Origin of the sequence: Polynucleobacter sp. HIN11, assembly GCF_030297675.1 — a bacterium.
Classification (GTDB): domain Bacteria; phylum Pseudomonadota; class Gammaproteobacteria; order Burkholderiales; family Burkholderiaceae; genus Polynucleobacter.
On sequence record NZ_AP028142.1, the window covers coordinates 1,771,577 to 1,813,265 of the forward strand.

Annotated in this window: 42 protein-coding genes, 1 tRNA gene and 1 pseudogene (1 of these 44 only partly in view); 14 read left to right on the forward strand and 30 right to left on the reverse strand. The window is 45.9% G+C overall.

Annotation, left to right across the window (positions count from 1 at the left end):
- The 3 genes in view from QUE60_RS08960 to QUE60_RS08970 are tightly spaced (at most 14 nt apart) and all read left to right on the forward strand, a layout consistent with a single transcriptional unit that may run on beyond the window.
- Positions 1 to 138: the 3' portion of a c-type cytochrome gene (locus QUE60_RS08960; protein WP_286225393.1), read on the forward strand. Its footprint begins 258 nt before the window's first position; the window shows 138 of its 396 coding nt (coding positions 259–396); its start codon lies off the left edge, out of view; its stop codon occupies positions 136 to 138.
- A gap of 14 nt (positions 139 to 152) precedes the next feature.
- The gene (locus QUE60_RS08965; protein WP_286227517.1) at positions 153 to 1,049 is read left to right on the forward strand and encodes an aspartyl/asparaginyl beta-hydroxylase domain-containing protein; all 897 of its coding nucleotides are present in this window, start codon (positions 153 to 155) and stop codon (positions 1,047 to 1,049) included.
- Positions 1,049 to 1,777, forward strand: coding sequence for a pseudouridine synthase (locus tag QUE60_RS08970; protein WP_286226787.1), 729 nt, complete (start codon positions 1,049 to 1,051; stop codon positions 1,775 to 1,777). Before QUE60_RS08965 ends, QUE60_RS08970 begins: the two co-directional genes overlap by 1 nt.
- Here QUE60_RS08970 and QUE60_RS08975 read toward each other — a convergent pair.
- Positions 1,774 to 2,067, reverse strand: a complete 294-nt coding sequence (locus tag QUE60_RS08975; RefSeq protein ID WP_286226788.1) for a DUF1330 domain-containing protein — start codon at positions 2,065 to 2,067, stop codon at positions 1,774 to 1,776. The genes QUE60_RS08970 and QUE60_RS08975 overlap by 4 nt on opposite strands.
- Before the next feature lie 8 nt (positions 2,068 to 2,075).
- Positions 2,076 to 2,732, reverse strand: coding sequence for a carbonate dehydratase (gene can, locus QUE60_RS08980; RefSeq protein ID WP_286226789.1), 657 nt, complete (start codon positions 2,730 to 2,732; stop codon positions 2,076 to 2,078).
- A 74-nt stretch (positions 2,733 to 2,806) separates the two neighbouring features.
- Between can and QUE60_RS08985 the strand changes: the two genes are divergently transcribed.
- Entirely contained in the window at positions 2,807 to 3,634 is an 828-nt protein-coding gene (locus QUE60_RS08985) for a hypothetical protein (protein ID WP_286223694.1), read from the forward strand.
- A gap of 69 nt (positions 3,635 to 3,703) precedes the next feature.
- Here QUE60_RS08985 and QUE60_RS08990 read toward each other — a convergent pair whose 3' ends face one another.
- Both QUE60_RS08990 and QUE60_RS08995 read right to left on the reverse strand, forming a co-directional pair.
- Entirely contained in the window at positions 3,704 to 3,886 is a 183-nt protein-coding gene (locus QUE60_RS08990) for a hypothetical protein (protein ID WP_286223695.1), read from the reverse strand.
- A 155-nt stretch (positions 3,887 to 4,041) separates the two neighbouring features.
- On the reverse strand, positions 4,042 to 5,034 hold the full coding sequence (locus QUE60_RS08995) for an NAD-dependent epimerase/dehydratase family protein (RefSeq protein ID WP_286226790.1): 993 nt from the start codon (positions 5,032 to 5,034) through the stop codon (positions 4,042 to 4,044).
- 46 nt (positions 5,035 to 5,080) lie between these two features.
- On the opposite strand from QUE60_RS08995, the gene QUE60_RS09000 reads away from it, so the two are divergent.
- The gene (locus QUE60_RS09000; RefSeq protein WP_286223697.1) at positions 5,081 to 5,401 is read left to right on the forward strand and encodes a DMT family transporter; all 321 of its coding nucleotides are present in this window, start codon (positions 5,081 to 5,083) and stop codon (positions 5,399 to 5,401) included.
- A 13-nt stretch (positions 5,402 to 5,414) separates the two neighbouring features.
- On the opposite strand, the gene QUE60_RS09005 is transcribed toward QUE60_RS09000, so the two are convergent.
- The 8 genes from QUE60_RS09005 to QUE60_RS09040 all read right to left on the reverse strand — a co-directional run bounded on the left by QUE60_RS09005 (position 5,415) and on the right by QUE60_RS09040 (position 9,830).
- Entirely contained in the window at positions 5,415 to 6,440 is a 1,026-nt protein-coding gene (locus QUE60_RS09005) for an NAD(P)H-dependent flavin oxidoreductase (RefSeq protein WP_286226791.1), read from the reverse strand.
- A gap of 30 nt (positions 6,441 to 6,470) precedes the next feature.
- Positions 6,471 to 7,235: a methyltransferase domain-containing protein gene (locus tag QUE60_RS09010; protein WP_286226792.1), complete on the reverse strand. Its 765-nt coding sequence runs from the start codon at positions 7,233 to 7,235 to the stop codon at positions 6,471 to 6,473.
- A gap of 204 nt (positions 7,236 to 7,439) precedes the next feature.
- Positions 7,440 to 7,838: an MAPEG family protein gene (locus tag QUE60_RS09015; RefSeq protein WP_286226793.1), complete on the reverse strand. Its 399-nt coding sequence runs from the start codon at positions 7,836 to 7,838 to the stop codon at positions 7,440 to 7,442.
- 113 nt (positions 7,839 to 7,951) lie between these two features.
- A complete protein-coding gene (locus tag QUE60_RS09020; RefSeq protein WP_286223701.1) occupies positions 7,952 to 8,440 on the reverse strand; it encodes a hypothetical protein in 489 nt (162 codons plus the stop codon).
- Between the two features lie 112 nt (positions 8,441 to 8,552).
- A tRNA-Phe gene (locus QUE60_RS09025) sits at positions 8,553 to 8,628 on the reverse strand.
- A 162-nt stretch (positions 8,629 to 8,790) separates the two neighbouring features.
- The gene (locus tag QUE60_RS09030; RefSeq protein ID WP_286226794.1) at positions 8,791 to 8,967 is read right to left on the reverse strand and encodes a hypothetical protein; all 177 of its coding nucleotides are present in this window, start codon (positions 8,965 to 8,967) and stop codon (positions 8,791 to 8,793) included.
- A gap of 2 nt (positions 8,968 to 8,969) precedes the next feature.
- Positions 8,970 to 9,113 (reverse strand): hypothetical protein, encoded by a 144-nt coding sequence (locus QUE60_RS09035; RefSeq protein WP_286226795.1) that lies wholly within the window; start codon positions 9,111 to 9,113, stop codon positions 8,970 to 8,972.
- A 276-nt stretch (positions 9,114 to 9,389) separates the two neighbouring features.
- Positions 9,390 to 9,830: a DUF6641 family protein gene (locus tag QUE60_RS09040; protein ID WP_286226796.1), complete on the reverse strand. Its 441-nt coding sequence runs from the start codon at positions 9,828 to 9,830 to the stop codon at positions 9,390 to 9,392.
- A 387-nt stretch (positions 9,831 to 10,217) separates the two neighbouring features.
- Here QUE60_RS09040 and QUE60_RS09045 point away from each other — a divergent pair, with 387 nt between their 5' ends.
- Both QUE60_RS09045 and QUE60_RS09050 read left to right on the forward strand, forming a co-directional pair.
- Positions 10,218 to 10,667 (forward strand): hypothetical protein, encoded by a 450-nt coding sequence (locus QUE60_RS09045; protein WP_286226797.1) that lies wholly within the window; start codon positions 10,218 to 10,220, stop codon positions 10,665 to 10,667.
- A gap of 332 nt (positions 10,668 to 10,999) precedes the next feature.
- On the forward strand, positions 11,000 to 11,566 hold the full coding sequence (locus QUE60_RS09050; protein ID WP_286226798.1) for a tyrosine-type recombinase/integrase: 567 nt from the start codon (positions 11,000 to 11,002) through the stop codon (positions 11,564 to 11,566).
- Here the strand turns inward: QUE60_RS09050 and QUE60_RS09055 are convergent.
- Positions 11,558 to 12,490, reverse strand: coding sequence for a hypothetical protein (locus tag QUE60_RS09055; protein WP_286226799.1), 933 nt, complete (start codon positions 12,488 to 12,490; stop codon positions 11,558 to 11,560). The genes QUE60_RS09050 and QUE60_RS09055 overlap by 9 nt on opposite strands.
- 151 nt (positions 12,491 to 12,641) lie before the next feature.
- Here QUE60_RS09055 and QUE60_RS09060 point away from each other — a divergent pair, with 151 nt between their 5' ends.
- Together QUE60_RS09060 and QUE60_RS09065 are read left to right on the forward strand one after the other, a co-directional pair.
- Positions 12,642 to 13,577: a hypothetical protein gene (locus tag QUE60_RS09060; RefSeq protein ID WP_286226800.1), complete on the forward strand. Its 936-nt coding sequence runs from the start codon at positions 12,642 to 12,644 to the stop codon at positions 13,575 to 13,577.
- Positions 13,578 to 13,792: 215 nt separating this feature from the next.
- Positions 13,793 to 13,966 (forward strand): hypothetical protein, encoded by a 174-nt coding sequence (locus QUE60_RS09065; protein WP_286226801.1) that lies wholly within the window; start codon positions 13,793 to 13,795, stop codon positions 13,964 to 13,966.
- Between the two features lie 7 nt (positions 13,967 to 13,973).
- Here QUE60_RS09065 and QUE60_RS09070 read toward each other — a convergent pair whose 3' ends face one another.
- From QUE60_RS09070 to QUE60_RS09080, 3 genes are all read right to left on the reverse strand, one after another.
- A complete protein-coding gene (locus QUE60_RS09070; RefSeq protein WP_286226802.1) occupies positions 13,974 to 15,188 on the reverse strand; it encodes a tyrosine-type recombinase/integrase in 1,215 nt (404 codons plus the stop codon).
- 103 nt (positions 15,189 to 15,291) lie between these two features.
- Positions 15,292 to 16,182 carry a ZIP family metal transporter gene (locus tag QUE60_RS09075; RefSeq protein WP_286226803.1) on the reverse strand — a complete coding sequence of 297 codons (891 nt, stop codon included), beginning with the start codon at positions 16,180 to 16,182 and terminating at the stop codon, positions 15,292 to 15,294.
- Positions 16,183 to 16,370: 188 nt separating this feature from the next.
- Positions 16,371 to 17,252: a hydrogen peroxide-inducible genes activator gene (locus QUE60_RS09080; protein WP_286226804.1), complete on the reverse strand. Its 882-nt coding sequence runs from the start codon at positions 17,250 to 17,252 to the stop codon at positions 16,371 to 16,373.
- Between the two features lie 289 nt (positions 17,253 to 17,541).
- Here QUE60_RS09080 and katG point away from each other — a divergent pair, with 289 nt between their 5' ends.
- The 3 genes from katG (at position 17,542) to QUE60_RS09095 (ending at position 21,214) form a co-directional block, all read left to right on the forward strand.
- Positions 17,542 to 19,692: a catalase/peroxidase HPI gene (katG, locus tag QUE60_RS09085; protein ID WP_286226805.1), complete on the forward strand. Its 2,151-nt coding sequence runs from the start codon at positions 17,542 to 17,544 to the stop codon at positions 19,690 to 19,692.
- 140 nt (positions 19,693 to 19,832) lie between these two features.
- The gene (locus QUE60_RS09090; protein ID WP_286226806.1) at positions 19,833 to 20,069 is read left to right on the forward strand and encodes a CDGSH iron-sulfur domain-containing protein; all 237 of its coding nucleotides are present in this window, start codon (positions 19,833 to 19,835) and stop codon (positions 20,067 to 20,069) included.
- A 338-nt stretch (positions 20,070 to 20,407) separates the two neighbouring features.
- A complete protein-coding gene (locus QUE60_RS09095) occupies positions 20,408 to 21,214 on the forward strand; it encodes a hypothetical protein (protein WP_286226807.1) in 807 nt (268 codons plus the stop codon).
- Positions 21,215 to 21,532: 318 nt separating this feature from the next.
- Here QUE60_RS09095 and QUE60_RS09100 read toward each other — a convergent pair whose 3' ends face one another.
- The 7 genes from QUE60_RS09100 to def form a co-directional block, all read right to left on the reverse strand.
- The gene (locus QUE60_RS09100) at positions 21,533 to 24,166 is read right to left on the reverse strand and encodes a beta strand repeat-containing protein (protein WP_286226808.1); all 2,634 of its coding nucleotides are present in this window, start codon (positions 24,164 to 24,166) and stop codon (positions 21,533 to 21,535) included.
- Positions 24,167 to 24,647: 481 nt separating this feature from the next.
- Positions 24,648 to 25,295 carry a response regulator gene (locus QUE60_RS09105; RefSeq protein WP_286223728.1) on the reverse strand — a complete coding sequence of 216 codons (648 nt, stop codon included), beginning with the start codon at positions 25,293 to 25,295 and terminating at the stop codon, positions 24,648 to 24,650.
- A gap of 2 nt (positions 25,296 to 25,297) precedes the next feature.
- Positions 25,298 to 27,577 (reverse strand): sensor histidine kinase, encoded by a 2,280-nt coding sequence (locus tag QUE60_RS09110; RefSeq protein WP_286226809.1) that lies wholly within the window; start codon positions 27,575 to 27,577, stop codon positions 25,298 to 25,300.
- Positions 27,577 to 28,164, reverse strand: coding sequence for a DUF4390 domain-containing protein (locus QUE60_RS09115; RefSeq protein WP_286223730.1), 588 nt, complete (start codon positions 28,162 to 28,164; stop codon positions 27,577 to 27,579). Before QUE60_RS09115 ends, QUE60_RS09110 begins: the two co-directional genes overlap by 1 nt.
- The gene (gene rsmB / locus QUE60_RS09120) at positions 28,161 to 29,432 is read right to left on the reverse strand and encodes a 16S rRNA (cytosine(967)-C(5))-methyltransferase RsmB (RefSeq protein WP_286226810.1); all 1,272 of its coding nucleotides are present in this window, start codon (positions 29,430 to 29,432) and stop codon (positions 28,161 to 28,163) included. Before rsmB ends, QUE60_RS09115 begins: the two co-directional genes overlap by 4 nt.
- Before the next feature lie 172 nt (positions 29,433 to 29,604).
- Positions 29,605 to 30,591 (reverse strand): methionyl-tRNA formyltransferase, encoded by a 987-nt coding sequence (gene fmt / locus QUE60_RS09125; RefSeq protein ID WP_286226811.1) that lies wholly within the window; start codon positions 30,589 to 30,591, stop codon positions 29,605 to 29,607.
- Between the two features lie 10 nt (positions 30,592 to 30,601).
- Entirely contained in the window at positions 30,602 to 31,117 is a 516-nt protein-coding gene (gene def, locus QUE60_RS09130) for a peptide deformylase (RefSeq protein WP_286226812.1), read from the reverse strand.
- 71 nt (positions 31,118 to 31,188) lie between these two features.
- On the opposite strand from def, the gene dprA reads away from it, so the two are divergent.
- Positions 31,189 to 31,884 (forward strand): DNA-processing protein DprA, encoded by a 696-nt coding sequence (dprA, locus tag QUE60_RS09135; RefSeq protein WP_286226813.1) that lies wholly within the window; start codon positions 31,189 to 31,191, stop codon positions 31,882 to 31,884.
- A gap of 203 nt (positions 31,885 to 32,087) precedes the next feature.
- Positions 32,088 to 34,712, forward strand: coding sequence for a DNA topoisomerase III (locus QUE60_RS09140; protein ID WP_286226814.1), 2,625 nt, complete (start codon positions 32,088 to 32,090; stop codon positions 34,710 to 34,712).
- Positions 34,713 to 34,789: 77 nt separating this feature from the next.
- On the opposite strand, the pseudogene QUE60_RS09145 reads toward QUE60_RS09140, so the two are convergent.
- The 7 genes and pseudogenes from QUE60_RS09145 to rpmH form a co-directional block, all read right to left on the reverse strand.
- Positions 34,790 to 35,752: pseudogene (locus QUE60_RS09145) on the reverse strand (FAD-dependent oxidoreductase); the annotation flags it as partial.
- A gap of 32 nt (positions 35,753 to 35,784) precedes the next feature.
- Complete coding sequence (locus tag QUE60_RS09150; protein WP_286226815.1) at positions 35,785 to 37,653, reverse strand: phosphoenolpyruvate carboxykinase (GTP); 1,869 nt, start codon at positions 37,651 to 37,653, stop codon at positions 35,785 to 35,787.
- 100 nt (positions 37,654 to 37,753) lie between these two features.
- Positions 37,754 to 39,136: a tRNA uridine-5-carboxymethylaminomethyl(34) synthesis GTPase MnmE gene (gene mnmE, locus QUE60_RS09155; protein WP_286226816.1), complete on the reverse strand. Its 1,383-nt coding sequence runs from the start codon at positions 39,134 to 39,136 to the stop codon at positions 37,754 to 37,756.
- A gap of 21 nt (positions 39,137 to 39,157) precedes the next feature.
- On the reverse strand, positions 39,158 to 40,876 hold the full coding sequence (gene yidC / locus QUE60_RS09160; protein ID WP_286226817.1) for a membrane protein insertase YidC: 1,719 nt from the start codon (positions 40,874 to 40,876) through the stop codon (positions 39,158 to 39,160).
- A 2-nt stretch (positions 40,877 to 40,878) separates the two neighbouring features.
- Positions 40,879 to 41,127: a membrane protein insertion efficiency factor YidD gene (gene yidD / locus QUE60_RS09165; protein ID WP_286225410.1), complete on the reverse strand. Its 249-nt coding sequence runs from the start codon at positions 41,125 to 41,127 to the stop codon at positions 40,879 to 40,881.
- Positions 41,124 to 41,438 carry a ribonuclease P protein component gene (locus tag QUE60_RS09170; protein WP_286226818.1) on the reverse strand — a complete coding sequence of 105 codons (315 nt, stop codon included), beginning with the start codon at positions 41,436 to 41,438 and terminating at the stop codon, positions 41,124 to 41,126. Before QUE60_RS09170 ends, yidD begins: the two co-directional genes overlap by 4 nt.
- Before the next feature lie 4 nt (positions 41,439 to 41,442).
- Positions 41,443 to 41,577: a 50S ribosomal protein L34 gene (rpmH, locus tag QUE60_RS09175; protein ID WP_108509260.1), complete on the reverse strand. Its 135-nt coding sequence runs from the start codon at positions 41,575 to 41,577 to the stop codon at positions 41,443 to 41,445.
- Between the last annotated feature and the right edge of the window lie 112 nt (positions 41,578 to 41,689).

Consider the following 41,689-nt stretch of genomic DNA (forward strand, 5'->3'; position numbering starts at 1 on the left):
TTGAGCGCCAGTGATTTTGCGGCATCGGTTGTCTATATGGCCAATCAGGCGGGTGCAAACTGGAATAATCCAGATGATGCCATGTTGAAAAAAATCGATGCGGAAATCCAACGTCGACAGGCACAGCTTCGTAAATAGGAATCGGCATGGAGATTCGGCATAGTATTTTTCTGGTCTTTTTGGGGTCGGCACTATTTATTTATTTTCGGGGTAAGGTACGCTTTGGTCTATTGCGCTCCCTCACTGATTATGTGGTGTTATTGGCGCCCATCAACACATTGATTTATTTGTTTTCAAAAGTAGGACGTAGCGCCTACCTACCCGTTAATCAATTCCCAGAATTACAGCCCCTAAAAGATCGCTGGCAAATCATCCGGGATGAAGCCTTGGCGCTTCAAGATAGCGGGCAAATTCGTCAAGCAACTGGCTATAACGATATTGGCTTTAATTCGTTTTTTCGTACTGGCTGGAAGCGTTTTTATTTATATTGGTACGGCAAAGATCTCCCGTCGGCCGAAGAGTCCTGCCCCCAAACAGTAGCGCTCCTTAAATCGATCCCAAGCATCAAAGCGGCTATGTTTGCTTCATTGCCGCCTGGAGCAAAATTGGTTCGCCATCGGGACCCCTATGCCGGATCATTGCGCTACCACTTAGGGCTTGTAACCCCAAACAGCCCAAAGTGTTTTATTGATGTCGATGGTGAACCCTATTATTGGAAAGATGGCGAAGCGGTTGTATTTGACGAAACCTACATCCACTTTGCGGCCAACAATACTGAACATCAACGGATTGTCTTGTTTTGCGATATTGAAAGGCCATTGCATACCAAAATCATGCGAAGCTTTAATCGCTGGTTTGGTTTACAAGTGATGAGTGCGGCAGCCTCACAAAATGTTGAGGGCGAGTCACTCGGTTTTGTGAATGTTCTCTTTACCTATTTTTATCGGCTGCGGATGCAGGCCAAAAAGCTGAAGGCCTCACACCGAGGGATCTATTACATTGCTAAGTGGGTGTTAATTATTGGCCTTATTTGGTTGATTTTTTGGTAATGGAAAAAATTCGGGTTTCTAAACTACTATCCGAACGTGGTTTGTGTTCAAGGCGGGAAGCAGATGCTTATATTGAACAGGGACTGGTAACCGTTGACGGAGAGGTTGTTCAAGAATTAGGTACGCGAGCCTTTCGGCATCAAACGATTGAGTTACGCTCTGGCGCTAAACGCCAACAAGAGCAACGCCTCACGATTTTGCTTAATAAGCCAGTAGGCTATATTTCGCACTTAGATGATGAAGGGCAATATAAGCCAGCAGCGTCCCTCATCGTCCCTGAAAATCAATATGCGAACGCACCTCAACGAACCGAGCGCACCATCTTTAAAAGTCTCGCCCCTGCTGGACGGCTTGATATTGATTCCTCAGGTTTATTAGTACTTACCCAAGATGGGCGGATTGCCAAGCTATTAATCGGCGAGGATAGCCCGATTGAAAAAGAGTATCTGGTTCGTGTCAGCGGCAAATTGTCGGATACGGGTTTGCGCTCTTTGCAGCATGGGCTATCGCTTGATGGTAAGGCACTAAAACCAGCCAAAGTAAGTTGGCAAAATGAAGATCAACTTCGTTTTGTATTACGGGAAGGTCGTAAACGACAAATTCGTCGCATGTGTGAGCTCGTTGGGCTCACTGTTGTTGGTCTAAAACGAATCCGCATTGGCCAAATAAGTCTCGGATCACTGCCAAGCGGGCAGTGGCGCATCTTAGGCAAAGAAGAGCGCTTTTAGACCACCAGGGGGAAAAGTGTCAATTGCATTGCTCGCTCACGCACTGGAAGCAATGCTGCGTATTCAGGGCTGCCGGCCCAGCGCTTTGCATCCTCTAGACTTGAAAAACTAAGCTCAACAAACGTATCAAAAGCTGCGGCGTTTAACTCGTTCCAAAACGGTTTCTCGCAAACTCCTCTGCGTAAAATCTTGCCGCCATACAGCTCGACCGTTGCACTAACCTGGGCTCGATAATCATCAAAGTCTTTAGGGCTCTGTGTTTTAAATATTCCGATGACATGAACGCTCATGACTGTCCTTAACTAATTAACTGTGCATGATATCGATCATGCAGCTCTTGGGGACCAGAGATACTAGTATGAAGGTCTTTAAGTAAGCCGTCATGCAATCGATAAATACATCCATGAATTGAAATAGTCTGTCCTTTTGCCCAAGCATCTTGCACAATATTAGTTTGTCCAATATTGATTACTTGCTCTAATACATTAAGCTCACAAAGACGATCTAACCGAGCATTCTCCTCCTCAATGGCACAAAGCTCATGATGATGCTTATCGTGCACATCTTTAATGTGTCGAATCCAGTTATCGGCGATTCCAATGCGGGTGTTATTCATGGCAGCAGCAATTCCTGAACAACCGTAATGGCCAACCACAATAATATGCTTAACTTTTAGGCGATCAATTGCGAATTGAATGACCGACAGCGCATTGAAATCGGTATGAACGACAATGTTCGCGATGTTGCGATGAACAAATACCTCACCAGGCTTAAGTCCGACGATTTGATTGGCGGGAACCCGCGAATCCGAGCATCCAATCCATAAATACTCAGGATTTTGCTGATCAACCAATCGTGAAAAATAATCTGGATCTGCTTTTGTCACCGATTCGATCCACTGGCGATTTTGCTCAAACAATCGCTCAAGATCGGGCTTTGAATTGTGATTACCCATTTTTATACCTTTGGTGGCAATGAAGTCTAATATACAAGATCTTGTTATTCCCTCATATATATGTCAATGAAGTTATGAGAATTTGTAGAACTTTATTCTGTGTATTTTCTTTTTTGTTTACTCAGTGCAGCTTTGCTCAAGATGAAGATACTGCGGGAGAACCAGATAATCTCTTAAGACTAAAAACTGATTCGTTTAATTACAGCAAGGATTCGATTTTAGAGTTATGGGTTTATCAAAATGGATATGGTGATGGCAATCTGAGCGATATTTATCGACTTCGATTCTATCAACCACTATCGATTAATCAATGGAAGGGCATGATGCGGATTGACACTGCCTACAACTCCACTTGGGGGCCAGCAGCCCCGGGTCAAAGTAGTGGTCAATTTAGTGCAGGTAATACGATGCTCACCATCTGGGGTATGCCACCTGATTTTTTCCCCAAATGGAATCTAAACCTAGGCGGTCGAATTATTTTTCCGTTTGGTAATAATGGCCAGTGGGCGGTTGGCCCACAAGTGAGCGCATCATTTGTGCCGCAATCGCCTAGTCAATCTCTACTATCTGATTTTTCTCCGCTTGTTCGCTACATGTATGGATTTGATAGCAAAAATAATTCATTTGCAGTTAATCCATCGCAACCACCGTTATTGCGATCGCTGCAACTTTTTCCAACCGTAGGCCTGCAATTAACTCCAAGAACTCAAATCCGCTTTTGGGATGAAAACGGGATTCTGTATAACACCGCAGGTGGTGGTTGGTTTGTACCACTTGATGCGATGGTGACACACTCCATCAGCAAACATCTTTTATTTGCCGTTGGGGCCAGTAAGCAAGTAGTTCAAACCTTTAAGTCCTATGATTGGTCCATCTATGGAAAGGTTTCCTTGCGATTTTGAGCAATTTCTCTCTATTTAATGGATAACAAAAAACCACCCGAAGGTGGTTTTTGTTTGAAAAAAGAGTGCTTAAGCCGCGGCTTTATTACCAGCCCCTAAAAATTCAACAATTTTCTTGGCAGTTTCAATATAGCGCTCATTCATTTTGCGGTATTGAGCTAATTCAGCCATTAATGGGTTCTCAACCTGCTCAAAAGACGCATCCTCATAACCAGGGTGATACGGCGCTTCATCAACCAGCTTGCTATTCATAGATCCTCCAAAAGTAAAAAAATAATTAGATGGAATCAATGTAGCATAGGAAATTACAAAATAAATCTATATAAATCAAAAGCTTATGTTATTAGCATTACTTACGGATGGGTTTTTTGTAAGGCCTGTTTCATTTTTCAGCACACCATTTCGTATTACGAAATATTCAGCGATTTATTGGCGCCCTTCTCAATTGCCGCCATCCCCTCAGCCACCGAATATAGAGCGCGGTAGTCAAATGCAATTTTTGCCTTATTCATGGAGACGGAAAATGGATAGCCCATAGTACGCACTGCTTCACGTACAAGTGGTGGGTCTCCTTTGAGTGGCAAATAATTCCATCCATTTTCTGTAAATCGTGCCAAAGGCCAAGCAAGCGATAGTGGGATCGATAGGGTTGGTACTGCATAGCCGCTGGCCTCAAGTCGTGCACTCAGAAATTCGCGCAGGGTCATTTGCTCCTCATCCCGAATAAAAAATGCTCCGCTAGGAACATTTGCTATAAGAACTTGCAAGACTGCTTGGCATAAATTGCCGATATAACAGGTGGAATAGGGATAGCGACCGTGACCAAACCAACCAAACTGTCCACGATCTGCCGCGGGTCCGATTTGGCGATCGATGATGTCTCCATTACCCCAAACCAAGGCGGGTCGCAATGCGATTGCGGTAAAACGCTCTGATGCGCTCGATAGCACCAATTGTTCAGCTTGTGCTTTTGAGTGAGCATAATGCAATGAATCTTGATGGCAAATGGGAACGTCTTCTGTAGCATTTTCGATCGGCACCGAGTCATTGAGCGCCACATTTGCACAGCTCATGTAAATAAATTTACCAACGCCCACTTGAGTCGCAGCCTCAAGCAGTCGTTGCGTCAACTGAATATTCAGCCTCTGATAGAGCGATTTGGGGCCCCATAGCCCAACATGGGCCGCGCAATGAATCACGCAATCGTGACCACGAACTAAGGATTGCAAATCATTCGTCGACAGAAAATCAATTTGGGTCGTATTGACCCCACGCCGATTTAAAGATTTCGCATCCGCCTCAGATCTGGCGGTGGCACTGATCGAGTAACCCTCCTCTAATAGGCGACTTACTAAATGCCGCCCAATAAATCCCATGGCGCCAGTGATCAATATTTTCATCTTTGCTATGCTAGCGTAATTCACATACATGGATGATTAATTACTCTTGAGTATTTACTGGATCTCACTACTTCTCGCTGGCGCTTGTGAAATAGGCTGGCCCTTAGGTTTGAAACTCGCCGATCTTCCCAATATGAAAATTTGGGGCATTGGTATTGCTGTAATCAGCATGGCCCTTAGTGGGGTGCTGCTTTGGTACTCACTAAAGGAGATTCCGATTGGAACCGCCTATGCAGTTTGGACATCGATTGGAGCTGTGGGTACGTTTACTCTCGGAGTTTTAGTTTTTGGTGATCCTAATATTCCGATTCGCTGGATTGGTGTTGCGCTAATTTTGCTTGGGGTGATCCTGCTAAAAATGGGCTGATGCTTAATGCTTTCTAGCTCACAAACTCAATTTGCAACGCTTTCATGAGCTCACCAACTGTAAGAGTTCGGGCTTTATAAAAAGCGCTGCCAGCCCATAGACTCTGATGCTCTGCATTATGTGAGCGGGCTGCTGCTTGGCGTAATTGGCCAGTGAGTGTATTTTGGATTGGGAACGGTAATGTCGACTTAGCATCCATGTGGCGAGTAAACGTATTCTCAACCCCCCGAGCCCAGCGCCCCGAGAAGCCTTTTGTAAAAATACTTGGTCGCGGATTCTCGTCTAAGAGAAGGGCCTTATATTCAGAAGAGGCTCCCGATTCAGGGCAACACAAAAATGCGGACCCCATTTGCACAGCACTTGCTCCAAGATCCAAGGCCTTTCGAATATCACGGCCATTCATCATGCCGCCGGCTGCAACCACCGGGATAGTGCAGCGCTTGACCAATTGATGCAAAAGATCAAATGTTGATAAACGCTCATCAGGACTATCGATCTCAAATGTTCCGCGATGGCCGCCCGCCTCAATGCCTTGAGCAACAATAAAGCTGGCACCCGCTTGCTCAATCTTTAGCGCCTCCTCAAGACTGGTTGCTGTAATTCCGATGGCGATACTAAGCGCCATGGCCCGCTGCATAAGCCATTCAGGCGGGATACCAAAATGAAAACTAAGAACCGCTGGCTGCAACTGCCAAACGGGCTCTAATTGCGTTTCAAGATCGGGGAAAAAGGGTGGTTTTGGAACAACGAAATCAATATCAGGAGTCAATTCTTGAAGAAGCTCAATTACCTGCCCTATCGTTTTTGAATCAGGTAATTCGGCACTTGGAAATATGAAAAAGTTGGCATTAATCGGGCCTTGCGTTAATGACTGTGCAAGCTTTAGGTCGTGGCCAATTGTTTCGGGAGAACTATAAGCAAAACCGAAGCTTCCTAAACCGCCCGCATTAGAAACCTCCGAAACCAAGGCTGGGGTGGTAATGCCCCCAGCCATTGGCGCCTGAATCACAGGGATAGAAAGATTGGCGAATGAAAACATACTCTATCAATCCACCATGAATACAGCCAGCTAAAGTCGCTTGCCAACAACGACTAATTTGGGGTCTCCATTGAGAGTGCCCCGCATTTGAGATCCATTCACTTGTCCATTAAACGAATATTTTTTTTCATTGCTCTCAAAATCAAACCGAATCCCATCCCCCCGAATTCGGCCATCCTCAAATGCAATAGAGCGCTTACCTTGTGAGGTAATGCTGCCATCAAAGAACTGCTTTTTCTGGATAAACCGAATTGCGGTTTTATCTAAGCCAGGCAAACCCGCAAACTCCCATGTGCCATCAATATTTGCGGGCACGATCCATAAATAAATGGTTTCATTTAATGTGCCAATCGTGGTCTCGCTCGATCTGACCGACACCTCTTGATCAGGAATCCAAGATTCCATCCGAAATGTATTGGAAACCACTCGAGTCCCAGGTTTCATCTTCAAAATCGTTGGCATCAGTCTTAAATTTAGGCTTTCACCCAAAAATAAAGTTAGAACTGTTGCTGATGAAAAGTCTTCTACAAAAATATCGCCCTGTTTAAAGGTCACCAAGTTTTGTACATTCTCACGAATCGCATTGCGCTTTGATAGCGCAACCAAATCGGGGTTGTATTCAATTCCAACGGCACGAACACTATAGCGCTTGGCTGCTTGTATTGGAATGACGCCATCACCCGAGCCAAGGTCATAGACTATATCACCAGGCTTTACTTGCGCTAGTACGAGCATCTGCGTTGCTGTATCAACCCTCGTGGGTACCCACATAATGTCTTTTCCGTGGGCGGCCATTCTCAATTGAAATTGGTCATCTCCATAGTTATGTAACGCGCAACCGGTTAACAGTGAAATGGTGGATATGATGATGGCTAAAAGGCGCATAAATGTCCCAAAGGTTATTTTTGAGCATTGTATGGGGAAGCCATCTACCCGGAGACAATAACCCTCTAGTTTTTAGGTTGAGCCAGTCAATAGTGTTTATTTAAAACAGAGCGCCTAAATCATCAATTGATAGAGGGTCCAACATAAATTCAAGACCACTAGGGCAATTAATGTATTGAATGTAAATTTCATGCCGAGCACACGCAAACTGAAATCTGGAGGCGGAGTATTGATACCTTTAGCGTGAATTAAACGTCCAATAATCAGAAAAATTCCTGGCGCAAGAACTAACCACCACGGTGCTCCGTTTAACTCCAAACAGGCAATCATAATAATTCCGAAAGGGACATATTCGGCAAAATTGCCCTGTGCACGAATTGCCCTCTCCAAGTCCTCGTAGCCTCCACTACCCAAGCCAACCTTATTCTTTCTGCGCAAACTAATCACATTGAAAGATAGCTTAATAAAAATAATGGTCAGAGTAGCAGCAATGATGGAGGTTACTAGTAGCATGTTGAGATCCTAGATAAGCTAAAGACGTTAACGTAACCCCAAAAGATCTAGAAGAGTGGCATATGGTTAATATTTTGATAAGTCGGTATTAAAAATCCTATGACTTCTCTGAACTAATTAGAACTAGATTCAGGGCTTTGGTTAATCGCTCTTATATTGCGATAAGTTCGCATCATATCCATCATTACGGCCGTGCTCCAAGCAAAACAAAAAAGGCTGCTCATAGAGAGAACCACAGCAAGAATGCGATATCGGCTTGGTAAATTTGAAACGGCCCCCTCTGCCCCAATAGTCGTGTAAATACTACCAATCACAAAAATTGCGTGATCAATACTGGTTGCTACTCCATGCTTTAGTCCCAATATAGAAAGTATTCCAATTTCACTTAAATGAATTAAGGCAAGGGCGGATAGGCCCATGAAGAAAAAAATTTCCATTCTGAAGTATTGATTTTTGGCAATCAGTGTTTTAGCGTGCCGGTGATATATAGATTGAGCACCCCACAAACATAGTCCGTGATACACGATTAATATGAAAAAGACTACGATAAATCCGATCAACAAACCAAAAGAAGATAAATCATCAATTGAAATTTCTCTCATTACGAGCTCTCCAATAAGTAATTCTTGTCGCTTATTACACCATTAAATAATGATGAAGCTCTTGTTTGCTGTGTAAAAAGAAAAACCACCCGAAGGTGGTTTTGATGCATTTTGGTGGCCCGGGGCGGAATCGAACCACCGACACAAGGATTTTCAGTCCTCTGCTCTACCGACTGAGCTACCAGGCCACGAAAGAGTGCTCATTATACGCAAACTGCTGTAGAGCTTGATAAATGTGTTAACTGTGTTGACTCTTGAGCGCGCTGTGGATCCTGTTGGGGTGGGAGTTCGCCATCCTGCTGACGGTGTTCTACATGGAACAACGGGCAGAGATATCTGAATCCTCTACTCTATGACGCGGCATTTGTTCGAACCATGGATAAACTCCGCTGACCTGCAGCAATTTTCTGTCGAGCACGCTCTGCTTTGACTGCCTGCTGTGCTCGTTTAGCCTGAGCTTGTAGTGCTTTGATGCGCTGTTGCTCGGGTGTGGGTGGCTTTGCGGCTGTGATTTCTCGAATGATCATGGCTATAACTGGGTAGGTATACCCAGCACGTTGTGAACACCAAATTGGGTTTGTAGGATCTTGATTGCAAAGTTCACGTTCTCAGCAAACACGATGGTGGTCACTATCAATCCACTGGCACGAACGGTTGCACGAAATTGCTTCATACAAATATTTAGTTATACGAATTACCAGCGTCCCAAATCTAGACGCTTATGTAAATCAGTCACAAAGGTTCCTGCCAATGTGGCCCACCTTTGTGATGGGTTGCTTCGCCTCATCGGGCATTTTCAAAACTCGCCCCATGTGGGGCTGAAAAAGCCCGAACGCCCGGACACCAAAGCCTGCACTGAGCTCAGTGCTGGTGTCTATGGCTTGAGCTGCGCCGGGTCGTCGGGACTGGGCTGTCCCGACTGCCGGGGCGCCTGCAGCGCCCCTCGCAATCAACGTCTAAATCCGCTACGCAAACTTGCACTGGCAGTTTCAATTTGAGCATCTAACTCACCTGCTTCCACTGCAGCTTTGATGGCGGTCAATGCTTTGACCAACTCCTCTCCACTTGCCACTTCCACACTGGGCTTGCCTTTGGCTAATTCAATGGTCCAGCTGCCGTATTTGACGGCCACACAGACTTTGCCAGTCTCGCTCTGAAACCACCAGGGCTTGATGCGCTTGGGCACTTCCACTTGCTTGCGCAGCCCTGTTTCACTGTCTTTGATTGAGCGGTATTTCATGACCACGAACGGTTTGCCATCGAGCTGGCTTTGTGCCAAATTAATCTGCTCCCACAGCTTGGTGGCCAGCTTGTTTCTACGAATCACAATGGCAGGTATGTTACGTGGCTTTTTTACTGCGACCAACTTTAAGTTACTTAATGTGCTCATCTTCTTTCTCCTATTGGGTTAATGGGCACATGTAGTTTGTTTTCGATCGCGCGATTTGGTCGACCTCTTTTTGGATTAATCCACAAAACCCCTCATTTTTTCCACGAAAAGTAGGGGTTTTCTTTGTGCGGACTAAATACTTTTGCGAGTTGCTTGGTTACAAAGTTTGGTCGCAAGAAATAAAGTAGTTGCGTAAGTGAGTTACTAAGGAGTTACTGGAGTGGCAAATGAGTAACTCTGACTAGCGACAGCACGTGCAACATCTCTTTTGAGATCTGCAACACAACTCCTTGCAACGATCTTTTGATCTCGACTCCTTTTGTAACCAGCACAACCAGCTTCAAGCAACCGCACGAGAACTCAATCAATTTGAATAAGGAGAACGATATGAGAGAAATAGCGATTCGAGGATTTATTAACGAGAAGTTCAACACCACATTTGGTAAAGGTTTGTTTCGCAGGGCTGTTTATAACGGCTCTGTGGAACTGCATGATCCCAATCAAAAATACTTAGTAGACTACTTTTCCTATCGCGAGTGGGAAACACAAGCAAAGACAGATGAACAAATCCGGGTCATCAATGATTTGATCAACTCCGGCATTGCTCAAGAGAAGGACATGCTGTTCTCATGGTTGGTTCATTATGACCCATTGACCAAATCTAAAGAACGGGCTGAAGGCTACAGCGTGTATTCACCCAATACTCGCGAGCTGTTTATCAAGATCGACGATCCTATCCATCAAACCCAAGATGAATGGACTCTGAATGTGCATCACTGCAAAGTAACTGGCGCAAATAAACCTGTGTTCATAGCTGCAAACGTTGATTTAATGTAATGCGCTAACGCTAGCTATACGAAACCCCCTCAAAAACCGCCTATGCGCAATGATCTTTGGGCATCACAGCACCTAGTAGCTAGAAGGCATGCAAATAGCTTACAAGCGGATTTTGAGGGTTTATTTGCAATCTGTTGTCTAAATCCCACGATCAGTTAATGATTGGCGGGGTTTTTGACTAAATATCTATGCTGAACTAGCACCACATAAAAGTGCAGTTTTCTTTAAGTCATTGATTCTTGGAAGGTCTTTTTGAGTCAAATTTCGGTCGACCTTTTTTGCAAAAGAAAACAAACTAAAGCGTGTTTTTTATTTAAACAAGGAACAATTAAATGGCTCAAGCAAAAACCCTAACTACTGCAGAACTGGATGAAGTATTACGCTACGTTTCGACCAAAAAATATGCGCAGCGGGACCGCGCACTAATACTCACTAGCTTTTGGTCAGGCATGCGGGTGGGTGAGATTGCCGCACTCACTATGGGCGATGTCCTCAATGACGATGGCACCATCAAAAGCGAGATTCGCCTAAGTGCCGCGCAAACCAAAGGCCGCCATCCAAGAACAGTTTTTATTCCAGAAAAACTAAAGACAGAATTGCAATCCTATATAGCAACACGCTATGCACGCTTGCCACAACTGCCATTTTTTCATAGTGCTAATCGTGTAGGCTTTTCGGCCAATGGGTTATGCCAGTGGTACTTTTGGACTTATCGCGCTGCTGGCATCTCAGGAGCCAGCAGTCACTCAGGAAGAAGGTCGTTTTTGACCACATTGGCCAATAAAGGTATTGGGGTTCGTATATTGGCCAGCCTAGCAGGCCATAAATCCATTGCAGTAACCATGAAATATTTGGATGCGAACGATGAGATGAAGAGAAATGCGGTTGAGCTAATCTAATGGCAGGCTTGACTCTTTTTGTCTTCTTGCAATCTCTTGCTCAACCAACCGTTCGAAACGTTTGCGAGCACGTCTTTTCTTTTGTAATTGCTTCATCATGACATTTGTGTAGTCATGATGTTGAATGGTCTTATCCTCTGTTGATCGATCCCACATATACTGCACTTCCTCAATAAAGCGCTCACGTAGTAGCGTTGATAAATGATCAAAATCAAAATGCATATAAAAAAGAGGTTTTTGTTTGGATGGAAATTTTCCACGTGCTGCATTTTCAGCAACAATCAAGGCTTCAGCAATATTTTTGCTCACTAACATTCCTAAATATGCCCTGGCTTTTTCGTTGCTAGCTGTTAGTTTGGAATCTTCTTTAATTCCGCGCTTCCATTTGGTTTGCAAATTTGCAGATAATGCAATCCGCCAATTTTCCAGCCCTGGGTTTCCATCCAAATAGGCGCTTGCCTTTTCTTCAATCAATTGCAACTTTTCGAAAAGTGAAAAGGGTTGAATTTTATTAACCTCTAAAAATGCTTTGGCCCTTTTAGATTTCTTTTGCCGTTTCTGCGCCTCACTTATTTTTAAATCTACTTGCTCCATCAATGCTTGTTTAGGTTTAGTGATATCTAAAGTAAGACTTAGTGTGGTCAGGTCTGCATCGGAATAGAATAGATTGCAGCCTGTCTGCTCCCACCACACTTCAAATGGTGTGGTGAAAATATCCCCAAATTGATCATATGTTTTTAGAACAGCCTTGATATCTTTGGGCAATGTTTTGTCATTTAAGCTCAGTTCACCCTTTCTAATTAGGTGTGCCTTCCAATAACTTGGGCTAACAATTAGGTATTGGAAATAAAGGTTATGTTCAACAGTAGGTAGTTGATTGAGGTTTTTCCAACGATCCCCGAAATTAAAGCCTAATTTAGCCATTTCTTGATAGTTTTAGCTTATACAAAATAAGTTCGTACTCATTTTGTATATTTTACAGATCCATCAAGAATTCCCATAATCCCTCTGGTCAATTGAGCACTTTAGGCATTTCGCCACAACCGCTTGATTGATTTTTAAAAGGAGTATTGGTATGTCTAATACCTTTGAGAAGCACTTTACGATCGAGGGTGAGGAAACGCATCCGAGCATCAAGATCGATCCACAAAAAGCCAAGGTAACACTGGATTCGGGGGGCTCTAAGGCTTCACCAACCAAGTCTCAGCAAAACCCAGGCATTCAAGTAACGCCACCTCCAGCGATCACTTATAAAAATGAGATCACCTTCGTGGACTCATTGGCACATGATCAGCAAATCAAGCCCAAAAAGCTAGAAGAGTATGTTCTGGCCTTTAAGCAAGGTGCTGAGAAAACAGCGCGATCGACGCTGGAGATGTGCCGGGTGGTGTATGAGGCAAACCAAACCTTGGGTGATTTGGAGTTTCGCGACTTTTGTCGTTCCATTGGATTTAAGGATTACAGCAGCACGATCCGTAAATTCATAGCCATTGGCAAAGTCTATCCGCGTTTTATCGACTATGCCAATCAGTTACCAGCCAGCTGGACTAACATTTATTTGATAACTCAAATTCCGGCTACGGAGTTTGAGAACATCATCAAGGGACGAGTCCGGCTGTCTGAATTAACCGGCTCGCGTCTGCAAAAAATGTTAGAACGCACCAAGGATATCTCTGATATTCGAGGTGTTATGCGCTATGACAAAAAGAACTCGGGCTATGTGTATGCCAAGTTGCTTTTTACCAAGGTGCCTGATGATACCGATTGGCGTGCTGCGGAAAAGGCCATCAATGAGCTATGCGCTCGATTGCCCATCAAGTTCTTAGTTGACGAGAATGTCCGCAATGTTTTGTCCCAACGCAAAAACAAACGGTACGAGCAAACCAAGAAGCATTACAAGGATATTGAAATGCGTCCTGACCTATGGGATCTTGGTGCCGAAGCAAATGCTGCCTATAAGACCGCTGAGCGTGTCAAAGAAGCAGATGCTAAGACAACTGTAACAGTATAAGAAGCTGCCGTCGCTGCAGAGACGGTAGTTTTTTAATCAAACAACTTTATATGAGAGAACATCATGAAAAATAAACTATCCAATGTAATCTGGGTTGACTTTAAATCAGGTCGAAAAATTGATTTAAGCAATCTGGAGCGCCCACAAAAGCCTCATCAAGTAATTCTAAGCATATGCAAGAGTGAGCATATTTCGCGAAAGAAAGTGGGGTATCAATGATTATCTACACCATTGAATACACAATTGAGGTTTTGGGTAGCGTTGAAATAAAGGCTACTTCAAAAAACGAGGCTTACGAGAAATACAATCAAATCTCATGGCAGGAGCTGATTGATATTGGGAGCAAAAGTGAGCAATACGATATTTATGAGACCTCAGTTGAAGATTAGGCAAAATTTAAGCCAACTTCTCCGCATTCATCATTGGGGTCAACTTCGAGTAATGCCGCTCAATCATGCCCACGCTAGTGCCCATTTGCCTGGCCAATGTGTGTATATCCACACCCTTGGCCAAGGCCAGTGTGGCATAGGTGTGGCGCAGACTATATAGAGTTCGGTTCTGTCCGCTGCCATCTGTGCGCATGTGGCTGCGAACCATTAAGTTACGAAAGATATTTTCCATGTTGCTTATTTGCTCACCCGTAGGTAGTCGAAATATCAAGGCGTCTAACTTGGCCTCAATCACAGCCGCCAATCCTGAATAGGGCAGCTTGTGCCAACGAATGATCTGTTCAAACACCCGGATCACGGCATTTTTTGCAATCAGATATCTGGGACCCGTCTTACCCGACACCCAAATCCGCAAATACCGGCGGTTACCGATCCAGTGCCACTGCAAGTGTCGCCATCTAAGTGGTAATGCTTCTGTTCCATGCCGAACACCCGTGTTGACCAGAAACTCAATGTAGTAGGTGCACAGGGTTCGCATGTGGGCGGTTCGCATGGTGTATGAACTCCGTTGCCAGGTCTGGGTATAGCTCAATAACTCAGTGATTTCCTGTTCGGTAAACGCGGGTCTTGCTTGGCTGGCTCGTCCTTTGGCATCTAACATGGGCACTGGTTGATTAATGCCAACAAGGCCATGGTCTCTAGCTAGATTGATTACTCGGGCATAGGCACTGGCGTGATTACGCTTGGTGCTGGCCATGGGGATCTTGCCCATCTCGCTGGCGCGCCAAGATTCAAAATCACTGATCAACTCGGTTGTAATTTGCCCCACTTCATATTTTCCAAAGAAGGGAATCAAATACTTGTTAATAGCAAAGGTGTAGTCTCGATAAGTGCGTTTACCCACTTGGTTATTCATTGCCTGAGCCATACGGTCAATCTCATCTGCGGCCACTTGCCTGAAGGTTTTGGTGACTGGAGACAATCCTGCACTAACTTTGATCTTGATGGTTTCATATATAACCACAGCTTGGGTCTGGGCTAATACCAAATCATCTGTATTAGTTGACGCTGAGTGCCATTGCCCATTGGGTAACTTGAAGCGACATTGCCATTTACTGCTATGAGATCGTTTGAAGAGGGTTAGTTCACCGCCAAGCAATGCGACGGCTTTGGGCAACTCTTGGGTGGCAGAGTGAGCGAAGAAATACTGTAAGTTTTGCAAATTCAGCGTCCATTTACGCGACGCTTGCTAGCTTAGCTTCAGATCGGGGTTTGGGCGACCGATTTATTTTGTCGGGAAAACCGACATTCTAAATATTCCAAAATCAAAGCATTGTCAGAATAGCCGCCATACCGAGGGAGCCAAGAGTAAAAGAAAATATTACGGATCGACATGAAGTACCTTTAAGAGCTTCAGGAATCAACTCTTCCTTGATAACAAACATCATTGCACCCGCTGAAATTGCGAGAGCCCATGGAAGCAGCAGCGCACTATCGCCTACTGCGAATATGCCTATAGCTGCGCCCAACGGCTCAAGTAATCCTGTAGCTACAGCCAACGCAAACGCCATGCTACGGCTTGCACCAATCGACCAAAGGGCCGTCGCCACGATAAGCCCTTCAGGAATATTCTGCATACCAATTGATAATGCAATACCCCAACCTAAGGCATCACCACCCCCATAACCAGCGCCAACGGCAAAACCTTCAGGCAGATTATGGACGGCAATAGCAATCACCATCAATCGTATTGAATCCGCAGACAATACAACACAAGTATTTGGGGCAGCATGCATGTGTGGCAACATCCGATCAAGCGCGGCCATTGCTGCATAACCGATAACAACGGCCAGCAGAATATCAAACGCCACAGGAATATTGCTCATTTGGATGGCTGGCATAAGCAACGATAAAAGCGCAGCTGCAAACATGGCTCCCGCAGACAGCGCCAAAAATCCAAATATTCCTTGAGTGATCGTACTGCGCTTCAGTGCGAAGATACCCAAAGCGCCTAGGCCTGTTACCCCCCCAGCAAATAATGAAGCCTGTAAAGCTTGGGTTTCAGTTGGGTGTAATTGCAACCATGCAGTCCATAGCCCCAAACCGATGCTGTATAAGATTAAGGCAAGCCCAATGAGGTTGATTGGCAACCCCCACAACAAGCGGATTGGCATTGCACTCATGCGGTGTTTCATGCGAAGAATAACTTGGGTCATCACTTTTCTCCGTCAGATGATCTACCTCGTTGAGGAAGGATCTAAGCCCTCCGCCAACCAATAGCATTTGGTTTAATCTACGATTGCATTTTTGATTGACCCGATTAATCAGTCAAATGAATAGTTTTGATAGAGGTGATCGAAAAATTCGATATAAATTCAGTTGAAACCTTGAATTCGTAAGACAACTAGGCTTTTAATATTTTGACCAAGGCATTAAATTCCTCAATACGAGCGGTTGTCTGACGGGCAACTAAAGCAATTTTTCGTTTCGGGGCGGGGCTAATCAGCGGACGTGCTGTAAGTTTGGTTTGTTTTAAAAAACCAGCTTTAATCGCCATTTCGGGCAATAGTGCCAAGCCCAATCCTGACTCAACCATTTGTACTAAGGTTAGCAAGCTCGTAGCTTCTAATGCATCGGGCGGTAATTCGTTACGCTTGCAGGCTTTTAAGGTGTGCTCCCGCAAACAATGCCCTTCCTCCAAAAATAAGATTTGATCCGACATTTTGTTCGTTAGTTGGATATCCTTATTCTTTAAAACTGGGTCATCGGCTTTTCCAATGAGCCAGAATTCATCATCAAAGACCTCTTTCACCAAATAACCACTGGTGGGATACGGTAGTGCGATTAAAGCGAAATCTAATTCATGTCGACTAAGTTTGTCGATTAAATTAACAGTCAGGTCCTCTCGGGGGATAACCTTTAAGTCAGGGTAGCTAGAGCGCATCTTTGGCAATAACCACGGCAGAACAAATGGTGCGATGGTTGGAATAACGCCTAATTTCACCATCCCCCGCATGGCGCCTGACGAAGCCTCAACAAAGTCCACCAAATCATCTGCCTGCCCGATGAGTGCCTCAGCTCTTTGAGCCACCCCCAGTCCAATGGCAGTCAGCGATACAGAATGCTTATCGCGCTCGACCAACTGAACACCTAGCGTGTCTTCAAGCTCTTTGAGTCCAGCACTTAAGGTTGATTGACCAACAAAGCAAAGCTCCGCGGCTTTCGTGAAATTAAGCGTCTGCCCCAAAGCAACTAGGTAGCGCAACTGTTTTAGGGTTGGGGTCATCGTCATTTGGTAATCGATAAATTAGATTGAAATCATCATTTTAATTAGTTGGACTGATACTGGCAAGACGCCCAAAATCCCCTTGTTGATGAACAAATCGCACCGAGGATCAAATGAGTTGGATTTTGAAAATTAAATCGCAGTTCAGTTTAAGTAAGCAAGACTTGATCTATTTCCTAGCGACCTATATGGCTGGCTCAGTCCATATCGGGCGTTAATTCTGGAAATTGATTTGGGCATTTGTTATTCAACATTAATTGACATCACAATTTTATAAAAGGAGCAGGCAATGAAAACTCAGGGTGTATGTCCTGTAGCGCACGGCAGTAACACACAAGCAAGTGGTCCGATGGTTTGGTGGCCCAAGTCCCTCAACCTCGATATTCTGCATCAACACGATAGCAAGACTAACCCAATGGGCTCATCTTTTAGCTACCGTCAGGCATTAAAAACGCTTGATGTAAATGCTCTAAAAAAAGATTTGAAAGCGCTCATGACCGATAGTCAGCCATGGTGGCCAGCCGATTGGGGTCATTATGGTGGCCTGATGATCCGTATGGCATGGCATGCAGCGGGCACGTATCGAATTGCAGACGGTCGCGGTGGCTCCGGCACTGGCAATCTTCGCTTTGCACCTTTGAATTCTTGGCCAGATAACACCAACCTTGATAAAGCACGGCGCCTCTTGTGGCCCATCAAAAAGAAATACGGTAACGCCGTTAGCTGGGCCGACCTCATGATTTTGGCTGGCAATATGGCCTACGAGTCCATGGGTCTTAAAACCTTTGGCTTTTCATTTGGTCGGGAAGACATTTGGCATCCACAAAAGGATATTTACTGGGGCTCTGAAAAAGAATGGTTACAAAAAAGCGGTGGCGAAGGTAGCCGCTATTCGGGCGTGCGTGATTTAGCAAACCCATTAGCTGCCGTGATGATGGGTCTGATATATGTCAATCCAGAAGGCGTCGACGGTAACCCCGATCCATTAAAAACAGCGCACGATATTCGTGTCACCTTTGGTCGGATGGCCATGAACGATGAAGAAACAGTAGCGTTGACGGCTGGTGGACACACTGTTGGTAAAGCACATGGAAATGGCAATCCTGCTAATTTAGGACCCGCTCCTGAAGGTGCTCCGATTGAAGAACAAGGATTTGGTTGGATGAATCACAAAACCCGTGGCATTGGTCGCGATACCGTCACAAGCGGTATTGAAGGCGCATGGACCACACATCCCACAAAATGGGATAACGGTTACTTCCATTTGCTCTTGAACTACGAATGGGCGCTCAAGAAAAGCCCTGCCGGTGCATGGCAATATGAACCCATCAACATTAAAGAAGAAGATAAGCCGGTGGATGTCGAAGATCCATCGATTCGTCGCAATCCCATCATGACCGATGCCGATATGGCCATGAAGGAAGACCCCGAGTATCGGAAGATTTCTGAGCGGTTTTATAAAGATCCAGCCTACTTCTCGGAAACCTTCGCTCGCGCTTGGTTTAAGCTAACCCATCGAGATATGGGTCCCAAGGCGCGTTATTTTGGTCCAGACGTTCCGAAAGAGGAGCTCATTTGGCAAGATCCAATTCCAGTGGGTCGTAAAGACTACAACGTGAGTTTGATCAAAGCCAAAATTAAGTCTGCGGGCTTATCCAATACTGAAATGATTACCACTGCATGGGATAGTGCTCGTACCTACAGAGGATCAGATAAACGTGGTGGCGCCAATGGTGCACGCATTCGTTTAGCACCGCAAAAGGACTGGATCGGTAATGAACCCCAACGCTTGGCTAAAGTTCTAGCCGCATATGAACAGATCGCCAAAGAGACCGGTGTGAGCGTTGCCGACATTATTGTGCTGGGCGCCAATATTGCTATTGAACAAGCTGCCAAAGCAGCCGGACATGATGTGGAAGTACCTTTCAAGCCGGGTCGCGGGGATGCTACACAGGCTATGACCGATATTGAATCCTTTGAGGTTCTTGAACCAGTAGCTGATGGCTATCGGAACTGGCTCAAAGAGGACTACGTTGTAACACCCGAAGAGCTCCTATTGGACCGCACCCAGCTGATGGGTTTAACTGCCAATGAAATGACAGTCCTAATTGGTGGCATGCGTGTATTGGGTACCAATCATGGCGGTAGTAAACATGGTGTGTTTACCGATCGAGTGGGAGCCTTAACCAATGACTTCTTTGTAAACCTAACGGATATGAACTATGCATGGCAACCGACAGGCAAAAATAGCTATGACATTGTTGAACGTGCCACAGGCAAAAAGCGTTGGACCGCAACACGCGTTGACCTTGTATTTGGATCAAACTCGGTATTGCGAGCCTACGCAGAGGTCTATGCCCAAGATGATAATCAGACGAAGTTTGTCAATGACTTCATCGCAGCATGGGTGAAAGTGATGAATGCAGATCGGTTTGATTAATCACTAGCTATACTTTTGATGACGGGGGTAAAGCCCCGTCATCAATCGTAATAATTTTTTGGTAATTGAAATTATTTGGAACTTAAAGAAATTAAAACTGCTCCAATTATCTTGAAATACAACTCTATACACTAGAAATCATGAAACCAACCATTCCTCAAAAAGCACCTTACCCGATAACTGTTGAGGCTGGAAAAACTTATTACTGGTGCTCCTGTGGCAAAAGCAAAAATCAACCCTTTTGCGATGGCAGTCACCAAGGTACTAAATTTACACCCAAGCAATTGGTAGCCACAGAATCAAAGACCATTTACTTCTGTGGGTGTAAGCAATCAAAAAATGGCGTGTTCTGTGATGGTAGCCATAATGCCTTATAAAGCAAACCGAAGGCAGCCTCATGCTCTGCTAACCCATTAGGCCGCTACCCACGGCTTGAAGGGCTGGCTAATCTGCGGCACAGAATGCTCAACAATGACATACAGCGCCCTGATTTAGCTGTTCTTCGAGGCAATAATGAGGATGGGTTGCAGGAAGTTCAATAAATTTATCAAGCGTCCAGTAATCGGACGCCCAAAATTTTGTTCCACTTGGAACAGAGGATTAAACATCCTCTATCTACCCAGGCTTGATTGATACAGGCTTGTAGGGATTGCTCTATATTAATTAAAGTTGGAGAATCAAAGAAATTGTTGAATATAAGAATGGACAAAATACCTTGTCTTCAAAAGAACTTGCAGAACTTGAAAATGCCCTCAACAGGTTAAGTTATTTTTACAACGAACTTGAAGTCTTTCTTCCAAAAATATACTTTAATGAAGATGCCCCTTACAGAACATTTAGAGTAAACAATGATGAGCACACCGATTCACTAGTTTGCTATTTAAAAGGAATGAAGGCTGTCTCAACTTTGAATGCAAGCCTAGTCTTGCTTAAGTCAGGATATACCCAAGAAGTTGGTGCACTTTGCAGAATGCTTGATGAAGCGTGTAACGAAATATTATTTTTAATCAAGCCCGAAGGTGAAAATGCATTAAGCAGTAGTCAAGAGCAATTCTTAGACAGCTTTTATCAGGAAGAATTTAGTGAATCTAAAAATATTCTTGAAGCACATAACCCACGACATACTGTGTCTTCTCAAAAAATTCACGCATCAATTGCAAGAACTATGTCTATATCAATAAATCCTTCTGATGCACAAGCAATGTCAAGCATAGTTCAAAAAACACTATCTGGCTATGTTCATGGAGCATATCCGCAAATTATGGAGATGTATGGTGGCAATCCACCACACTTTCATATGCATGGAATGCTAGGAACTCCGAGAATGGTTGAGTGGACGGCTCAAGTCGTCTCATACACCGATAAACTGATAATGCTTTCTATTTTGATCTCTAGAAAACTGGGTGCCCTAGGAGTGGAAAAACTTATGCAAGAATTTAGGTTTGAATTTGAGTCTAAATTTTCTACGCGATCAGATCTATCGCCTAAAGAGTTGCTTGAGGCGGCTAAAAAATCACAATAGCATTTTGAAGCTGAGTAATTAGCTTTTTTGTTCCATTCAGAACAAAATGACTGGCCAACGCAATGCTGTCGATGCCATTTGGGCGATATTCGAAACCGCAGTGATCCAAGAAATTTGGTGCCGATTGGGCAGTGAGTCTTGCTGTGCTTAGACTCAATGTGCAGAACTGTTTTAGTCCTCTATCCTACGTTTTCAGTCCTCTGCTCTACCGACTGAGCTACCAGGCCACGGAAGAGTGCTCATTATACGCAAACTGGGTAAGGAGGCTTAAACCAATCGGATTCGTGCCCACGTATTTGTTTGTCTTTTAAGAGGACACTACAAACCAATGGTGTATGTGGCTAGAACTGTAGTGGTGGATACGGCTTGGAATGGCTCTTGGCGATAGATACCAGTCACACCAATACGCTGATTCTTGAGAATGTCGTAATAACCACCAACAGTCGCAGTGGGTCTTGTTTTGACCGGATTAGGATTGAAGTTCACTGGGGTTAAGCCAGTGACACCAGTAGCGGAGTAAGAACCATTTGAAGTATTGGTATCGGTCTCTACACCGGCACTCGCAAAGAGAGTGGTCTTTGGAATGCCACGGTATCTTGCTTCTGCTCCTGCCAAGGCAGTGGTGGCATTGGTGTTCAGGGCTGAGTAAGTAAGGGGTGCTGTTACAGCGGAACTGGTTGCTTCGGTATAACCACCCATATTGTTCTGTGTGTAGCGCACTCCAGCGTATGGGGATACAACCACATCAGGCATCACAGCAAAGCCATATTTTGCGACCACTTGGGCACCCTGACTAATGAGTTGGGAGCCACCGCTACCGGCTTCACTTAAGCCTACGATTTGTCGGGTGATCGTGGTGTCTTTTTGTCCATAGGCCGCTGAGACTTTGACTTCGGCACCCACGCCATCTGAGCGCTGGCTCCATACCCCAAAGAGTCCCATCATGGGGGTGCTGTTACCTAACTGAACCGTACCTGGACCACTCACGGATAAGTTCTGATCTACCCAAGCGCCGATCCGACTGTTGTTCTTGTTTAGGCGATATGAGGCAATCAGTAAACCACTAGTGTTGTTAATGCCTTGGGCTTGAACGGTAGTATTGCGACCGCCCGCACTCACGCAAATACCACGCTTATCAAAAAGGGAGCAATCATAGGTAAAGCCATTGACCATCACCGAGTTTTGTAGGGTGAAGGTTCCCTGGAGAACAGAGGCGGTGTTAACGAGAGATTGTTGGGTTCCCATGAGGGAGGCGCCCGTGAATACCAGATCAATTGCACTACCATTTTCAACTAATGACCAGGTCATATTGTCATAGGTTCCAGATCTGGTCCCACTAGGTAGAGCTGTTCCGCTTAGAACGCTGGAATAGGTTCGTGAAGTAATAAATGGGGTACCATAGATACCGAAGTTGGTGATGGTGCCAACAGGGCTAGTAACTGCCAATTGCCCATAATAGCTAGAGCTATTAATGATGATGTTGTAGTTGGTGGGCAACATCCCCGAGTAAGTCAAGGCTGGACTCGAAGCGCCGCCCTGTAAATTATTTAGAGTGATGATTCCGACACTTCCACTAGAAATCGAAGAAACAGATATTCCACCACTGATGGAACCAGTATTCGTAAGCATTTCAATCCCGCTTTGCGGTGTACCGTAATATTGAACAGTATCAATAACGATTCCTCCAGTAACAGAACCTGTATTGATAAATGATTGAATGCCAGTACCCGAGCGAGAGCCTGTAACCCCTACAAAACTAATCTGGACCCCTCCGTAAATCGATCCACTATTCCTAAGCGTGCCAATACCTGCTGATGATCCAGACATCACCCCAAGGATTTGAATACCATTAGTAATTTGACCTGTGTTGTTAACGGTTTCAATGGCAACTCCTTCGCCAACCAAATACTGGAGATAAATGCTGCTCATACTGCCAGAGTTGTTGAGCGTTCCAATACTTGGTAGCGCGCCAGGCGTTGGCGCAGGCATCCATAAAACCACATCACCGCTAATCGTTCCTGAGTTGTTGAGGGTGTTAATTCTCCCAGAGCCTTTAGTAACAGCGTCGCAATCTGTCGCAAGGTCGGCGCAAGTAATAAAAATCCTTCTTGCGATCGTGCCGGTGTTCGTAAGTGTGTTGATCAGTCCCTGGTTGTAAATCTCATATCCATCATCGCCAGCAGAGATCGTGCCAGAGTTATTTAACGTACCAATAGTTCCGATGTTATAAATTCCACTTCCGTTGTCCCCAGCAGAGATTGAGCCTGAGTTAGTGAGCGTGGTGATAGTAGCGCTATTATTAATTCCGACTCCACCAGCCCCAGTAGAAATTGTGCCCGAGTTATTCAGCGTAGTTATCAAACCATCGTTAGAGTTATCTATTGCATAGGGAAGGGTGGGGTTTGAACGACCAGCTGAAATTGTTCCAGTATTACTCAACAAAGAAATCACACCGCCTGCATTACCAATAGCAATCGCACCGTTACCCACTGAGATTGTTCCGCTATTAACAAAGTTGGCAATAGTGGTTGTACGAGGCTGATATTCAAGATAGATGCCAACAGCACTTCCCCCAAACGAACCCCCTGAAGCAATGGAGCCTGAATTTGTTATGGAGTTTATGGTACTTCCTGACTGAATATAGATACTTGATTGATTATTGCTTGACGAAATGGTTCCATTAATATTTAGGGATGTTGTTGAGCTATTAGTCGAGTTCAAAATTGCTTGGTTACCAGAGACCGTCGCTCCGGAATTAATTGTTACTACTCCGGCAGAATCTAAAACCAATTGCTCACAATCTACACTTATAGTAGCGTTTTCTCCGCCGGTAACCGAGGTGCACGGAGCAGAATGTGCCGCATTTGAAAAAAGACAAAAGAATGAAATACCAATTTGAAAAGATACAAAAAATAACTTTTCAGATAATGCTGAAAATTTAGATGGTGCCATATACCCTTTTAATAAAAATGCTTCTAATACGTCGCAAACAGATAAGAAAATGATTTGGGCTTAAGAATAATTTATCCCGATGGTTAATGGTATATTTTTTCTTAACTTTTTTTTGATAACGATTCGCCAATAAATCTATTAGGTAAAAGCTTTAGGAGTTTCATTAACAGCTCCTTTTCGATACACGATTTACAAAAATCTAAGCAAAAATGTCTGGCTTTCCCTGCGCAACTAGCGCCCTAGATCTGGGGATTGGGTAACCCAAAAGCTGGTGGGTAGGCGTGGAAATCGTCTATCTTTTACTATGGCCGCTAATTTAGCCGTATAAGTATATGTCCTTTAAAAAACATTTTGTAGCACACCCGATTTTTACTATGCCTAGATCTTTGAAATTGCGGTGGGATTTCCGTGAAAACGGATCAGCAGTCCTCTGCTCTACCAACTGCGCCACCTGGCCAAGAATTAGAGGCTCTTGGGCAAGCTACTCTTGCTTTTTGGTGACATCAATACCAAGTGCTTTTAGCTTGCGATAGAGATGGGTTCGCTCAAGGCCAGTGAACTCTGAGATACGGGTCATGCTACCCCCCGTGACCACCATTTGGTATTCAAAATAGGCCTTCTCAAAGAGATCGCGCGACTCACGAAGTGGCAGGGAGTAGTAGCTTTTTGCAATTCCGCTAATGTATTCATCCTGATTCGTAGTTTTAGGTAAATCAATTGATTTGGGCTGGGCTTGAGGTTCTAGTTCGTCTGGTTTTTTCAGGGGAGCGCGCTCAAGAGCCTTGCTGACTGTCTTTAAAAGCTTCTGGAGCGCGATGGGCTTTTCCAGAAAATTAAGGGCGCCAATACGTGTTGCTTCAACAGCCGTATCAATAGTTGCATGACCAGACATCATGACCACTGGCATCGTTAGCAAATTATCTCGAGCCCACTCTTTTAATAAAGTGATGCCGTCAGTGTCTGGCATCCAAATATCGAGGAGTACCAAATCGGGCTCCATTTGCTCTCGCACTGCTCTTGCCTGATTGGCACTCTCAGCAGGATATACCGTATGACCCTCTTCGGTCAATATCTCGTGTAATAACTCACGGATGCCCATCTCATCATCAACTACCAAAATGCTCGCCATCGTTAGGTCGCCTCTTTAGCAAGCTTTACAAACAAAATAGATACTTGGGCGCCCAATACATCGTCTCCTTGTTTGCGATTACGGATCTCAATTTTTGCACCATGATCATCAATAATTTTTTTCACGACCGCCAATCCCAATCCAGTTCCCTTAGCCTTAGTTGTTATATAGGGCTCAAATGCTCTTGCTAATATCTTAGCCTGAAAACCAGGCCCACTATCAGTAATCGTCATGCGCACTGCAGATCTATTTTGATCGGCATCTTGAATTTGCACAAGCTCCGTTGTGATCTCGATAAGTTGTTGAGGACGATTGGTTTCTAAACTAGCATCTTGAGCGTTTTGTAAGAGATTATGAATTACTTGCCGTAATTGCGTTGGGTCGCCCATGACCCGCGGGCACCTGGAATCCAAACGAACCTCGATGTTGCTGCCCTCATACAAACCCATCACCTCTTGAATCAAACCATTTAAATCAAGGCTTCCCAAGGTTGGGCTAGGGGTCTTAGCAAAATCCCTGAACTCATTAACCATCTGCTTCATGGCTTGTACTTGACCAATAATAGTATTAGTGCTGCGCTCGATCATCTCGTCTTGGTCGGGGCTTAATTTGCCAACGAGCTTTTGCTGCAGGCGCTCTGCCGATAACTGAATTGGCGTGAGTGGGTTCTTAATCTCATGCGCCAAGCGCCTGGCGACTTCACTCCATGCGATCGAACGCTGTGCCGCAATCACGTCACTAATATCATCAAACACAATCATCTTTAGGCTGGGGGAAAGTTGGGTTCCACGTACAAATAGGGTTGAGCCAAGATCGTTCTCGTACTCATTAACAGGGTGTACCTGAATTTGCTTTTGCCAAACTAACTCGGCTTTGTTAGCTTCCCCTGTTTTGGCAGAGGTAATTAAATTTTGGGTAGCAAAGCCCTCACGGACTGCGCCATCAAACTCAGCCAGCTCAGCAACCGAGTTAAGGGGCTTACCAGTAATGGGCAACAGGTCTTGCCCCAAAATCTTAGCCGCCCCGGGATTGCTAGATGCCAAATTAAAGTTGTTATCAAAGATACAAACGCCGGCTGTTAAGTTGCCCAGTACGGTCTCCAAAAACGACTTTGATTCCTGGAGCGAATCGCGCGCATCCGAGAGCTGCTTGGTCATGGCATTAAATTGACGGGTCAGCATGCCCAGCTCATCACCAGTATCAAGTTCAGGCTTGGGGCTTAGATCGCCCTGTGCGACCGCCTGGGTTCCACGTAAAAGCATTAACAGCGGTTGCGCCAACTGACGACCTAAGAGAAGTGCCAAAGTCACTGCAACAAATAGAGCAAAAAATAGTGTGAGAGTGAGCGTGCCGATATACATCTTGCGTAGCCCAATACGCCCCAGTGCTTTCTCTTGGTATTCGCTATAGGCAGACTCAACCGCATAAATATTTTTGGCTAATGGCTCCGGAATGAATCGAACCAGCTGCAAGAAGTACTTATCGTCGACGTATCGTGAGGCACCGGTCTTGGTTGGAACCGCTTTTTGGCGAACAATGGGGACGATTGCGCGCACGCGGTATCCAGGCTGCCCCTTGGTAAGCTCAATTTCATCGAGGAAGGTGATGCCGTTTTTCTGAAAGGCCTCAGCTACGACCTCGGCACTGGGCGCCGGGAAAAATTGTTTCGGTCTGGATTCAGTGCTGAGAATCAAGGTGCGCTGCATATTAAATAAGCTCACCTCCTGTATCCCAAACTGATTGCGTATCTTGGCAATCATGCTTCCCACCTGTTCGGAGCTCGTGCCCGGCGGGACCTGAACTACCTGCTCCGCAATAAACTTTCCCTCCGCCAGAATTTCTTCTTGGGCAATGCGCAAGGTCACGCGTCCTAATTCCAAGCCGGAGTTCAGAGCAGACTCCACCTTGACGTCAAACCAGGTCTCAATACTTTTTGAAACGAATTGCCACGATACGCTATACAAAATAAGGCCTGGCACTACCCCAACCAAAGCAAAAATCATGGCGAGCTTCGCAATTAAACGCGTACCAAATCGACCCTTGCGCCAACGAATGCTAATAACCACCACCAAAATAATGATGGTGAGTAAGAGCAAGATACCCACCACAATATTGGCGGCATACAACCAAATGAAATATTGATCAAAGAACTCAGTATTGGATGTAGCGGTTGATAAGAGAAGCAGCAAAATCAAGGCAATCAGACCGCTTAATAAAGTAACCAGCGGCAAGGCTCTGCGCTTAATAAAGTCTTTATTGCTGAGGGTAAATACAGGGCTCATTATTTACGCCCCGATACAGAGGTCATCGATGCGTTAAACGGAAAGCGCAACCACTCTCCGCTTAAAGACCAGTCTCGACTATTGAGCGCGTCCACCTGAAAAGGTTTTGGTAGCTTTCCAAGATCTAAGGTCATTCGTAGCGCAGCCTCGTATTGCTTATCGGCATCAATCGCTGCAGCCTCAATCACGCTCCAGCCACCAATCGTGCCAGCGATGCGCAATGCCTCCACTAATGAGCTCGCATTTAATGCCAACCCTCCAGCATTGATGCGGTATTGATTAATCAGTGGTTGATGCGATAGGCGAACTTGACGCTGAACATTGACCGCTTTTTCATCAAACCAATACCAACGACTGCGGGTTAATTCAAACTGAACCAGGAAATGAAGTGTTACCCCTTTTTTTAGGGCATTTTCTAGGCCGGGTGGTAATTCAATTCCAAAATTGGCGTTTAATAACCAAGCGCTTTCAACCTTTTCCAACTCTGCCTGCTTCACCTTGATGACTTGTGCTTGGGCAGGGCCAGTCACGCACACCGCGATCAGGCAAGCCAGTCCCCACAAAGAATGTCGTAAGAAGGTGGTCATGGTTGATGCTTTTTTAATAAGCCATAAAAAAATCCATCGTGATACTCGCTTGGCAGTAACTGGCCTGGTGCTTCTAATCGTAAAGCATTTGGGTGGTCTTTCACAAACCGGGCGATCTGCTCTTCACCCTCTTCAGGAAAAATAGAGCAGGTTAGATAAAGCAAGGTGCCGCCATTCTTTAGCATTGCCCAGGCATTCTCAAGAATGACTCGTTGAGTCTTGACCAAGCGCGCAAGGTCCTCAGATCTGCGTAAAAAAACAATGTCAGGATGACGGCGCACAATTCCAGATGCAGAACAAGGAACGTCCAAAAGAATCTTGTCAAATAAATTGCCGTCCCACCAATCCTGTTGACCGGCATCGCCTGTCATTACGCGCACTTGATCATTAAGAAGCCGAAGTCGAGTAAGCGTATGCACTATTTTCTTTGCACGGTCTGCATCGATCTCCAGCGCAATCAATTCTGCGGGTTTAGCGTCAATTGTCTCTAAAAGATGTGCGGTCTTTCCTCCGGGAGCAGCACATGCATCTAGCAGCCGCTCGCCTTTCTGTGGGCTAAGTAGAACTGGAGCAAGCTGAGCCCCGGCATCCTGAACGGATACAGCCCCCTTCATAAACTCGGGCAACTGGGAAACCGGTAGCGGGACATCAATGATCACCGCGCTCTCCAACGGGACACCAGCGAGCTCAGCAATGGTTTGATAGGCAATGCCCGAACCCTCTAACTTCAAACCATAATCAGCACGCGTATTGACCATTTGATTGACCCGCAAGGTGAGCGGGGGTAGCGATTGTTGATGGCTACAAATGCTCTCCCACTGTTCTGGGTATGCTTTCCGAATCCGCCCTAACCACCAATCTGGGTAAGGAAGTCCAAACTGAATGTTCGGAGCGCCATTGTTTTGCACTGCAGTGGCGACTTTGCGCAATACAGCATTGATTAGCCCTTGGGCATGCCTTGTCTTAGGCGACATCCCGCCCGCCTTCACTGCCTCATTCACAATCGTTGGAACCGCGTATTGGTTTTGAGCGCGCCCTTGATTCATGATCAGCATTGCTGCAACCGTTAGGAGGACATCAAGTTCCTTGCTTGGCTTTTTACTCACATACTTTGAAGTGAGCGCTTGGGAGCGATTCCAATTGCGCAAGGTTGCATAGGCTAGGCTTTGGATTGCAGGTCGCTCTGTTTCATTCAATTTATCGAGCAGCGTACTTAATGAACGCCCCTCGTGCACAACTTGCATCACGATTTTTTTAGTCTCCAGCATTAGCTGGGCGAGAGGGGCGCTGCGTTTAGCGACCCCATCATGATTGGAGATCTTAGACAGGATGGCTTCCCGTTCGCGCCATCTTCATCAGGATCGCTGTGCTGACTAAATTAAACATGACTTTATTTCCATTATTTTCAAACAGGCCAACCTGAAATCCGCTCAAGACTTCTTAGGAAAAACATTGCGTCTTCTCTTTGGGCCTTCCAAAAAACCACTGCCGACCTGTGATCTTTTTACCCCCAGCATTTTGTACCTCAAGAAGCTCAATCGCGCGATCTCCGCATTGGACCAGAACCCCTTGCTCACCCTCTCCCAAAATCGTGCCGGGTCTTGTATCAACTGCGTCTTTTGAGGTCTTCGGAATACGAGTAAGCCAGACTTTTACAAGCTCACCCTCAAGCTCTGTGCTTGCGCCAGGCGCTGGATTGAGCGCGCGCACCTTGCGATCAATCAGCTCGGCTGCGCTCGACCAATCCAGTTTTGCCTCACTCTTCAGAATCTTATGCGCATAGGTCACCCTATTTGGGTCCTGAGGATGCAATATTAAGTCGGTAGTATCAGCAATTAATTTCAAGGCCTTAACAATTAACTCACCCCCCAGTTGGGCCAAACGGTCGTGGAGAGTTTGAGTAGTATCGTCATTTGTGATCAACAATGCTTCGTCGATTAAGACAGGGCCAGTATCTAAACCTGGCTCCATTTCCATAATAGCTACTCCGGTCTTGGTATCACCCGCCTCTATCGCTCGCTGAATGGGGGCCGCCCCGCGCCAACGTGGCAGTAGCGAAGCATGAATATTAAAACAGCCCCTGCGACCCGAACGCTTTGCCATATCCAAGAATGCTGCAGGCAAAATGAGGCCGTAGGCAACCACAACGATTACCTCGAAATCCATCCGGTCTATTGCGGCTAGTGTCTGCTTGGCCTCCTCTGACAGCTTTTCATCCTTATTCTGCAAATGCAGGCTTTGTGGTTGCAGCACCGGAATATGGTTGGCCTTCGCAAGACGTTTGACCGGGCTCTCTTGTAATTGCAAACCGCGTCCCGCAGGACGATCGGGCTGAGTTAGAACAGCCACCACTTCGTGACCCGCTGAAAGTATCGCGGCCAATGCGGTAGCGGCAAAGTCTGGGGTGCCGGCAAAAATAATTTTCATGATGTCTCGCTTAGCGAAGACCAACCATTTCTTTTGCCCGCTTTTTGAGTTTTGCTGAAATCCGACTCTGTTTTAAGGGTGACAAATACTCAACAAATACTTTGCCCTGCAAGTGATCCATTTCGTGTTGCAGACAAACTGCCAATAAACCATCGGCCTCAAGCTCAAATGCCTTACCATCTTGGTTTAAAGCCTTCACTCGAATTCGCTCAGGGCGCTCTACCTCATCAAAAAATTCAGGGACGGATAAACATCCTTCGCGCCATGATTTCTTTTCAGGGCTTGCCCACACCACCTCTGGATTAATAAATACCATTAACCGATCCCGCTCCTCAGAGGTATCGATCACAATAATGCGCTCATGAATATCGACCTGAGTGGCCGCAAGCCCAATCCCTGGTGCTTCATACATGGTTTGTGCCATGTTCGCGACAATCGTTTGGATTCGCTCATCTACGGCAGCTACCGGCTTGGCAACCTTATGCAAGCGTGGGTCAGGGTAATGAAGGATGGGTAAGACAGCCATATTTCAATTATCTTACAAACAAATCCGTTTGGCCCTCTAGTGAAGCCTTTTTACTATCGCAACAATGAGGGATGCACAAGCAACTCCAAACAAACGCCGATTTTCAAATTCAATCGATTACACAAGGCTCTTCGCTTTATCCAAAACGCTTATTGGATCTGAGCGACCCACCAAAAAGGCTTTTTTATATTGGGGACATTGGGTTACTGACACAGCCGATGTTGGCGGTGGTGGGGGCGCGTAAAGCCTCACCCTCTGGACTCTTATTAGCGCAGCGCTTTTCCAGTGCACTGGGTCTTGCCGGATATCACATCATTTCTGGGATGGCTTACGGGATTGATGGCGCCGCACACCGAGGCATCTTGGACATCGGGGCAAGCTGTAAAACCATTGCGGTTTGCGGGAGCGGGCTCGATCGAACCTATCCACCCGAACATCGCGAATTGGCCAGGCGTATTGCCACCAATGGCCTACTACTCTCAGAATATCCTCCGGGAACCGGCCCAAAAGGCTTTCATTTTCCAAGGCGTAATCGACTCATCGCCGCTCTATCTTTAGGTGTTGTGGTGATTGAGGCGGCCCAGAAATCTGGATCCCTAATTACAGCTTATCAGGCAAGCTCCCTCGGAAGAGAGGTTTTCGTTTTGCCTGGACCGATTACATCACCCCTTTTTGAAGGGTCTCACCAACTGATTCAGGAGGGGGCGAAATTAATTAGGAGTGTTCAGGATGTGCTTGAAGAATTGCCTAATGTCCGCCCCCATTGAGAGTAAATCGATTTAACTTATTGAATTTAAACAGTTTTATCCTATCTTGTGCTTATGGATGCCGGGATTTGTTTGACTTTTTACAAAGACCTAGGCTAATAATAAAAAAGGGGTGAAGACGAGCTCTTTTAAAAAACCGTTTAAATTAGTCTTCCTTTTGGCCCTAATAGGGGTGCAAAAAACTTATCTTGATTAGGCATAGTGTGGCAACCAGTACAAAGTCGAGCAGCAAAAAAAATTTAGTCGCTGAGCACCCAAAAGCGCTCATCATCGCTGAAAAACCATCGGTAGCAAACGACATTGCTAAGGCCCTGGGCGGCTTTACCAAGCATGACGAGTATTTTGAGAGTGATGCCTTTTTGATCTCTTCAGCTGTAGGCCATCTCCTTGAAATTGCCGCCCCTGACGAATATGAAGTCAAACGGGGCAAGTGGTCCTTTGCTAATTTGCCGGTGATTCCCCCGCATTTTGATCTGAGGCCGATTGCAAAAACGGAATCCCGCCTTAAGGTCTTACAAAAGCTCATTAAACGCAAAGATGTAAATCGGATTATTAATGCCTGCGATGCGGGCCGTGAAGGCGAGCTAATTTTTCGCTTGATTATCCAACACGCCAAAGCTCCGCAAAAAATTGAGCGCCTATGGCTTCAGTCGATGACACCCACTGCGATTCGGGAGGGCTTTAGTAAGTTGCGCTCGGACGATGAGTTAATTCCCCTTGCGGATGCGGCTCGTTGCAGATCCGAGGCAGACTGGTTGGTGGGGATTAATGGCACCCGAGCCATGACCGCATTTAATAGTAAGAGTGGTGGATTTTTTCTAACAACGGTTGGGCGCGTTCAAACACCAACCCTATCGATTGTTGTCCAGCGCGAAGAACAAATTCGGAAGTTTGTATCCAAAGACTACTGGGAGGTCCGCGCTGAGTTCATTGCCGCGGCCGGGGTTTATGAGGGTCGCTGGATCAATCCTGATTTTAAAAAGGATCCCGCAGATCCTGACGCGCGAGAAAATCGCCTCTGGAGCGAAGCTGCCGCTAAGAGCATTGTGGCCGCCTGCCGAGGAAAAAAGGGAAGCGTCTCTGAAGAATCAAAGCCCGCAACGCAACTGGCGCCCCAACTTTTTGACCTCACGAGTTTGCAGCGTGAAGCGAACGCGCGCTTTGGTTTCTCTGCTAAAAATACCCTGGGGCTTGCACAAGCCTTGTATGAGCGCCATAAGGTCCTAACCTATCCCAGAACAGATGCGCGTGCGCTCCCTGAAGACTATTTGGATACCGTTCAAAAAACTATTGAGCAGCTGGGAGGGCACACTCAAGAATACCGTCCTTTTGCGACCGCAATCCTCAAAGGCGATGGTAAAAAATCATGGGTCAAACCTAATAAGCGGATTTTTGATAACAGCAAAATATCGGATCACTTTGCCATCATCCCCACGCTCGAAGCGCCTAAAAGTCTAAGCGAGCCTGAACAAAAGCTGTATGACCTAGTGGTTCGTCGATTCTTGGCAGTGTTTTATCCTGCCGCCGAGTATCGAGTCACCACTCGCATCACCGAAGTGTCTGGCCATCAATTTAAAACTGAGGGCCGCGTCCTAGTTGAGCCGGGCTGGTTGGCTGTTTATGGAAAATCGTCTCAGGCAGATGATGAACTAGTGCCCGTCCAAAAAAATGAGTCTGTTCAAAACGAAACCGTTGAACTGGTCCCTTTAAAAACCAAGCCGCCAGCGCGCTACAGTGAAGCAACTTTATTGTCGGCCATGGAAAGCGCAGGGAAATGGGTCGATGATGACGAAATGCGTGAAGCAATGGCCGAAAAAGGTCTTGGGACGCCCGCGACGCGCGCTGCGATCATTGAAGGTTTGTTGGCAGAAAAGTACATCGTTCGTGAAGCCCGCGAGTTAATACCAACTGCAAAAGCATTTCAATTGATGACCCTTTTGCGGGGCCTAGACGTTGCTGAGCTCACCCAACCCGACCTTACAGGAACCTGGGAACATAAGTTAGCGCTGATTGAAGAAGGCAAGCTTGATCGCAACACCTTCATGCAAGAAATTGCACAGATGACACAAAAAATTGTCAAGCGTGCAAAAGAATTTAATAGCGACACCATTCCGGGCGACTATGCCACTCTAAAAACCCCCTGCCCGCATTGCGGCAAGGCCGTGAAAGAAAACTATCGACGCTTTGCCTGCGAATCCTGCGGTTTTACGATTAGTAAAACCCCGGGCGGTCGAGCATTTGAGTACGAAGAAGTTGAATCTTTGCTTAAAGAAAAAACCGTCGGACCGTTACAAGGCTTTCGTAGCAAAATGGGTAGGCCCTTTGCGGCAATTATTCGTCTTACAGAAATACCACTTGATGATGCGGATTATCCCAACGCAGGCTTCAAGCTCGAGTTTGATTTTGGCAACTCAGGAGGAGAGGATGAGGAAGCCGTTGACTTCACCGGCAAAGAAGCGCTTGGAGTCTGTCCAAAATGTTCTGGTGCGGTATACGAGGATGGCATGCGCTATGTTTGCGAACACAATACGGGTCCTGCTAAAACCTGTGACTTTAAAACTGGCAAAGTCGTCTTACAACAAGAAGTGGGCCCTGATCAAATTAAGAAGCTCTTAAAAGAAGGTAAAACTGATCTCTTAACTAACTTTAAATCCAATCGAACCGGGCGTGGCTTTAAGGCTTACCTGGCCTTAGATCCCAAGGGGAAAATTGGTTTTGAGTTTGAGGCTAAAGCGCCTGCCAAAAAACGCGCGGGCGATAAGAGTGAAAGTGATTCAGAGTCCAAACCAAAACGTGCAAGTCGCTCCAAAGCAAAATCCGACGAATGAGTAAGCGCCGGAATAAGGGCCGATGCAAGCGTTGACCAAAGTAATCCGCGCGAGCCAAGGGCGCTAGCAACATATAGGTTTGGTAAACCCGATACAGCACCTATGATCGGGAGTCGATCTTTGCTTACGCAACGCACGCCAACAAATTGATCAGTCACGGTTAGCTTGGTAGGATCAATTATGTGTGGTCTCAATAATCCCAGTGCCAGCCGACGATTGTGTTCATCGCTCGCAGCGCTTGGTTGTGTGCAATTCTGATTCTCATCATAAGTCGAGCCAACTAACCAACGATATGATTGGGTCTCTCGATTCCAAACCGGAGGAGTGCAATAGCCATCACCGGATAAGTTTATTTTGGGGATGTACTCTAACAAATCGGACTGTCGGTCAATTCTAAAAATGCTAAGCTGGCCCCGCACGGGCTTCAGATAAAGCTTTTGACCAAATGGGGTCAAAAGATCTTGGGCACCAAAGGCATTTGCAAGGACAACTGTTTGTGCTGTCGCTATACAGCTGCCATTTTTATCCAAAGCGCACCAGAGGTCGCCTTTCCGCTCAAGGGATTCAATGGTCTTAGACCAAATAGTCTGTAATCCCTTGCAATACAGAATTCGTTCTTTACATAACTTCGCTAGATTGATAGAGCCGGCGCCAGGAAACCAAACGCCTGCACGCCCAATCCCAAAACGCTTTTGAGCATTCTCAGCCGAAATGTATTCCCCAATGTCAGCCGTAATGCCCAATTGAGTTAATTTGTTTTGCAATGCCTCTTCATCGAAAGGGGCCTCGATCTTAGCAAGGGCAAAAACACCGCGCTGGCCCCATGCGCCAGCACAGTCAAGCTCGACCATCCGATAGGCAGCCAAGGCTAAACGATGTAATCTGCTAGCTGTGCGGCCAAGAGCTGGATGCGTGATTGCGCCATCATGAGCCGATGTCGCTTGACCAGGTCCAGATGCACCATCGACAATGCACACTGAGATGCCAAGGCGGTGATATTGATTAGCAATCGAGGCGCCAGCAATGCCGGCACCGATCACTAAAACATCAACCGGCTTGGAAAGCAAGTTGCTTATGCTTGAAAGCGACTGGCAATCTTGGTTTTAATTTCGAGTAGTTCTTTTGGTAAGCGCTTAGCCAATTTATCAAAAAGCTCTTGATGCAACTCGAGTTCGACTTTCCAATCATCAGCACGAACTGCAATAGATTGATTAAATTGCTCGGGCGACAAAGCTAAGCCATTCCAATTGAAATCTACATGACTTGGCGATAGGCCAAGTGGTGTTTCAGTTGCGCCCGCTTTGTTTTCGGTTCGGCCCAAGATCCACGCCAAGACGCGCATATTCTCACCAAAGCCTGGCCAAATAAACTTGCCATTTTCATCTTTGCGAAACCAATTCACTAAATAAATTTTTGGCAAGGTGGCGCCTTCTGCCTCAAGCTTCTTGCCCATATTGAGCCAATGCTGAAAATAATCGCTCATGTTGTAGCCCGCAAATGCAATCATCGCAAACGGATCGCGCCGCACGACACCAACCTTACCGGTAATCGCAGCCGTGGTCTCTGAGCCCATTGTTGCGGCCATATAAACGCCCTCGGTCCAGTTTCGAGCCTCGCTAACCAAGGGAACTGTATTTGAGCGGCGACCCCCAAAAATAAACGCGTCTAATGGAACCCCTTCCGGGTTATCCCAATTTGGATCAACCGCGGGGTTGTTGGTCGCTGCAGTCGTAAAGCGTGCATTAGGATGCGCGGCTAAGCGACCGGCTTTGCCATCTTCAGGCGTCCAGTCCTTACCCTGCCAATCAATTAAGTGACTTGGTGGGGTCTCCGTTAAGCCCTCCCACCAAACATCGCCGTCATCCGTGAGCGCCACATTGGTAAAAATGACATCTTCATTTAATGAGTCAAGGCAATTGGCATTGGTCTCGCGATTGGTGCCAGGGGCCACACCAAAATAGCCCGACTCAGGATTAATTGCGTAAAGACGTACCTGGCCAGTTTTTGGATCTTTGCGAGGCTTAATCCAAGCAATGTCATCGCCAACCGTGGTTACCTTCCATCCTTCAAAACCCTTGGGAGGGATCATCATTGAGAAGTTGGTTTTGCCGCAGGCTGACGGAAAGGCTGCTGCCACGTGGTATTTTTTTCCTTCAGGAGAGGTGACTCCTAAAATCAGCATGTGCTCTGCCAACCATCCTTGTTCGCGCCCCATGGTTGAGGCGATACGCAAAGCAAAACATTTTTTTCCTAAAAGGGCGTTGCCACCATAGCCCGAACCAAACGACCAAATCTCTCGCGTTTCGGGGTAGTGAACAATATATTTAGTTGGGTTATTAGGCCAAACCACGTCTTTTTCACCAGGAGCCAATGGCTTACCGACTGAATGAACGCAGTGAACAAACTCGCCATCGGCCCCCAATAACTCAAGAACCGATTTGCCCATGCGCGTCATGATGCGCATATTAATTGCGACGTATGGGCTATCGGATAGCTCAACGCCAATATGTGCGATTGGGGATCCGAGAGGTCCCATTGAAAAAGGAACGACATACATCGTGCGACCCCGCATGCAACCCTCAAATAACGGGGTTAGAGTTGCGCGCATCTCGTTGGGATCTACCCAATGATTGGTTGGCCCCGCATCCTCTTGATGGGTTGAACAAATAAAAGTTCGATCCTCAACGCGCGCCACATCCATTGGATCCGAAATCGCTAAATACGAATTCTTGCGTTTTTGCGGATTTAGCTTCTTGAGGCTACCAGCCTTAACCAACAGCTCACACAACGCATCGTATTCGGACCGAGATCCATCGCACCAATGGATCTGATCGGGCTGGGTTAGGGAAGCAACTTCTTCAACCCATTGAATCAATTTTGTGTTCTTTACATATGGTGGAACATTCAAATTTACTGTGGCGGGATTGGCTGGTTTATTCATGGGACCCTCAAACGTAACCGTTTAATTTTTAAGAAGATTATTTAATGCCTGCGCAAAATTTATAACAATTTTAACATTTGTGTAACGTTAAATTGACTGATTATTTGCCAATGCAAAACTCACTGAAGATCTTGCCCAATAGGTCGTCAGGCAGCAGTTTTCCAGTAATTTCGCCGAGACAATTTTGAGCGCAATGCAACTCCTCAGCAAATAATTCCAGGGCACGATTACCGCCAAATCCATGCATCATGGCTTTTTGTAAATGATCCTTTGCAAGCCCGATGGCGCGAAGATGGCGGGAGCGCGCAGTGTAAATTCCGCCGCCTGCGTTTCCTTCCCACCCTGCAAAACGTAAGATTGTTTCTTGAAGCCGACTAATGCCCTCACCCGTTTTTGCTGATATAAAAATTTGTTTTACACCTAGCCCGATTTTTGTGTGACCTTCTTTTTGGCCCTCTAGCAAATCCAGCTTATTCATCACATCCAGAATATGAGCGCCTGGATGTACACGTTCCCTGACCGCCTTCTCAATGTCTACAAAATTTGCTTCGGGCGCCTGTGTAACGTCGTGTATTAATAAAACGATATCGGCTCTAGCAATTTCATCCCAAGTTTGGGCTACGCCGATTTGCTCTACAACATCATTAGACTCGCGAATACCAGCGGTATCAATCACATGCACAGGTATGCCATCAATTGAAATGTTTTCAATGATTCGATCGCGTGTCGTGCCCGCAATTGGTGTGACGATTGCTCGCTCCTCCCCTACCAATGCATTTAATAAAGAGCTCTTTCCGACATTTGGAGAGCCAACGAGTGCTAGACGAATACCATCGCGCAAAATTTTTCCTTGGCGCGAAGTTTGAATAATTTGTTCTAGATCGTTCATAATTTTTTCAAGGCGTTGCTGTGCGTTGGCGGCCTCAATAAACTCAATTTCTTCTTCAGGAAAATCAAGGGTTGACTCGACCAAGATTCGTAACTGTGTAATTTGATCAATCAATTCATTAATCTGATCAGAAAAGCGCCCTTGCAAAGAAAGGTTTGCTCCTCGTATGGCAGCATCAGTTTGAGCATTAATAAGATCAGCGATCGCCTCGGCCTGCACTAAATCAATCTTGCCATTTAAATACGCCCTCAATGAAAACTCGCCCGGCCCAGCGAGCACGATCCCTTCGGGGGCTCCAAGCTCCATGACGCGATTGAGAACCAATTGGGTGACGCGCGCCCCACCGTGGCAGTGAAGCTCAAGCACATCCTCGCCGGTGAATGATGCGGGCGCTTTAAAGTACAACAATAAAACTTGATCTATTTGCTCTTGGTGTGCATCTTTTAAAACTAAGTAATGCGCAAAGCGGGGCTTGGGTTCAGAGCCGAGAAATATTTTGGCAAGCCCAATAAGATCGGGACCAGAAACGCGAACAATCCCAACGCCGCCAGCGCCCCGGGGGGTTGCTATCGCAGCAATGGGATTTTTATGCATTCAACCCCGATCCTTAGCAACCTAATTGGCAGGTCGCTTAATAAACATTTGATTAATTTGCCACTGCTGGGCAATTGACAAAATATTGTTAACCACCCAGTACAACACCAATCCTGCTGGGAAGAAAAAGAACATGACCGAAAAGATGATCGGCATCCACAGCATGATTTTTGCTTGAAGTGGATCGGGTGGCGTCGGATTTAGGCGCGTTTGCACAAACATCGATACGGCCATAATGATTGGCAAAATGAAATAGGGGTCGGGTACCGACAAATCCTTAATCCAAAGAATCCATGGTGCATTTCGCATTTCAACTGATGAAAGCAAAACCCAATAGAGAGCAATAAAAACAGGAATCTGCACAACCACCGGCAAGCATCCGCCTAAAGGATTAATTTTTTCTTGTTTATACAAGTCCATCATCGCGCGATTTAACTTCTGGGGATCGCCCTTAAATTGCTCGCGGAGATTCATTAATCTTGGTTGCACCTCTTTCATGCGCGCCATCGATTTATAACTAGCCGCGGAAAGTGGGAAGAAAATTAATTTAATGATGAAAGTCAAAATAACAATTGACCAACCCCAGTTAGCTACGTAGGAGTGGATTTGCTCTAAAAGCCAAAAAATGGGTTTGGCAATGACCGTGAGATAGCCGTAATCTTTAATTAAGTCAAAACCGGGGGCAATTTTTTCTAAAAGCGTTTCTTCCTGGGGGCCGATAAACAAGCGTGTGCTTTCCACATGGCTGGATCCCGCTGCAATTGCGGCAATCGGAATTTGTAAGCCAATTCGAAACAGGTTTTGCTCAACTTTTCCAACGTATACGTCTCTTGCTGACTTATCGCTTGGTATCCAGGCGCTTGCAAAATAATGTTGCACCATGGCAATCCAGCCTGGCTCTCCGGCAGGTATTTGCTTTGGAATATCCGCCTTATTTTTTTCGATATCAGAAAAATTAATCTTGATAAATTTATCTTTGTTGGTATATAGCGCCGGGCCAGTGAAGGTGCTATAGAACTCACTGTCACTCACAGCCGAACTATCCCGTACGATTTCGTTGTAGAGAACCAGGCCACTTGGATTGGCCTGGTTGAGCTGAGTAATGCGATGTTCGACCTCAATAACATAACTTCCATCGACCAGATAATAGGTTTTTTCAAGACGAACTCCGCCACGCTCATTCACAAACGTTACAAACGATTTGTTATCAACGCGTCCGCTTTTGCTCACTACAAAGGAAACTGTGTGATTGGGTAATTCGTTGCTGCCCGCCGAGATGAGGCCCGATCGAACAAAGTATTGGTTTTGTGGAGTAATTTGCAATAAAGCGACCGGTTTTTTGTCGGGCATTAGTTGTTTCAACAGTTTTGCGCTGACGACGCTTGCGCCAGTTGCATTAATTTCGAGCTCTAGGACATCATTTTTAATGGTGTGTTTTTCACCGGCGGCTAAATTAGCCGCATTAAACACTGGGGATTGCTGAGGAGCGGGTAGGCTCTCTGTCTTGGGAAGGTCAGCTGATTTTTGTGCCTGCCCTGGAGCAACAGCTGGGGGCTGAGTTGCGTTTGCGGCAGCGGGCAGGCTTTCGGGTGCCCTGGATGGGCTTGGTGTTTGGCTCGAAGGCGTTAGTGGTGTTGGGCCAAAGAGCGCTTGGCGACCATCGTAAATAAGCCAATTGTTATAGAGCATTAAGCCCGAAATCGTTAATACCGCCCAAAGTAGTGTGCGCTTAATGTCCATAGTTATTGATTCGTTTCAATTAAGTTTTGTTTCTTCTGCTCATGATCAACTGGATCGTAACCACCAGCCGACCAGGGGTTGCATCGCAAAATACGCCAACTGATTTTACCGATGCTTTTTAACGTAGAGTGTTTCTTTAGGCATTCGCATGCATAGTCCGAGCAACTTGGCACGAAACGGCACTGCCCACCCACAAAAGGTGAAAATGTCAATTGATATGCCCTTACTAAATAGCCCAGCAATCGGTTCATGAAACCAAACCTTGTAGTTGGCTCTTAAGCGCTTGGTATTCTCGGTTACGAAGTCTTCCGCGCGTTGATCCGCCTACGGGTTTTTTTAATCGAATGACAAGCTCTACGAAATTACCATGGGTCTTGTTGCGAGTCATTTCTCGCGCGACTCTTTTAAGACGATTGCGATCTACCGCCCGTTTGGCAAATTTTTTTGCAATTGCAAGACCAAGGTCGGGGATGCCATCCTTTTTTGATTCCGCATATATGGCCCAGGCTCCACTGCTTACTGGACTAGTTCGCAAAAGCGCCTGGATGCGTGCTGACTTCAATTCATTACACTGCTAGTCTTTTGCGACCCTTAGAGCGACGCGCATTGAGTACGGCTCTGCCGCCTTTAGTTTTCATGCGCACCCGAAACCCGTGAGTTCTTTTACGGCGCGTTACAGATGGTTGATATGTTCTTTTCATGATTTGTCCTAAGAAAACTCTCTATTTTCTCTATTTGCAAGGATAGCGTCAACTTTATATCCGGGTTTTGCCTAATTATTTTCACTAAACACCCTAGGCGTTTGATTTAAAT

What these genes read in the sequence shown, in the direction of transcription:
- QUE60_RS08970 (WP_286226787.1), top strand. Translation starts at nt 1,049, where the DNA reads ATGGAAAAAATTCGGGTTTCTAAACTACTATCCGAACGTGGTTTGTGT.
- QUE60_RS08975 (WP_286226788.1), bottom strand. Translation starts at nt 2,067, where the DNA reads ATGAGCGTTCATGTCATCGGAATATTTAAAACACAGAGCCCTAAAGAC.
- can (WP_286226789.1), bottom strand. Translation starts at nt 2,732, where the DNA reads ATGGGTAATCACAATTCAAAGCCCGATCTTGAGCGATTGTTTGAGCAA.
- QUE60_RS08985 (WP_286223694.1), top strand. Translation starts at nt 2,807, where the DNA reads ATGAGAATTTGTAGAACTTTATTCTGTGTATTTTCTTTTTTGTTTACT.
- QUE60_RS08990 (WP_286223695.1), bottom strand. Translation starts at nt 3,886, where the DNA reads ATGAATAGCAAGCTGGTTGATGAAGCGCCGTATCACCCTGGTTATGAG.
- QUE60_RS08995 (WP_286226790.1), bottom strand. Translation starts at nt 5,034, where the DNA reads ATGAAAATATTGATCACTGGCGCCATGGGATTTATTGGGCGGCATTTA.
- QUE60_RS09005 (WP_286226791.1), bottom strand. Translation starts at nt 6,440, where the DNA reads ATGTTTTCATTCGCCAATCTTTCTATCCCTGTGATTCAGGCGCCAATG.
- QUE60_RS09010 (WP_286226792.1), bottom strand. Translation starts at nt 7,235, where the DNA reads ATGGCCGCCCACGGAAAAGACATTATGTGGGTACCCACGAGGGTTGAT.
- QUE60_RS09015 (WP_286226793.1), bottom strand. Translation starts at nt 7,838, where the DNA reads ATGCTACTAGTAACCTCCATCATTGCTGCTACTCTGACCATTATTTTT.
- QUE60_RS09020 (WP_286223701.1), bottom strand. Translation starts at nt 8,440, where the DNA reads ATGAGAGAAATTTCAATTGATGATTTATCTTCTTTTGGTTTGTTGATC.
- QUE60_RS09030 (WP_286226794.1), bottom strand. Translation starts at nt 8,967, where the DNA reads ATGATCATTCGAGAAATCACAGCCGCAAAGCCACCCACACCCGAGCAA.
- QUE60_RS09035 (WP_286226795.1), bottom strand. Translation starts at nt 9,113, where the DNA reads ATGAAGCAATTTCGTGCAACCGTTCGTGCCAGTGGATTGATAGTGACC.
- QUE60_RS09040 (WP_286226796.1), bottom strand. Translation starts at nt 9,830, where the DNA reads ATGAGCACATTAAGTAACTTAAAGTTGGTCGCAGTAAAAAAGCCACGT.
- QUE60_RS09045 (WP_286226797.1), top strand. Translation starts at nt 10,218, where the DNA reads ATGAGAGAAATAGCGATTCGAGGATTTATTAACGAGAAGTTCAACACC.
- QUE60_RS09050 (WP_286226798.1), top strand. Translation starts at nt 11,000, where the DNA reads ATGGCTCAAGCAAAAACCCTAACTACTGCAGAACTGGATGAAGTATTA.
- QUE60_RS09055 (WP_286226799.1), bottom strand. Translation starts at nt 12,490, where the DNA reads ATGGCTAAATTAGGCTTTAATTTCGGGGATCGTTGGAAAAACCTCAAT.
- QUE60_RS09060 (WP_286226800.1), top strand. Translation starts at nt 12,642, where the DNA reads ATGTCTAATACCTTTGAGAAGCACTTTACGATCGAGGGTGAGGAAACG.
- QUE60_RS09065 (WP_286226801.1), top strand. Translation starts at nt 13,793, where the DNA reads ATGATTATCTACACCATTGAATACACAATTGAGGTTTTGGGTAGCGTT.
- QUE60_RS09075 (WP_286226803.1), bottom strand. Translation starts at nt 16,182, where the DNA reads ATGACCCAAGTTATTCTTCGCATGAAACACCGCATGAGTGCAATGCCA.
- QUE60_RS09080 (WP_286226804.1), bottom strand. Translation starts at nt 17,252, where the DNA reads ATGACCCCAACCCTAAAACAGTTGCGCTACCTAGTTGCTTTGGGGCAG.
- katG (WP_286226805.1), top strand. Translation starts at nt 17,542, where the DNA reads ATGAAAACTCAGGGTGTATGTCCTGTAGCGCACGGCAGTAACACACAA.
- QUE60_RS09090 (WP_286226806.1), top strand. Translation starts at nt 19,833, where the DNA reads ATGAAACCAACCATTCCTCAAAAAGCACCTTACCCGATAACTGTTGAG.
- QUE60_RS09100 (WP_286226808.1), bottom strand. Translation starts at nt 24,166, where the DNA reads ATGGCACCATCTAAATTTTCAGCATTATCTGAAAAGTTATTTTTTGTA.
- QUE60_RS09105 (WP_286223728.1), bottom strand. Translation starts at nt 25,295, where the DNA reads ATGGCGAGCATTTTGGTAGTTGATGATGAGATGGGCATCCGTGAGTTA.
- QUE60_RS09110 (WP_286226809.1), bottom strand. Translation starts at nt 27,577, where the DNA reads ATGAGCCCTGTATTTACCCTCAGCAATAAAGACTTTATTAAGCGCAGA.
- QUE60_RS09115 (WP_286223730.1), bottom strand. Translation starts at nt 28,164, where the DNA reads ATGACCACCTTCTTACGACATTCTTTGTGGGGACTGGCTTGCCTGATC.
- rsmB (WP_286226810.1), bottom strand. Translation starts at nt 29,432, where the DNA reads ATGCTGGAGACTAAAAAAATCGTGATGCAAGTTGTGCACGAGGGGCGT.
- fmt (WP_286226811.1), bottom strand. Translation starts at nt 30,591, where the DNA reads ATGAAAATTATTTTTGCCGGCACCCCAGACTTTGCCGCTACCGCATTG.
- def (WP_286226812.1), bottom strand. Translation starts at nt 31,117, where the DNA reads ATGGCTGTCTTACCCATCCTTCATTACCCTGACCCACGCTTGCATAAG.
- dprA (WP_286226813.1), top strand. Translation starts at nt 31,189, where the DNA reads ATGCACAAGCAACTCCAAACAAACGCCGATTTTCAAATTCAATCGATT.
- QUE60_RS09150 (WP_286226815.1), bottom strand. Translation starts at nt 37,653, where the DNA reads ATGAATAAACCAGCCAATCCCGCCACAGTAAATTTGAATGTTCCACCA.
- mnmE (WP_286226816.1), bottom strand. Translation starts at nt 39,136, where the DNA reads ATGCATAAAAATCCCATTGCTGCGATAGCAACCCCCCGGGGCGCTGGC.
- yidC (WP_286226817.1), bottom strand. Translation starts at nt 40,876, where the DNA reads ATGGACATTAAGCGCACACTACTTTGGGCGGTATTAACGATTTCGGGC.
- yidD (WP_286225410.1), bottom strand. Translation starts at nt 41,127, where the DNA reads ATGAACCGATTGCTGGGCTATTTAGTAAGGGCATATCAATTGACATTT.
- rpmH (WP_108509260.1), bottom strand. Translation starts at nt 41,577, where the DNA reads ATGAAAAGAACATATCAACCATCTGTAACGCGCCGTAAAAGAACTCAC.